Origin of the sequence: Bradyrhizobium sp. ORS 375, assembly GCF_000239775.1 — a bacterium.
In the GTDB taxonomy this organism is placed as follows: Bacteria; Pseudomonadota; Alphaproteobacteria; order Rhizobiales; family Xanthobacteraceae; genus Bradyrhizobium.
Map to the genome: position 1 here is coordinate 1 of NZ_CAFI01000139.1, position 42,263 is coordinate 42,263.

Genomic DNA, 42,263 nt, shown 5'->3' on the forward strand with positions numbered 1-42,263 from the left:
AGATGCTCGAGCACATGGGACGACCACACCGCGTCAAACGACTGGGCTGCGAACGAGGCGTCGAGCTCGGTGATCGAGCCGACGATGTCGGGCTTGACCTCCGGATCGATGTCGAGCCGCACCTCCTCCCAGTGCTTTTCGGCGATGAGACGAGCAATGCGATGGGCCGTTCCCGGCCCAGACCCGGCATTCAGCATGCGCTTGAGCGTCGACGACAAAGACTGATCCACTCCTGGGGTTCACCGACGCGGCCCGGACCGGGTTCCCGCGGCAAGGCAAATTAACAGTTAGGCGCACAGACGACCAGTTTCGGGTTCCAGATGTCACGCGACAGCGTAAATCCGCGCTACCCCATAACAGAAAAACCCCGCCGAAGCGGGGTTTGTCCGTCATGATCTGGGAGAAAGTTAGGAGAGCTTGACCACCTGGTCGGTGAAGTAGAGCTCCGACACGCCAGTAAGATTGATCTGCTGGCCGTCGTTGAACACCAGATTGTAGCTGCCCGAGCCGGAGTCGTAATGCAGCGACTGGACGTCCGAGAAGGCGCGGTCCTTGAAGCCGGCGACATCGGTGCCACCGCCGCCAATGATCGTATCGTTGCCGACCTTGGTCTCGATGTGGAAGGTGTCGTCGCCGGCACCGCCCTGCAAGGTCGAGCTCGCGCCCGTGCCACCATAGACCCAGAACTCGTTGTGCGAGCCTGCCGCGCCAGTGTCCTTGAAGTAGTCGCCCTGCTGGCCGATGATCGTGTCGTTGCCGGTCCCGCCAATGAGCGTGTCGGTGCCCGGCGCACCGGTCGAACCGGAGTCGTAGAGATAGATGTTGCCGCTGCCGGCCTGGAGCAGCTGGTGCGAGCCGGTGCCCGCCACCAGGAAGCTGTTGCCCGAGCCGCCATAGAGCGTGTCGTTGCCGCCACCGCCATACAGACTGTCGGCGCCAGCGCCGGCCTGAAGTACGTTGGCCTCGCTCGAATGCGTGCTGCCCGAACCGAGAATGTTCCAGCCGCCGGCGCCGCTGCCGGAGATCACCAGCGAGTTGTTGCCACCATGCAGCTCGCTGTGGCCGGAGCCGCCGATCAGCGTGTCGTTGCCGTAGCCCCACAGCGTGTCGTTGCCGGTGCCAGCCACCAGGGTGCTGGTGCCCGACGAGACGTCGCGCAGCGTGTTGTTGCCGGAGCCGCCGGCCTGCAGCAGTTGATGCGCACCCGTGCCGGCCTGCAGGAAGTTGTCGCCCGCGCCGCCGACCAGCGTGTCCGAGCCGCTGCCGCCGTAGATGCTGTCGTTGCCGTCGCCGCCATAGAGATAGCTGTTGCCGGCACCGCCGCCGATCACGTCCGCGCCGGCGCCGCCATAGACGGTGTCGTTGCCACTGTCGAACAGATTGACGCTGTCAGCGCCGGTGCCCATGGCGATGAAGATGCCGTTATGGGCGTTCTGCGAATCAGTCACGTAGAGCTGGTTGCCACCAGCATCGTCCATGATGATCGCCTTGAGTGTCGAACTGGTCTGGACCGTGGTCGAATTGGAGACCTCGAGAATCTGAACGATCGGCGGAACGGAGCCACCGGAGTAGGCCCCACTCTCGACCCACGCCTTCTTTCCGTCTTCGGCTCCCGGCGTGTAGACGCCGGTCGATTCGAGCGACGAAATCAGCGCCGCCTGCACGCTCGGATCGAAGTGCCCCGACGCCGTGAGGTCACCATTCAGCTCCGTTTTGGTCAAATAGGAAACGGTCATGCCAGGACCCCAATGTTAATTTCCACACAAAAGCTCAAACGCACGCCAGACAGGTCGCGCAGATTCAACAGATGAATTCGCATCGAAATCAGCAGCCCCTGGAGCGCACCGAGAAAATGGCGCGATCCTACGCGTTTTGTTAAGTGAACGTTAAACGAGCAGGCAACGGAGTCAAGCGAGATAATTCAGGAAACAGCAACTAAAACGACGAAAATATCCAGGCGCGTCATACTTCGGTTAAGTGGATCTTCATTCATACCAATGGGAAACACAGTAGTGATGGCGGTAACCCTCAGGAAGTCAGCCCTGGACTCGCCAGTTGTTTGGGGAAATCACGAAAGGTTCCCAAGTTTTCCACGTTAATACTTAAGGCGACGCAATGTCGCCGCATGTATAGCCGGAGACATCTTAAGTTGCTGCGCTGCAATGTACTTGCAACTACCGCCGTAGGACTGATCAATCATATCTGATAACGTGTAATCCTGAGATCGATGGCAACGATAATCACGGTAGCCCAGCGTAAGGGTGGGGTCGGTAAGACGACCATGGCGATCTGCGTCGCAGCCGAGCTCGGGCGCCGTGGCCATAACGTTGCGCTGGTCGACGTCGACCCGCAGCGCTCCGCTTGCCACTGGGCCGAGCTCGGAAATCTGGAGATGCCCGTCTACGAGATGGGCCTCGACGAGATGCCCGTGGCGGCCTGGGCGCGGGAGATTCGGCAGATCAAGGCCAACCTGCTCGTTCTGGACACGGCGCCGACCGAACGCGAGATGGGCGCCACGATCGCACTCGCCGATCTGATTCTCGTCCCCTGCACGGCCTCGGGGCTCGACATCGAAGCCACTGCCCACACGATGACGATCATCAACGCCGTCCGCCGGCGGCGCTCCAAGCCGGTGAAGGTGCTGCTGGTGCCGAATCGCATCGACCGCCGCACGCTCGAGGGCCGGCAACTGGTCGACGAGCTCCGGCAATTCAAGGAGCCGCTGGCGCCATCGGTCGCCAGCAGGTCGGCCTTCGTGCGCGCCTTTTCGGTCGGGCAGTCGGTCGCCAGCTATGCCCCCGGCCAGGCTGCCGATGCCGACATCCGCACCTTGACCGACGCGGTGGAGAAGGCGCTGCCCCGGCGCAAATAGCGAATCAGAACTTCTCGACGAACTGGAAGCGGAAGTCCTTCTGTGACGGCATCGTGCCGAGCACCGCTTCCTTGCGCCCGTAGCCGGGGACATCCATTGCCACGCAGCCGCTGGCCTGCAGATAGCAGACCTGAATCTTGATCGCCTTGGGGCAGCCATTCTCGGCGTAGACGACGTGATCGAACAGCTTCGGATTGGTGGCGAAGGGACGCGCCGAGCCGCTCACGGACAGGCAGGGCTTGCCGGAAAAATCCTTGTGGCGCTGAACCTCGGCGCCGGTGCCGGTCACGGCGACATCCGGCGACAGCCGCGGCTGGTAGGTTCCGCCGACCTGCGGGCGCCCGCCAAAGCCGCTGCCCGGCACACTGGGCGAGGTCTGCGCAACAGCGGTATCCGGCGCCGAGGACAGACCGGCGAGCCCGCCAATCACGGCAGCATTCAGCAGTATTCGCAGTAACACATTCATCAGGACCGCCTCGTCGCGCCAGAACCATCACGCTCTTACGCGTGAAATTGTTCGAGATGTACCGCTGTTCGGGTTGTCTATGGTCAACAACACGTTAAGATGCCGAATGTTAATCGGCGCGATCATTTGTTAATGGCGGAAGCGAGCGGCATGCTGCATTCGCAAGGACATGCCCGGGTCAGAGCGCACGAGAAGGGCTCCGAGCCAGCAGTCATCAGTTTCCCACCGCCGCGCGACGGCGATCAGCCGTCGGGCTCGACAGGTCGCGGCAAGCTGTCGCTCAGCGCGACCTCGGCCGGCAAGTTCATTGCGCTCGAGTTCGGCACGGTCTCGACCGTCGCTTATCTGACCAGCCTGCTCTATCACCGGCTCGTCGTGCCGGAGCTTCCGATCGCGACCGAGTACACGAGCGCCGCCGTGCTGCTGGCCGCACTCTATTGTGGCGCGGCGCTCGGCCTGCGCGACTTCACCCACCTGCAGAACTTCCGCCACCAGCGGCTGCTCTGGAACGCGGTCCGGGCGACCAGCCTGGCCTTCGCTTTCCTGGTCTCGGGCATGTTCCTGCTCAAGGTGTCGGACGAATATTCGCGCGGCGCATTCGTCGTGCAGTTCGGCACCGTTTGTCTGGCTGCCCTCGCCCTGCGCGGGGTGCTGATCTCGCGCCAGCAACGCGCGCTCGAGCGCGGCGAGCTGGCGTTGCGCCGGGCGTTCATCGTCGGGGATCTCAGGCAGTCGCGCGGGCTGTCGCAGCGGCTGCGCGACAACGGCGTGATCACGGTGTCCCAGTTCACGCTGGCGCAGGTCGAGCGGCCCGACGGCGCCCGCGCGCTGATCGAGGCCTGCCGCACCGCCGGCGCCGACGACATCTTCGTGCTGCCCAGCGCCGACCAGATCGGCCGCATGCCGACCATCGTCGATCACCTGTCGCAGCTGCCGGTGGCCGTTCATGTCATGGTGCCCGGGCTCGACGGGCTGCTGGCGGCCTCCGAGGTCGTCGAGTTCGGCGACGTCGCCGCGGTTCAGGTCCAGGGCCGTCCGCTCTCGGCCGTCGACGAGGCGCTCAAGCGCGGCTTCGATATCGTGGTGGCATCGGTTCTGCTCGTCACGCTGTCGCCGCTGCTGCTCGTGGTCGCCGCGCTCATCAAGCTGGGCGACCGCGGGCCGGTGCTGTTCCGGCAGGTGCGCCACGGCTTCAACAATGAAGCGATCACGGTGCTGAAGTTCCGCACCATGCGCGTCAGCGAAGCACCTGAGGATTTCCGCCAGGCGACGCGCGACGATCCCCGCATCACCTGGCTCGGCGGCTGGCTGCGGCGCACCAGCATCGACGAGCTGCCGCAGCTCATCAACGTCCTGCGCGGCGAGATGTCGATCGTGGGCCCCCGACCGCACGCGCTGGCGCACAACCGGATGTTCGAGGAGCGCATTCCGCCGCTGTCGCGCCGGCACAACATGAAGCCGGGGATCACCGGCTGGGCGCAGGTCAATCTGCTGCGCGGCGAAACCGACACGCTGGAGAAGATGCAGAAGCGGATCGACTACGACCTGTTCTACATCGATCACTGGTCGTTCCTGTTCGACCTGAAGATCATCCTGCTGACGGCCGTGATGCTGCTGTCGGTCAATAACTACCGTCAGAGCTTCTGACGCCGGATAGGTCAGCGGAGATCGTCACCTGCAGCGAATCAGCGGGGCTTTACGGCCACCGCAATCAGGTTCTGGCTGTAGATCCCGTCGGCCATGTCGCCTGTCTCCACCGCGATGACGAAGCGCAGCATCGATCGAATGAGCTTCCACAGTACGAGCCGAATCGCGCTCTTCAGCCCATGCGGGATCGGCATATCCTCGGCGCAGGCGACGCTCGCGAACCCGGCCGCCCGCAGCACGGCGCCGAGCGATTGGCGCGTGAAGGCGAGCTCGTGGGTGAAATCGCCGTAGCGGATGCGGCCGAAGAACGGCGATTCGGCATTGGGGGCGTGAATGATCCAGCGGCCACCCGGCTTCAGCACACGCAACGCGTCCTGCGCCAGGCGCAGCAGCTGCTGCTTGGTCAGATGCTCGATGACGTCATAGGTCACGAGCACGTCGAGGCTGTCAGAGGTGGCTTGCGCCAGCTCGCCGAACAGGTCGCCCTGCCGCACGCCGGCAATGCCGAGCCGCTGCGCAATCGCCACCTGCTCCGCCGAACCGTCGACGCCACGCAGATTCCGATAGCCCTCGCGCTGCGCGGCCAGCAGCAGAACGCCATTACCACAGCCGAGATCGAGAATCTCGGCGGCGCGGTCGGCGGGAAAGAACCGCCGCACCAGATCGCGCATGATCGGCATCCGCGGCGCGAGATCGGCCTGATCCGTCGGCGCGGCGCCGAAGCCGCCCGACGAGACGTAGCGCTCGTACATGAACTGATTGGGATCCTCGCCCGAGGCGGGCGGCTGCGCCGTCGAGTCCATGCATCTCATCCTTCGACCTTGGCGCCCGGGGCGGCAGCGCTCGAACCTGGAAACAGCGACCGCAGCAGCGGACTTCGGCCGATCGCCTCCGCCAGCCGCGATGCGTTGTCATAGCCTGACGATTGCGCGCGAACCCAGCCGGCCTGCGCGATCCGCGCCCGGCACGGCTCGTCCGCGAGCAGCCGTGCGGCCTTGTCCGCGAGATCGTCGACACCCGTAAAGAACACCGCCTCGTGCTCGTCGCGAAAGCTCTGCTCGAGGCGCGAGGCGCGCTCGGCCAGCAGCAGGCCGCCGCAGGCGGTGATCTCGAAGGCGCGATGCGACAGCTCCTCCCAATTGTCCTTGGTGATGAAGGAGACGCTGATGCGCGAGGCGCAGATGGTCTGACGATAGGCGTCGTCCCAGGCGCCGTCGGCGATGACGCGAAACAGCTGCTCATGGCCGCGCACCGCGCGGCTCCAGCCGTGACCGAACAAGCTGACGCGTCCGGGCATGCGTTTCGCCAGATCGAGCATCAATTCCGTGCGATGTGGACGGATGCCGCCGCCGTCCTTCAGCGCCGTTCCGATGAAGCTGATGTCATGCAGCATCGGCAACGGCTGATCCGGCATGAAATGACGCGCCGGCGCGAAGCCGAAATCGACCACCGACACGCGGCGCGCGCCGGCGCGCTCGTAGTTGCGCACGACGCTGTATTTCGGCGTCATGATCTCGTCGACCAGGGGCACCAGGCCGAGATGCAGCCGCCACAGGCCGCGCTCGTGCTCGCCCCAGGGATTGTCGTTGTTGAACAGCACGACCGCGCCGACGCGGCTCCGGATCGCCGCCAGGGTCGCGGGACGGATCATCCAGCCCTTGTCGATCCACAGCACGTCATAGGTCCGTTCGGCCGCGGCGCGGATCAACTCGGCATTGGCCCGCGCGATGACCGGCCCGATCTGCAGCCGCGCCCGCAGCTGCCAGTCGATGCGGGCCGCGAGGCCCGACAGCGCCGGCGGCGGCAATCGCGTGACGACGGCCCCGATCTGCTCCAGCGCATCGGCGCGGTCGCGCGACGTCGTTCCCGCGCCGTTGTCGCCGACATACAGCAAGGACGGACCCGGCATCGCGCTCACCGCCGTCCGAGCACGGTCGCGGCCTGGCGCCGCAACCGGGTGAAGGAGCCCGCCAGGTCGGTCATCTCCACCATGATGTCGCGGAGCGGCAGCGCCAGCCAGCGCTGCAGCGCGCGCCACAACAGGATCGAGATCGCTGCCTCGCCGGCGATGCCGCCGATCAGCACGCCGGACAGGCCGGACGCGGAGACCAGCGCGGCCCCCAGCGCGATCGAGAGGGCTGCCGCGGCCAGCGTGATGATGGCGACCTTGCGCATCGCGTTGACGCTGATCAGCGCCTGCGCGGCAATGCGTCCGGGCAGACCCGCGCCGGACATCAGCAGATAGAGAATCATCAGCTGATGATGGAACGCGACCTGGTGCCGGGTCCACCAGTCGAAGATGACGGGACCGAGAATCATCAGCGCCAGCGAAACGGCGGCGAAGGCCAACAGCGACAGCTGCACCACGAAGGCGACGAGACGAACCAGCTGTGTCCTATCCTTGCGGCCGGCGGCGTGACTGATCTCGACGCCGGCGGGCGCCATGACGGTCAGGAAGAGCTGATCGACGAGGCGCATCGCCGTGGCGTAGACGGCGTAGACGGCGACGGCCGAGCCGCCGAGAAGGGCGCCGAGCACCAGCCGTGGTCCCTGGATCATCACGCCCTGGGTGGCGAGATTGTAGGCACTGAAGCCGAGTGCGGGGCGCAGCTGCTCGCGCAGCCAGCCGACATCGATCCGGCGCCAATCGACGCGCGCCCACGGCGCCAGCTTGCGCGCGACCACCGTCACCACGACGAGGTCGATCAGCGCCGTCGTGGCGGTCAGGCCCGCGATATGCACCGGCTGCGCGCCGAATCCGGCGATGGCGCCGATGGCGGCAGTCAGCTCGACCAGCTTGATCGCGGTCGCGATGTTGTAGGCCGCGCAATAGCGGCCATTGGCATAGAGCACGGCGGCCATCAGTCCGCGCAGCGTCTCGAAGCAGAGTTGGGCGGCGGCGAAGGCGAACACCAGCACCACCGCGCCGGCGCCGATGCCGTCGAGATGGAACCAGCGCGCCAATGGCAGCACGGCGAGCGCGATGACGACGACGATCAGGATGAGCGGCAGCAGCCCGAGCGCGAGATTGCACGACATCTGGAAGCTGCGCTGCGCGCGGTCTCGGTCGCCCGCCGCCACCGCCATGATCAGATCGTTGGTCGCGGTCGCGACCAGGCCGAGATTGAGGTAGGGCAGATACGACACCAGCGCCGTCAGCGTGATCCATTGACCGAACAGGTCGAGACCCCAGTGCGAGATCTGCACCGGAACCAGCAGGATCGGATTGAGCGCCATCGCGAGGCGCCACAGCCCCTGCCCGACCAGGCCGATGGCGAGGCGGCGTGCTAGGCCCGCCATGACGACCGGCAGGGGAAGAGGCCGGCTTCGCGGCCGCGCTGCGCCTGAAAAAGCAAGTTCATCTCGATCGCCACGACGGAGGTCGGCTGCACCGCCTGCTTGTAGCCAAAAACGCCGCGGCGGTCGCGCGGTCGCGCCCTTTTACCTTAATCGGCACTTGGGGACAGCGCGCCGGCGCATATTCCCCGCGCGATGCCGTTTTCGGCTAGAAAGCCGGCACCAATCCCCAGGGCGCAGACCACCGCGAGCATGCCTCATCCCAACCGGATCCTTCTGATCGGCAACTACGCGGCCGACCGGCAACATTCGATGTTGCGCTATGCGGACTGGCTGGCTGGCGCGCTGCGCGCGGAGGGCTGGCACGTCGACCTGATCGCCCCGGAGCCGCGCCTGGCGCTGAAGACGCTGCGCAGCCGCGCGCTGCGCAAATGGCTCGGCTTCATCGACAAGTTCGTGCTGTTTCCGCTGAAGCTGCGGCGGCTGGCGGCAGGCTATGACCTGGTCCACATCTGCGACCATTCGAACGCGGCTTACATCTTCGCGCTGTCCGGCCACCGCGTCAGCCTGACCTGCCACGATCTCATTCCGATCAAGGTGCTCGCCGGCGAGGTGCCGGGCCAGACGCTTGGCGGAACCAATGCGTGGCTGCAGCGCCTGATCCGCCTGAGCCTGCGCCGCCTCCGTAACCTGGCCTTCGTCTCCGAGGCGACGCGAACCGATTTCGTCCGCCTCATTGGTCCGGTGCAAGGCGCGCAACAGGTCATCTTCAATCCCGTGATCGGCTTCGGCACGATGACACCGGCGCGAGCGCGCGATCTGATTGCGGCGGCCGGCATCCCGCCATCACGGGCGTTTCTGCTGCATGTCGGCAGCGATCTCTGGTACAAGAACCGCCAGGGCGCGCTGCGGCTGTTCGAGCTGTTGCACCGGACCGCCATTGCCGGCCTGAGCGACCCGCTGATGGTCTCGGTGGGGCCAAGCCTGCAGGATCCGGTGCCGGTGGCGCGCGAGAGCCTGATCGTGATCAGCGAGGCGGACGACGCATTGATCGAAGCACTCTACACCGAGGCCGAGGCGTTGCTGTTTCCGTCGCTCGACGAGGGATTCGGCTGGCCGATCATCGAGGCGCAGGCGTGCGGTTGTCCCGTCGTGACCTCGGATCGCGAGCCGATGCGCAGCATCGCCGGTCCCGCCGCGCTGCTGATCGATCCTGTCCAGCTCGATGAGGCGGCGCAGCTGATCGCCGCGCGCTGGGGCTGGCTGACGGCGCAGCGGCAGGCCGCGCGCGATCATGCGCAGGATTTCTCGCCGGCGGCAGCAGCGGCCACCTACTCTGCATTCATGACCGACGTGGCTGGGCGCGGCGATCCGGCGGAGAGCCGCCGATGATGCCGGCCGCGACCATTGGCCGTCTCGGCGCCGTCATCCTCCTGGCCGGCTTCGCGCTGCTCTTGTGGCCCAGCCAGGTCGCATTCGCCGCAGCGTCGTTCGTCGGTGCGGCGATCGGGCTGGTCGTGCTCTATGTCAGCATCGACGGCCGCGACCAGATGCGGATCTCGTGGCTGCTCGCGACCGCCCTGCTGCTCGCCTATGATGGCGGCTCGGTCTCGACCTATCTCAACGCCGGCTCGGCGCAGGAATTCGCGATCCTGACCAAGGACCGCCCGATCGAGGCGATCTGCGCGGCGCTGGCGCTGGTGCACGTGATCTGCGGCCTGTTGCTGCTGGTCGGCCGCTGGGAAGCCTCGACCAGCGGCGGCCTCGCCGACACCACCACCGACGGCTGGTTCTCCCTTCTGCTGGCCTGCGGCGGCCTCGGCCTGATCGTGCTCGGCTATGTGTTCGGCGACCTCGGCTATATGGGCATTCAGACCGACGAGGCCGGCCGCGTCTCGGTGATCGGCGCCGCCGCAAGCCTGATCGAAGGGCCGCTGGCTGGTGTCGCGGGCTATCTGACGGTGCGCGCCCGGCAGCCGCTGTCGCGGCTGTTCTACGCTGTGGTCGTCATGCTGGTCACGCTTGCGGTGGTGCCGACCGGCCGCCGGGCGATCCTGCTGGTGCTGCTGGTCGCGACCATCGGCTTTGCGCTCGGCGGCGGATTGCGCCGTCTCTCGCTCGGCCAGAAGGCGGCCGCGGTCGCGGTCGGCGGCGTGTTCGCCTATGTCACGAGCTCGTATTTCTTCGCGCTGCGGCTCGCCACCTGGGAGCTTGGCAACGGCGCCTCGCTGCCGGACCAGCTCTCGCTGGGGCTGGAGTTCATGATGTCGTCAAGCCTGAAGGAGCGCTTCAGCACGCTGTTCTACGACAATGTGCGCGAGCGCACCTTCGTGCTCGGCTATCTCTCCGATCTGATCGAGGCGGTCGGCAGCTCGGGGCCGCTGTACGGCGACGCGCTGGAATATTATCTGCGCCTGTGCATTCCCTCGGTGCTCGATCCGAACAAGGACCAGATCATCGCCTACCAGATGGTCGAGACGCTGGTTCATCCCAAGCTCGGCCTGCCGGTGATCGACGAGGCCAACACCATCCTGACCGACGGCGTCACCGATTTCGGGCTCGCCGGCGCCTTCGTCTATGCGGCCAGCCTGGTCGCGCTGATGCGCGGCGCGATCTGGGCGATCCAACGCCTGGGCTCGCCGATCACCGTGATGTTCGGGACCTTCACCGTGATCAGCCTGGTGCTGAAGCCCGAGCTGACGCTCGACGAGTATCTCGTGCCGCTGCGCAATCTGGCTGCGTTCATTCCGCTGATGTGGATCGCCGAGGCGATGCCGTCGCTGTCGCGCGGCGGATCGAGCGGCACGAACACGCCTCCACGCAAGCTGCCGGGGCAGTGGCCGCTGCGCAGCGGGCGCTGAACCTTCGGTGCCGATCTTTGCCGCGGAGCCTCGCCGGTGCGGCCGATGACGCAGGCACTCGGACTATGAGGACGAACCCGGCAGTTCCGCACGTCGGCCCGAGCGAAAACCGTTAGCGAGATAGTAGCGGATCGCGTCGAGCAGGTGGCTGCGCTGCGTCCGGCTGGTCAGCAGCGCGCGGAAGCCGCCTGCGCTGGCGCGCTTGCCATCGGCCCTGACGCGAACCGACGAGGTCAGGCAGACCCGCAGGCCGGCGTTCCATGTGGCACGTCCGAGCTCGACGTCCGACATGAACAGGAAATAGCGCTGATCGAGGCCGCCGAGCTGGTCCCAGAGCGAGCGGCGGATCAGGGCGCAGGACGATTGCAGCCAATCGACGTCGATGAGATCGGTCCTGCCCTCGGCCAGCGGATCGATCAGATGGATTTCGCTGCCGTGCTGGGGCCAAAGCCGCCGCTTGATCTGGTGCAACAGCGTCGGGAATTTGCGCGCGGTTTCGACCAGGGCGCCATCATCGCTGACCTGGACCGGTGCGAGCACGCCGATCGATGGATCGGAGGCGGCGATGTCGATCAGCCGATCGATCGTATCGGGCTCGTCCCAGATAATGTCGGGATTGCAGAGCACGACGAAATCGGTGTGCGTCAGCGACTGGACGCCGAGGTTGCAGCCCTTGGTGTAGCCGAGATTGGCGCCGGGATTGACCAGGACGAAATCATGCTCGGCGGCTGCGGTAGCAAGCCTGCGATGCTCGTCCGCGTCGGCCGAGTTCTCGACCACCGCAAGGGTGGTCTTGTGCGCGCCGGACTGGCGCGCCAGGCTGCGCACGCACTCCAGCAGCCGGTCGGCCTTGAAGTAATTGACGATGACGATGGCGACCGTGGTCGGCTCGGGGAACGCCTCGACGACCGAGCCTGACGAGCGGAAGCTCCGCTCCGAAACCGAACGCTCAGAAGCCGAATTCTTGGCGGAATGCTGCGGCGAGGTCGCGCCCCGATAGGCGCGCACAGGGGCGAGATCGCCATCCACTCGCTGCGGTAACATACGCATCCCGGCCCCTCATCGCCAGCTTCAACCCGGCCAGAATCTCTGCCGGGCTCCCAGTCCCCAAGCTTAACATACAATTCGCGTCCGATATAAACTCTAACACTCCCAGCTTTTTGGTAACCATAACAGGGGTGCCATGCCATAACGCCTCGAGCGGCGTCAGGCCAAACGATTCGAACCGGGTCGGACAGACGAAAAAATCAAGCTCGTCATAGAAGTGGTTCCGGGCCTCTCCCCGGAGCGGACCGCGCCAGACGATCCGGCCGCTGCGCGTTTCCGCCTCGCTCGCCCGGCGAATCCGCTCCAGATACCGTTCCGACGCCGGCCGGGGTTCGCCGGCAATGTGAAGCTCCGCATCGGGGGTATCACGCCGGACCCAGGTTACGAATGCCTCGACCAGTTCGGCCAGGCCCTTGCGCGGGGCGATCTCCGCCATGAAGCCGAAGCGCACGCTGCCGCTCCCCGGCGGTCGTCCCGCCGTAAGCGGTGGCCCCAGAAACGGTTCGGGAATGACGGTCGACTTCGTCGCGAAGAACGACGACAGCAGCGAGTTCCGGTATTCGAGATTCGACGAATAGATGATCCGGTGGGCCAGCCCCATCAGCGTCAATTCAGCCGTGGCAAGATAGGGGAACTTCTTCAGATCGCGCGGCCGCTTGAACTCGGCCCGAGCCAGATTGCCCTTCGGGCTATAGATCACACGCAGGCCTTGGCGGCGCGCGCGGGCCGCGATGGTCAGCGCCACAGGATTCCAAGCACCCGCGATGAACACAGCGGAATAGCGCGTCAGATCGAGTCTGGGCTCCGGGTCGGGCGCCGCCGGGGCGCCGCGCGGCGGCAGCGATGACAGGCGGCCCGCATCGGCAACGAAGCCATCCCTGCTCAGAACATCCAGCGTCACCCCATCCGCGCGAAGCTCGCGCGCGAGCAGCAGGATGCTTTCGGGCACGCCGCCGAAGCCGAGCGCAAACTGATGCGCGACGGCCAGGACCGCGGCTGGCCGCGCCGCGTCTACCGCTTCCATGGCTGATCGTCGCTTCGGTCCACGCCGGGAATCGGGACGCCCGGCATCACCGCATCGAGCGCCCGCGACAGCCGCTCGCGATGGAATTGCGGGACATCGATCAAGCGGACGAGCAGCGCAATCCGCGCCTCCGGCCCGATCGCGGCGTAGATCGCCGCCGCCTCGTCGTAAAGACCATTCCGCACGATCTGCGCGAATTCATTCACTGCCAGCCGCGCAAGCCCGGCGTCCAGCGCGGTGAAGCTGCCCAGCGCGATCGGGTTGCGCTTCAGCGCGACCCAGCCCTCGTTCGGCGCATTTGCGTAGGACAGCCGGAGATAGTCGAGTTGGCCGGGTTGAATGCCGCCGCGGCTCTCCATCGAGAACAGCACCAGCCAGAGATAGGCATCGGTCGGGATGCAGCGCAGCGCCGCGCGCAGATCGTCGCGCAAGGCCGACAACGCGCTGTCAGCCTCTTGCCGTTGCGCCGAGGCTGCGTCCTCATAGAGATAAAGTTGCAGAATCGCCTTGGCCCGGAGCGCCGCCGGCTGACAGATTCCGGCAACGGCGCCGCGCTCGACCCCTGCCAGAGCTTGCGCGGCAACGTCAGGCTGGAAGCTGCGGCCGCCGACGATCTGCGCCGCAATCCGCTCGGCATCCGCCGATCGCCAGAACGCCGGTAGCGCCAGGGCGGTCCATGCGAGCAGAAGGCCAGCCAGGCAGAGAGGGCCGGCGCGCACCAGGCCGGGCGTCATGGCCTACTCGGAATAGCCGTAACGGCGGTAGTAGTCGTTGCGATAGTAGCCGCCATAGCCGTATCTGGACATCTGCTTGAGCTCGGCCTTGTTGAGCACGACGCCGAGCAGCTGCTCGCGCAGATGCCGCGCGGAATTCATCGCGTGCTGCACGACGTCGGTCTTGGTGCGGCCCCACTCGACGACGAAGACGTAGGAATCGATCAGCCCCGTCGTGGTGCGGACGTCGACCACCGGCGCGAGCGGCGAGAGATCGACGACGACGTAGTCGTAGCGCTTGCGCAGATCGTCGATCAGGTTGCGCATCGCGGCCGACGCCAGCACGTCGCTGGTCTGGGCATGACGGGACGGGATCACGGCGGGCAACATGTCGAGTCCGGTCTCGGGCTCGCGCCACATCACCTGCGACATGTCGCGCTTACCGGAGAGCACCTCGAGCACGCCGACCTCTGCCTCCGGCATCAGGCCGCGCGTCAGCGAGGGATTACGCAGATCGCCGTCGATCAGGATCGTCCGGGCGCCGCTCTGCGCCAGCAGCTCGGCGAAGCCGGCGGCCACCGTGGACTTGCCCTCGTTGGGCAGCGACGAGGTGAAGCCGATGACGCGGCCGGCGCCGTTGCGCGCAGCGATATCGGCGGCGACCTTGATGGCCCGAACGGACTCGGTGAAGCCCGAGAACGGATTGTGCACGACGTGCCAGTACAGCCCACCGTCGGGAACGACTTGGCGCGGCCCGCGCGGACCCGTCGGGGCCGGCAGGTTGAGCTGCGGCTCGATGCGCGGCAGGATCGCCAGGCAATGCGCCTGCAGCTGTGCCTCGACCTCGTCGGTGGTGCGGAACACGCGGTCGGAGAGGTCGCGCAGCCGTCCCAGGCCGAAGCCGAACAACAGGCCTGCCGCGCCGGCGATCGACAGCACGATGCTCAGCTTCGGCGCGCTCGGCTTCAGCGGCCGCGAGGCCTGGGTGATGATGCGCGCCTCCGTGATCGGGAATGATTGCTGCTGCACCGACTCCATGTAGCGCTGCAGGAAGTTGTCGTGCAGCGCGCGATAGCTCTGCGACTTGCTCTCGAGGTCCCGCAGGGACACCTGAGCCTCGTTGGTCACCCGTGACGCCGAGACCGCCTGATCGACCTGCTTCTCGATCGAGGCGGCGCGCTGGTTCGCGATCTCGAGATCGCTCTTGTAGGACTCCGCCAGACGCCGCAGCTCGTCCATGATCGAGCTGCGGATGCCCGCCATCTGGTTGCGCAGGTTCACGGCAGCGAGATGGTTGCGGCCGTAGCGCGCCGACCAGTCCGCCTCGCGGGTCGCCAGATCGAGATATTGCGAGCGCAGCTTCGACACGACCTGGCTGTTCAGCGTGTCGGCAACCGTTCCATCCACGGTGGACTCGGGATTGTCGGCGAGCAGCACGGCTTCGATGCGATCGAGCCGCGCCTTGGCTTCCGAGACCTGGGTCTTGGCGACGACCATCTGGCTGTTGAGCTCCGCCAGCTGCTGCTCGTTCATCAGCCGGCCGCCGGATTCGACGATGTTGTTCTGCGCCTTGAAGTTGACCACCGCACGCTCGGCGGCGGAGGCCTGCTCGCGCAGCTCCTTGATGCGGTCCTGCAGCCACGAGGTGGCGCGCTTGGTCGCCTTGTACTTGGCGTCGAGCTGATCGACGACATAGGCATCGGCGACCGCATTGGCGATCTGGGCGGCACGATCGGGCGACAGTGAGCGGAAGCCGATCTCGATGATGTAGGTCAGGCCGACGCGGCGGACGGTCAGGCGGTTGGCGAAGCTCTCGGTCGTGCGCCTGAGCTTGTCGAACTCCGAGCGGCTGCGGTCGCTGCCGAGCACGTCGCCGATCCAGCCGGTGACGGTGCCGATCAGCCCGGGCGAGCCGGCGAATTCGGAATCGTCCGTCAGTCGCAGGTCCTTGATGACCGCGAGTGCGATGGTCTCGGACTTGATGATCTGGACCTGGCTCTCGACCGAGGCGCTGTCGATCGGGATGTCGCCGAGCACGGACTGCTGCTGGAACAGCTGGTTCTTGCGGCTGTCGATGATCAGGCTCGCCGTCGCCGTGTAGGTCGAGGGCGTCGCCATGTAGTAGCCGACGCCGAGACACAGGCAGGCGGCGATCACAACGAGAATGAACTGATACTGACGCCGCAGGAAGCCGCTGAGGCTCGTCAGCATCTCGGCCGACGAGACCACCTGCTCGGCGGCCGCACGCGCGACCGTCGGGACGATGCGGTCGAGATTAGGAAGAACGTTCATCGCGAACTCGCATGTCGTCGGCCGCGGACTGGTCCATCCCGCTCTGCGCCTCGCCGCATCAGAGCGCATCCATTATTGTTGCTGCAGGCCTGACGTAGCTTATGGGGACGTCGTGGTCGAAATCGTAAAGGTCGAGGTGGTGACCGCACCGGTGGACGAGCCGGTACCGGTCGTCGACGGATTGTAGGTGAAATTACCGGTCGGCGTGCTGCCGCCGCCGATGTTCTGCGCCGAGCCCGTGCTGGTCGGCGTGCCGCCCAACGCGTTGGTCTGACCACCGGCCGCACCGCCGGCGCCGGCACCGCCGCCACCGGTCGCCGCCGTGCCCTGATCGTTTGCACCGCCGGAATAGGCCAGGAAGACGTCCTGGTCCTTGGTCTCAGCGATCGCCGTGAGGATCTGGTTGGCGTAGGCCTGATTGGTCTTCACGACCACCTTGGCCGCCTGTCCGAGCGCGTTGCCGATCGCGGTCTTCTGCGCCTTGTTGGCATTGGGAATGAGGCCGAGGATCGCATTCAGGCTGCCGGGATCGGAGATCGCGACCTCGCGCAGCAGCGACACCATCGCCGTGCCGCCATCCGGATTCTGCTGCAGAACCTGGCCAGGATTGGCGAGAAAGCGCTGCGCGATGCTCTGCTGCTGGGCCATGACGGACACAGGCAGGATGACGCCCGTGAGCGCGGCCGAGGCGAACGCCAGGGACGCGGCTGCAACGATCGAGGACCTGACGTTTCTCAAAGCCCGTCTCCTTCACAAAAGCCTAACATATTCATAACTTATCGTTTCATAACACGGGCCGTTCGCTCAGGCAAAGGTACATGGTGCCCCGCCGGCGGCTCTGCGGCGCCACAAAAAGTTAACCTTTATGGCGCTCGGCGCCCGCCGGAGCGGTGGCGCTGAGCCAGACCCACCCCCATCAGGGTCAGGACCGGAATGGCGAAGCCAGGAATCTGCAGAGAAAAGTCCACCAGGGAATGCAGGACCGCCATGCCGCCGCAGATCAGGCCTGCGATCGGGAAAATCCCACCGGTGCGGCGCGTCACCGCCCCTCGCGCCAGCAGCACCAGGACGACGCCCCACGCGACGCACACGACGACGGCGAGCGGCAGGCCCATCTCGGCAGCCAATTCGAGCGGGGTGCTGTGCGCCCGATCCCAGATCCCCCAGATCGAAGCATCTACATCGCGGTACCGCGGAAACACATAGCGGAAGGATCCCAGGCCGGCACCGACGAGCGGATGATCCTGGATCATCCGCCACGTCGCAGCGTAGGTCTCCAGCCGGCCGCCGCCTTCCAGGCCATGCGCGCCGATCCGCTCCGTCACCTGCCCGCCGAGCACCGCGAGCGCCGCCAGGATGATGACGACCGCTGGCGCCAGCCCCCACAGCACACCTCGCCAGGAGGCAAATTGTCGACGCAGCACCAGCGACGCTGCGCCGAGACCTCCGGCGAGCGAGATGACGAGACCGGCGCGCGAGCCCGTCAGCATGACGCAGGTCAGGCAGATCAGCGTGGCCGCTGCGGCCAGCACGAGCTTGCGGTCCCAGGTCACGGCCCGCAGCGATCGCCAGCCGGCCTCTAAGGCTCCGCGCGCGCTCAGCCGCCGCAGCAGGAGCAATTCCCAGAGCACGGCGCAGCAGCCGAAATACAGCGCGGCCGTGTTGCGGTTGGGAAAAGTGGCGTTGAGCACGTTGCGGTCGAGCACCTTGTCGCGCAGCAGCACCACCGAGGGATCGACCAGATAGGCGGCGAGACCATAGAGCGCATAGGCGAGACCGGACCAGGCCACGGCCTTGAGCAGCAGCTCCGCATGCGTCGGTGAGGAGGCAACCACGACGGCGCAGGCCAGCACGCCGAGGCAGGCGAGCGGCGCGCCCAGAGCAAAGACCGGCTGGTCTCGGACGAGCGACAGCGGCGCAGCCGGCTCTGACCCGAGCAGTTGCAATGCCTGGCGCCATGCCGGATCCGGCGAAAGGCCGAGCCATGGATGCAGGCTGAGCTGCTCGTGAAGAACGACCGCATACAGCGCGATGATCAGCAGTCCGAGCGCAATCAGCAGCCCGTTGCCGCGATCCCGCAACGTCGGACGGCAGAATGCGACGGCAAGGCCAATCATGCCGGCGAGCACGGCGAGCGTAGTCGGATCGGTCCCGGCGTAGGGAAAAGGCGCGAGAGCGGCGATGCCGGCAAGCAGCCAGCAGGCGATCCGATTGACGCCAACGGCGGCCGACGCAGCCTCGTTTGAGCGCATCCTCGTCAACTTGTCAGCGGCGGCGGACATGGTCGTGTCCGCGCAGGGATCAGGGAGCCGTCTTGATCGCTGTCCGCAGCGCCGTCGCGTTGGCCGCAGCCACGATCGGGTCGTTCACGGTCGCGGTCACCAGCCGGATGTACTGCATGATCTTGGCGGATTCGACCGACTGCGCGTTCGAGATATACACGACGTCCTTGTTCCGCATCTGGAACTTGGTGGCCATGAAGTAGCTGCTGGGATCGCGGAAGTTCACATTGTAGATGACGGGAACGACCGGGCCCGGAAAGCGCGCGGTATCGATGCCGAGCTGCTGCGCCACCTCGCGGCTCTCGCCGCGATAAAGGAAGACTGCCGCAGGATCTGCCGTTGAATCGTTCAGGCCGCCGGCTTTCGCGACGCCTTCGGCGAGCGAGATCCGCCAGGCATCGAAGTTGAACTGGCCCTGCGCGCCGGATGCGCCGAACGCCACGAAGGTCTGCGGCTCGCGATAGACGTAGATGGTGTCGTTCGGCTGAATGTAGACATTGTTGGTCGGCTCATAGACCAGCTGACCGAACGGGATCGTGGTGCGCCGGCCCTCGCGCTCGAGCATCACCCAGGTATCGAAGCCCTGGCCCTTCGGTCCGCCGGCGCGGGTGATCGCATCCAGCATGCGTTCGCCGGCCGCGTTCGCCGGGAAGCGCGAGGGCGCGTTGACCTCGCCTAGCACGCTGATCAGCGACGTTCTCTGCTCGACCAGGGTGACGACCGCCTGCGGCTCGATCGCCCTGTTCTTGAGCGAGTCGACGATGGCCTGCTGCACCTCGGTCGGCGTTCGCCCCTTGGCGCGGATCGTGCCGGCGTAGGGCACGGAGATGAAGCCGTTGTGGTCGACGTTCTGGTTCGGGATCGTGACGTAGTTGCCGGGACGAACGCCGGCCTCGATCGGAATGAACAGACCACCCGCCGCGGCTTCGAAGATGGTGACGCTGACGACGTCGCCCACGCCGAAGCGGATTTCCGCCGGGGCCCGCTTGAAGGATTGGGTGGCGGAATCGGTCAGCCGCGGCGCGTAGGACGCCAGCACGCGCTCGACCTCGGGCGTCACCTTGATCAGCGCGTAAGGGAGGCTCAGCTCGCTGCCGGCCTCGGAGGTGCGGACGGCGTCCTGGTTGGGGCCACTGGCTGGCATCATCGTGCAGGCCGCGGCCATCGATGCCACGGTTGCCACAAATCCCAGACGCACAAGCCGCAAAATGGCCATGGTTCCCCCAAAAACACGCTAGCGGTAACATGCCCTGTCGCAGCTGAACAGATATGGCGGACGCAACAGGGAGCCCGAATGTTATTAACAGATAAAACGTTGCAGATTCATCACAGCCGCGCAACCCGCTGTTAACCATGATGAAATGGTCCAGGCGACGAATCGTCCGCGCGCTCGGCAGTGTGCGGCGATCATCCGCAATTGGGCTCCCGGCAACAGGCGGGCTAGAAGGGTTGCGGCAGCGGCTTTTGTGCCGGTGATGCGCAATGCGCCTGGCGCAGGCAAATTAAGACGGAGTCCCGTGGGCACGCGAGCTGCAGTCTTTGTGCTGGTGCTGGTCGCGCCCGCAGTGCTTTTCGGGGAGATCGCTGACTGGTGCTTCAGCGCCGCTGCAGCCGCCGTCGGCATCGCCATGTTGCTGACCGCCAGCAGAGCGTCATTGAGCCGAACGTGGGTCGGCTTCCGGGCCGCCGCGCCGATGGCCGCGATCCTCACCGCCATCCCGGTCCTGCAGCTGGCCCCATGGGCGCCGTCCCTCCTGACATCTCCGATCTGGAACCAGGCGTCCCAAGCCCTGCGCGTCGACCTCGGTCGCTCCATCAGTCTCGTGCCCGGCGCAACCCTCTCAAGTTTGGCGAGCCTGATCGCATTGATCGCCCTGGCGACAGCAACGACCCTGGTCGCCGGCGACCGCCGCGACGCCTTCTGGCTGCTTCGCGCAGCTGGCCTGACGATTCTGATCATGCTGGCGCTGCTGATGGCTGGCGGCTGGCTGTCGCTGATCGAGAGCGACCATCGCCCCATATTGAGCCTCCTCGGCAGCCTCGGTGTTGTGGTGGCGACAGCCCTGGGCGTGGCAGCCTTCGGCCGCAGGGCATCCACGGACACACCAGGTTCGTCTCGTCCGATCACGCTCGCACTTGCCGCGCTGCTGGCCGCTGCGGGCGTGCTGGCGCAGCTGAGCCAACCGGGCGTCGTCGGCCTCATCGCCACCGCGGCTGGGATCATTCTCTGCCTGCTGGCAGCACGCCTGCCGCTGCCGCGGATCGGCGGCCGCGTCGTGCTGGCGATCACGACGGCTACGACACTGCTCGCCATTGCCCTGGCGTTCGGGACAGGTCGGGATGCGGGCGCGGCATTGACGTCGATGGCCACGGCCCGGCAGGACCGCGCGATGACAGCCCAGGACGCGCAGCGGATGCTGGCAGACACGCCGCCGCTCGGGACGGGCGCAGGCACCCTTGACTTCATCGCGGCGGCTTACGGATCCCGCGCGGGGCACAGACCGCCCTCGGCCGCCATCGAGGCTTACGTGGAATTTGGAGCAGTCGGCGGCATGGCCTTGCTGGCAGCCGGCCTGTTTCTGGCGTTGAAGCTTCTCGCGGGAGCCGCACGGCGCGGCCGCGACCGGCACTATCCCGCGTGCGCAGCGGCGGTCATCGCCCTGATCATGATCCGAAGCTTCTCGGACCCTGGCCTGACGGGAGCAGCGCCGCAGATCGTCGTGGCCGTTCTGGTCGGCATCGGCCTCGCCCAGCGCCGCTCAGCCGAGAGCTGATCGGGCTGCTCGTCTCAGGCCGTGGAGCCTGCGACGCTCGACCAGTAGCGAGGATTGGAGGGTGATTGCACCCGCACCCAGCGGTAGTTGGTCTTCGACCACGGCCTGACATTGGCGTTGAGGTTGTCGACGACGACATCGCCCGAGCGGGTTCGCACCACCAGCACCAGATGGTGCTCGCCCCAGTTCGTCACGACCTCCGCCAGCAGCAGCGCCCGCGCCGGCCAGCCGCGCTGCAGCAGCGCGTGGCGCTTGGTCACCGCGTAGTCATTGCAGTCGCCATGCGACGGGCCGACCACCCACTCCTCGGCTGCGACACCGCGTGTATTCCTGGTCGGAACGATCGAGCGGTTCACCTCGGCATTGACCTTGACGAGCTCCGCGTAGCGATCGGCGGTCAGATCGATGCCGCCGCCGCGAAACACCATTCCGTTCGACCGGCAATCCGCCGGATAGGCCATGCAGAACTTGATATGCGCCATCGGAGGCAGCGCCGGCGCGTCGAGCCTGATGCGGTCGAGCTGATATTTCAGGTTCAACGGCATGCCGATCATGGCGGCCTGCACGCTCTGGCTGACGCCCAACAAAAAGGCAAACAGCGCCACTGCGTAGATTTGAAGCTTCCGTCCCATCGCACAACTCCCCGCATTCCTGCAGGAAAGCTAGCTGAGGCGGATTAGGATGACGTTCGGAGCCGCCGCGCAATTTGGCTCAAAACCCGAGGCGCGTGGTTACGCTTCCTTAATGAGGGCCGCCTAGCGACTCTCGAATACAACTGCTCTCGACGGCCGCCCTGCCCAGCGGGACGCGCCGAAGGCGTCGGGGGTCGGTCAGTGGCTCTGATGCTCGAGCTTCGCCGACGGAATCGGGGCCTGCTCCTCGATGCGGGCCTTCTCCAGCAGCAGGTCGGTCACGATCTTCCGCAGCCGCCGGTTCTCGGCGGTGAGATCCTCCAGGACCCGGCGCATGTCGGCCAGCGTCGGCGTCGCTGTCGGCAGCAGCGGCTCGAGCGGCGCCTCGATCGAGGACACCTGCTTCGGCTCGGGGGCACGCGACCGCAGCTTGCGCCACCGATGGAACGTCATGACGCTGACGCCCAGCGCATCGCAAATTTCCACCTGGGACTTGCCGGCCCGGACCATTTCGTCCGCCTGAGCCAGCTTTTGCATGATTTCCTGGTAGGAGTGTTTCTTCATGAGACCAATCTTTGGCGGATACTTATCATCTACAACCCATCAGGCTTACAGTCGACGCAATACCGCCATAAGTTGCGAGCGGTAACTTATCACAGCCCAGTAAAAATAACCATTCTGTTATGGCTTTGAAGCGACCAATCCACGAAGACATCGCGTCACTCGCGCGCAGGGCAGTACGCCGCACCTGGATCGAGACATAATCAGCAAAATAACCGGCGGGAGACCCCGCTCGATCACGGGGCCTAACATGTGCGGCACCGCCTCTGATCAGTTGAGTCTTGACCTCTACTCGCCCAATCTCCGATTTTGCATCGCACCAACGATGCCTCTCACATTTCGTCACCAAACAACTCACCGGGTGCCTCCCATGCGAAGACGGGATCTGATTGCGGCCGGTCCGGCGACCTTGCTGGCAGGCGGCGCCGACGCTGCCGGCCCGCGCGTCCAGGCCGCGACGACCATCGACGTCCGCCGCGACTTCGGCGCCAAGGGCGACGGCGTCGCGGACGACTGGCAGGCTATCGAAAACGCCGGCCTGCATCTGGAGCGTCTCGGTGGCGGAAGCATGTACTTCCCGGCGGGGCGATACCGAATGACGCGTGTGGGAAAGAACATAACCTTACGTAACAACATTCGTTATTTCGGAGATGGACACGCATCTGTGATCATCGGTAGCAATGCGGCATTCATAAGTCCGAATGGTGCCGCATTCGGGCGAAGCTCATACGCGGGCTATCGCTACTTCACAGTGAGCGACGTCACAGCGGGCGATCGAGAGGTCGCATTTGCAACCGCTTCCGAAACAAACAACTTCAAGCCGGGAGATATCGTCCTCGTCCGATCCAAGGATGCGATCGTCACGCCCGGAGACGTACTTCCCTACTACGTGGAGTTGAACCGGGTCGCGGCCATCTCCAGCAACCGCCTCATACTGGAGGATGCCATCGACGACGGATGGCAAGGTCTGGTTGCCGCCAATGTAACGCAGGATATCGTTCAGGAATATTGCATCGAGGGATTGCGCGTCGAGTGTGAGGACGGCTACCCGTTCTTCATTCAGGGCAGCTACAAGAGCTTCATCAGGAATTGCTGGACCAGCGGAATGGCGCTGGCGTGCTTCAACGGCTTCGTCCGCAGCGCCGCTCACGACATCATCGCCGAGGTGACCTGGCGTCCGGACAAGACGAGCGCCTCCGTCTTCGAGATCGAGACCGGTTGTATCCGCGCCAATTTTCACGACATCGACGTGTACATGGCCGGAGCAGCCCGCGCCGGGCAGCGCTATCCCGTGTTCTATTGTCAGGAATTCTCGCGGCGAACCGCGCTGCGCAACATCCGGATCGCTGCAGCCGGCACGGATCTCGGCAACGTGTTCGAGGTCATGAGCGGCGGGCACCAGTTCGACAGCATCGAGGTAACAGCGAAATCGGTCGACAAAGTGCTCGACTATTGGGTGCGCGAGCCCGAGCGTTATCAGCTCGGCGAGCTCGGGCTGACCATGAGCAACGTCAAGGTCGATACATCAGATCCGAGCAATGGATTCGCACACGGCTTCATCCTGCACAACGATCACCCGAACGGTGAAGTCCAGAACGTAACGATCAGGGATTGCGACATCCGGACGCGCTCGGCGCGGCCCGACCGCAACCTGATCTGGTTCTACCAGGGGCGCCAGAAGAACATCCGGCTCGAGAGCGTGCGCGGTGCGGGCCAGGTGGCGATGAACATCTCGGCGGGCGCTCGTCCGGCCGAGGCGCCCGCGGCCGCCCTCGCCTTTCCCTTGACGGATGTGGTGCTTCGGAACTGCGAATTCACCCGGCTCGCCTCTCCCGAGATGCTCGCCAATGCCAGCTATGTCGATTGCCGCCGCCTCGCCGGCCCACCTGCCGGCATCGCCGCGCCGGGCACCATCTGGGCCGCCGACAAACCGCGTGTGCAGCTGGCGGTCCCGCTCAGGCCGGAGACGACGATCTGCTGCGGCGACGTGGTCACGATTCGCATCTCGGCGTGGTCGGAGCCGCAGCCGTTTCCGGCTCACCTCAGGATCCGGCTGCTGGGCGCTGACGCGCTCACCATCGACCTGCCGCCATCGAGCTCGGCCGACGTCGATTTGGAGCTCGCGGCGATTTTCTTCGGCGGCGCGTTTCACCAGCCGGAGCGCTTCACGCTGTCGGGTCCCGTCAGGGTTCGCGGCAGCTCGGCTCCGAGCTGGACATCCTACACCGGCCAGTTCGAGCGCCGATCGGCGAATCTGGTCGAGGTGCTCTGTTGGATCGATAAGCCGGCCGGCCTCGCCAACGGCCTCATCATCCGGACCGCCCGGGTCGAGCTGCGGGAGGTTGAACGCGGCGCATAGACCGCCCCTCGGCAGCTCTGGATCGACATCTGCTTCGCCCGTCAGCCGGCGCTTTGGTTGATCGCGGGTGAATGCCGTTGCTGCAATTTGCAGGCAGGTTTGAAGCGGATTTCAAAGTCCTTCGCCTAGCCTGCGAGGCGGAGGGATTTCCAATGTCAGAACGTCTGCTCACGATTGTTGCAACGGCCGCTCTCATTGCCGGCCTGTCATCGGCCCATGCCAGCCTGCTGACGTCGCCGATCGGCTTGAAGCCGGCCGTCGATGCCTCGCGCACCATGACCCGGGCCGATCTTCAGGCGGGGCCGGGCGTGTGCGTGCTGCGCACCGACGACGTGTTCGCCGGCCCCGTTGCGCTCTGGACCTGCTAGACGCCACGCGGCCCGCTAGCGCGGCCGCGGCAAAGGCTGCAGGATCAACCCGCCATCGTCGGACCGGCCGCGAAACAAAAACAGCCCTTTGCCGGTCGATACGACGTCGCCGGCCTGAAGCGTCTCATCGCCGAGCACCCGCTCGGTCGCGAACTGCTCGGGTGAGGGCGGCGGCGGCGCAGGCTCGCGCGGTCGCGCGGCCGACTCCCGCCTGGCCTGCTCAGCGCGTTCGCGCGCCTGCTGCACCTTCTGCCGCCAGGCGTCGCGCGAGATCATGCTGTCCGGCGAGAGCCGGTCCTCGGCGCCGGGAGCCACGAGCTCCTCGGCCGCGACAACCGCCGGGCCCGCCATCGACAGCACAAGACACACGGCCAGCAGCGGATTAGTTTCACGGCGGCGATGTCCGCCGCTTCGGCCGATGCCCGCCCCCATCATCATCGCTCGGGCGCGCGGTGCCCATGAGGCCGACGAGGCGGGCACCCTACCCACGCCTCACGCATCGAACAGTGCCGCCTCGGTGAAAGCGAGATCGCCGAGCCGGGGTGTGTGCGGACCTTTGACGTATTTGCGGCCACGCTTGTCCGAGTACCATCCGACGAGACCCTCCATGGGCTCGTTTGCATCGAGCCGCACCAGCAGGCCGCCGCGCCGCAGCAGAAAGCGCCCGATGTTGCCGGCGAAGCGGACGATGTCGGCCATGTCGCGACAATACAGCAGGCGGTAGACCGGCAGCAAATCCTTCACGAGGTGCTTCTGAAACACGAACGGAGAGACGCGATCCGCTTCCCGCGCGACCAGGCTCAGGCAGCCCCAATCGGCATGCTGCCGCAGCAGATCGGCCTCATACGCGGACAGACCGGCAACACTCGCGGCTGCCTCGCCGATGGTCACTCCGGCGCGCGGCCGGGACAAAGCCAGCGCCGCATAGATCTGGCCCTTGCAGTAGACCGAGAACCCCTGCGCCTCGACCTGCGGCCAGGTATGCGGCGCAGGCGTGATGTTGAAATAGGTGACGGTCTTGTCGCGCGTCGCCGCGCGGACCAGCATCGAGCTGAAGGCGCGGAACGCCGGCTCGACGTACCAGCTCGAGACATTGGCCCTGACGATCGTCATGCCATCACTGGTTTGCACGGTCGAGAACAGCAGCAGAATAACACCGACCGGCACGCCTTCATGGTCGAGACAGTAGCCAAAGGCCGGGAAGCCCGCCGGCCGTGGACGCGCGGCGTGACGTCCCAGCCCGCGCAGCCAATAGGCCTCGCTGCGGAACGCAAAGCCGCGCGTCAGCAGCGCGGCGACCGCCGACAGATCCTCAGTCTTGATTTCGCGAATGCGCACGCCGGTGACCGGCTGCGCCGGCATCGCGACGTCGCCCACGCGTTCAGCCTTCCTGATCGGCTGCATTCCAGCATCACCCCAGCGATGTGCCTGCGCACGCAAGCGCAGGATGAATCGGTCATGGCTGCAATTATCGTAAAATGGTCCCCCGGCAGTGAACCACGTGTTGCGGGCGTTACTTTGGAGTTAACGGAATGCCACACTCACGGCTGCGACGCCCCGCCTCCGTCCTCCGGCATGTGGTGGCTCCTCACGGCCGCGGCACGCGGAACATGTAGGTCTCGTTGGCCTTCAGTCCGTCGACGAAGAAGCGGCCAGGCGTGGCGTCGATGCGACGCTGCAGCCCGTCCCAGCCCCACACCTCGACGCTGCGCGCCCAGGGCGGCAGCTCGATCTCGACCGCACGGCCCGGCCGGTCGGTCCAACCGGCAATGTTCTGCCAGACGATCAGGTCGGCATCCGCTCCGCTCAGCCTGACCAGCGCGAGGCGGCGGTCGACCGATACGATTCTCATGTGTCCGGCGAGCTGCAGCACGGTCTTCAGCACCAGGCTGCGCGCCTCCGGCACCCACGGATCCTTGCCGCTGGCCATCGCATAAGCGAGACCGTCGACATCGGGCGTGTCGCCGAGATTCCAGGGGAATGCGATCACCGAGATCGGCGTGCGGCCATCCTTCCCGACGACGGCGAGCTGGTCCCAGATCGCGCTCAGAAACAATCTGGCGGCGGTCTCCTCGCTCTCCCAGGCGCCCGCTCGCGCAACGTTGAACTCCGTGCTGTAGAAGTTGACGTCGCGGGTCAGCCCCATCGTCTGCTTGATGCGATCGAAGCAGGTCTGCACCGAGAACTCGCGTCCTCTGGTCATCGGATACCAGCGATCGTTGTAGTAGGTGTGCAGGTCGATGCCGTCGAGCCGCCCGTCCGCGAGCAGGTCGGCGATCGCCGGGCCGTAACCGCGCAGCGTGGCGTCACCGTGCGAGTTGCAGGTCGCAAAGCCGCCGGGGACCACGCGCAGCTTGGGATCGACGCTGTGGACGCCATCGGCCAGTCCGGCCAACGCGTCGTGATAGTCCTTGCGTGGGATCGTGGCCTGTACGTCGGGCTCGTTGATCGCCGTGAAGATCGTCGCGCCCCAGTCCGGAATACCGTTTTCCCGGCCCCAATCGCCGCCGGGCCGGAACCGCTTGGCCATTGCCTGTCCCGCGGCAAACCAATCCTGATAGGAGCCGATTGGCTGCGGCGGATTCAGGGTCTGATAGCTGCCCTCATATTCGAGCAGGATCAGCGGCGTGATGCCGTTCTTATGCGCCTCCAGCATCGCCGCGTCGAAATCATGCGGCGTCGGCACCCGCGCGAGCGTGCGCCAGCCATAGGAATCCATCCGCCCCATCCTGGCACCGACGCCGTGCAGCGCCTGATAGAGCTGGGCGGTCTTGCCGGCGAGATGCGTCACGAGATTACCGCCGCCGATCCGCTCACGAATCGTGGAACCGTTCACATCATCGGCAAGGCCTGGAATTGCCGAGCCAAACGTTAACAGCGCTATGCTAATGACCAGCAGATTGGAACGAAGTCGCAATGTCTAATCCCGTAGATGTCCGTAATGACTTTTGAGATCGTCCAGGTCGTTCAAGAGATAAGCAATGCCGGCGGCGTGGAAACCGTCGCCATCGAGCTGGCGCGCGTTTTCGGCCGGAATGGTTTATCGAACGTCGTGCTCGCGAGCGCGGTCGCTGAGAATCTCGAACAGTCGATCAAGGTCGAGCGTGTCGCGCCATGGCTGGCGCGAATCCCGACCCGCGGATTGTTCCGGCACATCGGCCGCGCCATCGTCGTGCCGCTGTTCACGCTGGCGGCGACGCGCGCGCTGGCGCGTCATCCCGACGCCGTCATCATCAGCCATGGCGACAGCCTCGAGGGCGACATGCTGATCGTGCATGCGGTCAATGCGCAGAGTCTTGCCGAGAAGCGCGCCGCCGGTAGCTGGCGCTGGCTGCTCAATCCGATGCATCTCTGGGTCGCCTTGCGCGACCGCCTCATGATCGGTGGCCTGCGCTATCGCGCCTTCGTTGCCGTCTCCGAGCGGGTGACGTCCGAGCTCCAGCGCATTTATCACGTGCCGCCGTCGCGCATTCATGTCATCTCCAACGGCATCGATCTCAACCGGTTCAAGCGCGACGAGCGGGCTGGCCAAGCCATCCGCCGCGAGTTCAACATTCCCGCCGAGGCGCGCGTGCTGCTGTTCGTCGGCCACGAATTCAGCCGCAAGGGACTGGCGCATGCCGTCGGCGCGCTGGAGAAGCTCGGCGACGATGTCCGGCTGCTGGTCGTGGGTTCGGACAATCCTGCGCCCTACAGGAAGCTTGCGAACAAGGCGCGCGACCGGCTCATCTTTGCAGGCGCGCGCGCCGATATGCCCGCGCTTTACGCGGCCGCCGACGCCTTCGTGCTGCCGACGAGCTATGAAACGTTCTCGCTGGTCTGCATGGAGGCGATGGCCTGCGCGCTGCCGGTGTTCGCGACGCCGGTTGGCGGCATCGAGGATTATCTTCACGACGGCATCAACGGCTTCCGCATCGAGATGGACAGCGGCGACATCGCGGCCAAGATCGCCGCCGCCTTTGCCGACGCTGACCTGATGCAGCGGCTCCGCGACGGCGCGCGCACGACCGCGCAGGCCTATGGCTGGGATCAGATCGGACTGAAATATATCGAGCTGCTGCGGCGGATCGATGCCGCGAAGCGCGAGCCGAGCCGGTCCACGATGGCGGTGTCGGCGAAAGCCTAGCATCTACTGCTGGCCTGTCGCCGGGATGAGCGAAGCGATATCCGGGGTCACACATGGCCCGTGTGAATCCCTGGACGCCGCCTCGCTCCTCCAGGCTACGCCATCACCGAAGCGCTCGGACTGGTCGTTCGACAGCCACGCGCGACGCCATGCGCGCCGTGTCTGCGGCTTGGCACGCCGCCTCGATCGCCGTCGCAACCGCATCGTAGGTGAACCGCTCGAGGACATTGGCACGCGCGGCCTGCGATCGCGCCTCCAACTGAGCCCGATCGACGCTGAGCTCATCGATCAACCGACGCAGACCGTCGGGATCCCGCTCTGGCACGATCCAGCCGCCGTCGCCGATCACGCTGGGAATGGCGCCGCAGGTCGAACCGATCACCGGGATGCCGCAGGCCTGTGCCTCGATGATGACGCGGCCGAACTGCTCGCGCACCGCGTCAGTCGTTCGCGTCAGCAGCAGCAGCGCGTCCAGGCCGCGCAGGAACGAGGCCACAGCGGCAGGCGCAGCCCAGCCCTGGAAATCGACGCGACCGCGGAGGCCGAGCTCATCGACACGCTGGCGCAACTGCGCCTCGTGCGGCCCCTCTCCCATGATGCTGAGCGTTGCCGGCGCGTGACTGCGCGCGAGCGCCTCCAGCGCATCATCAAGTCCCTTCTCGACCACCAGACGTCCGACATAGCCGAGCCGTAGCGGCGCATCCGCCCGCGGCGCCGCTGGCACGCCCGCCGGCGCGAAGGTGGCGAGATCGACGCCATAGCCGATCGGCGTCACCGGCCCCCTATAGCCGCGCGCCCGCACCACCTCGGTCGCATCGGGGCTGCGTGACAAGATGTGATCAGTGCGGCCAAGAACGACTCTGCGGATCATCTCGAACGGCGGCGGCAGCCGCTTCAGGATGTTCTGATCGACCTCCAGCACCAGCGCCGCGCGGCCGCGCAACAGCTGCGCCTGCAGCGCGACGATGCTCCACGGCTCCTCCCAGAGATGGATGACATCGGGATCGAGCTCGCGCAGCAGGCGGCGCAGCGCCGGATAGAAATGCAGATACCATTTCATCGGCCCGGCCTCGCGCAGCCGGATCGGCAGCCGATGCACTGGAAACCCCTCGTCCGACGGCGGCGCCTCGATCGTCCGGCCGAACTCCTTCCAGACCTCGGGCATCACCAGATGCAGATCCACGTCGGGACGAGATGCGAGGAAGCGATAACGCAGCCGGCCCGCCTGGCTGCTGGTGGCGGGATGCGCGATCGAGACGATCCGCAGGCGTCGGCTAGACACGGCCCATCACCCGCGCGGCGGTGCCGCTGAGACCGGTGAGATGCAGCTCCATCGCGGCGAGGCTGCGATGGGCGCCATTCATGGTGTTGCGTGGGATCGAGAATGCATCCTGTCCGGCATGGACCAGGCCCTTCCGGGTCGTCGCCGCGCTGGCGAATCCCGCCTGCCGCGCCAACGCGAAGTCGCGCTGGCCGCAGTCGGCGGCCCGTCCGTAGGGAAACGCGAAGTGCTTGACGTCGATCTCGAGCCGCGCGTTGAGGCGCAGCCGCGCGTCTGCCAGTTCCCTGAGCGCGTCCTGGGGTGCCAGCGACGCGATGCGCGCATGCGACACCGTATGGGCGCCGATCTCCACCAGCGGATCCCGCGCGAGGGTCTCGAGCATGTCCCAGGAGATCGCGTGGGTCCAATGCATCGCCTCGATGTCGATGCCGTTGGCGGCGCAGAACGCGGTGTAGTGCCCCGCGGCCTGCGGACCATCCCATCGTGCGGCGACCTCTGCAAACACGGCGCGGCGCTGCTCGTCGCTCGACAGCGTGACATGCTCGCCGTCGACCCAGAGCTTGTCTTTGTTCAGCAGCGCATCTTCCAGGCCCGCGGCCCACAGCGGCAAGGTGCCGTCGGGAATGCCCGTTGTCACGAACAGCGTCACCGGCAAGTTGTGCCGCCGGAACACCGGCACCAGCAGCTCGAACGTGTCGCGATAGCAGTCATCGATCGAGAAATTCACGTAGCGTCCCGCGGGCTCATCGCTCGCGGCGCGACGCAGCGCCTCGTCCATCGTGACGACATCCCAACCCTGTTCCAGCACATAGCCCAGGAAGCGATCGAGGAACTCCGCATCGACATAGAAGTCGCGATTCGGCAGACGCTCCCACAGCGCCGGTGGCGCCGTGCGGTGGAACGTCAGACAGCAGCCGCGCGGACCGAGCATGCGATCGGCGGCCTTGGCAAGCGGAAGGACGAACGCGCTGGAGGCCATCATGGCCTTGGCTGCGGCGAGGGCCAACACGGTCAACTCAGCTCTCCCTTCATCTTGAACGTACGACGCACATGCCGGAGCGCCGTTCCCACCACGTTCGGCAGCAGAATGCCGATCGCGAAGGCGAGGCAGACCAGGTAGGCAACGCCGCCGGCGAACAGACGCGGCAACAGGCCCGGCACGGCGTTCTGGATCATCATGCCCAGCATGGCCATCAGCGCGGTCGGCAACAGCGCCAGACCTATCACCAGCAGCAGCTTGCGCGCGTCGCCGAGCACGAACACCACGCCGAGCAGCAGCACCAGGCTGCGGATCGCCTCGCCTATGCCGAGCAGCTGCATGCCGGCCGCCGGCGACGGATCAAACAGCGGCATCAGCAGGTTGAAGCCCATATTCGCGAGATAGGCCGAGACGATGATCAGCGCGGCGACGCCATTGCGGCCGGCGCCGTTGAGCAGGCGGATCAGGATCCATCCGAGCGTCGCGGCCCAGAGGCCGCAGGCGATGCCCTTCAGGGCATGTGATGTCAGCAGCAGCGCCTCGTCACCGAAGGCGCCGCGGAAATAGATCAGGCGCACGATGTCGGTCGAGAACACCAGCAGGAATGCCGACGCCGGCAGCGTCAGCGCGAGCAGTGGCCGCAACAGCGCCTCGGTCTGCGCGCGCGGGTCGCTCGGCGCATGCTGCGACAGCACGGCCATGCCGAGCGGCTGGCTGATCAGGAGCAGTGCACTTTCCGTCAGCGAACGGGCGTAGTCCAGCGAAGCGACGGCGCCCGTCGTCAGCCGCGAGGCGGTGAAGCGCTCGATCCAGACATTGCCCTGCTCAGCCAGCGGCAAGGCGAGCAGCACGCGCAGCCGGCGGAAGAATTCGATGCCCTTGTCGGCCACCATGCGCGCGGTCAAGCCGGAGAAGCTCAGCGCACCCTCCCGCCACAGCGACAGCAGGCCCCACGCTGCGAGACCGTTGAAGGCGACCGTGAAGGCGCAGGCGAGCATGTAAGCGTCGCCCGTGAGCACGAGCAGGCCGATGCCGCCGATCACGGCGACGTTGAGCAGGCTGGCGCGGATATTGGTGAGGCGCGTCCGGCCGAGCGCGATCTCGCCCGCCGCCAGCACGTTGAGCACGGCCGAGGCCGGCATCGCGAGCGACATCATGCGCACGAAATGCAGCGTCAGCACGCGGCCCTGGGCCGAGAAGCCGCCGACCACGGCGTTCACCCAGATCTCGCCGAGCAGCAGGATCACGGCCATGACCAGCGTCGAGACAGCGCCGATCACGATGGTCAGCGCGCCCAGGCTGCGCGCCGGATCGGGACGTTGCAACGCCTCGCGGTGCATCGGGATCATGATCGCCGGCACGCTCTCGTTCTGCAGGAAGGCGAGCGGAATCAGGACGGCCGCCATGGCGGCGCGAAAACCGTCGGCGATCAGCGTGGCGCCGAGCACATGCGCCATCAGCACCTCGCGCGCGAAGCCGAGCAGCTTGCTGGCGAGCGCGCCGCTGATCAGCAGAGCACTGAAGCGCCGCAGCGAAGGACCGGAGGCGCTCATGCCGCATCCTCCGTCAGGCCGGGCGGAACCAGCAGCGCCGCAAACGTCCAGAACAGGAAGCCGTTCTCACCGGACGTGATGTTGGCGAGCGGCAGCTGCACCAGCGCGCCGAGTGCGAGGGCACCGACGATAACGGCCTCGGGCGACCGGTCGGACCAGGCCGAGGCGAGCGCGTTGCCGATCGCCCAGAACAGCGACGTGAGGCAGAAGCCGCCGACGACGATGCCCATCGTCAGCCAGCAGGCGATGATCATGCCGTCGACCGGCATGGCGCCGGCGGCGCCGACGTCGGTGATGGTGAAGCCGGTGCCGAACAGCGAGCTGTCCGGCAGATTCCACAGCGTCACGAACTCCTGCAGCCGCTCCTGCGCGCTGCCGTCCTTGGTGCCCTCGCCGAGCGACGACAACCGGTCCGCGACGACGTCGCCGAACGGCGTCAGCGTCGCCGCCAAGACGACGGCGACCGCGAGGCTGACGAGGATCAGGCCGGCGCGACGCCGCGTCTCGGCAAACAACAGGCAGAACAAGAGGCCGACCGCGAGCGAGATCCAGGCCGTGCGATACATCGACAGCAGGAAGCCGAGCCCGGCGGGGAGCGCCAGCAGCAGTGCCGGCCAGGAGCGCCGGCCGAAGGCGGTCAGCAGCAGACCCGCCGCCGTGAACGTGGCGTAGGCCGCCGGTGCGTTCATCGTGCTGAACGAGCGCACGCCATAGGGAACGGGCTGGCCGATCGAGATGATCGGCGCGAACTCCATCCAGTAGCGATCCCAATCCGGCGGATCGACATATTGGTAGAGCGCATAGAGACCGGTGATCGGAAGGATGATCACGAAGGCCGATGTGGCCGCGTCGATCAGTTCGCGGCGATCGGCGCTGAGCATCAGCACCGCGGCGTAGAGCAGCGGCGCGAGCCATTTGAGCGGGCCGGAGGCGGCGTTGGTCCAGTCCGCCTGCGCGAGCGAGAGCAGACCCGCATAGACGACGCATGCTGCGACGATGCCGAGCGGCCAAAGCCAGCGCGCTTGAACCTGTCGCTCCTCGAGCAGCCGCGGCAGCGACAGCACCGGCGCGAGGATCGCGAACAAGGGACCGATCAGCATCAGGCCGAGTTGATCGTAGCCGGCCGAGAGGTCGACAAGGCGGCGCACGAAGGGCGCGAAGCTGAACAGGATCAGCGCGGCCTGCAGATGCACCGCCGGCCCCTGACGCCACGCATACCAGCCCGCCCCGCCGCAACCGAGCACGAACAGAGCCCGCGAGGCACCACCAAGCACACCGGCCGCCAGCGCCGTCACCGCCAGCACAGCGATCGCCGCCGCCCAGCCCGGCACGTGCCAGTTCCGCTCGGCCGGTGCGGCTGTGAGGATCGTGCTCACACCGCCGCTCCCGTGCGGACATTTCTGATCAACAATCCGATCGAGTCCAGCATGCGCGCGAGGCTGTAGTGCGAACGTGCGCGGCGCGAGGCGTAGGCGAGCTGCGGCGCGAGCACGGCGGGCTCGGAAAGGACGTTGTCCAACGCTTCGGCCAAAGCGCGCGCATCACCCGGCGGCACCAGCATGCCGGCGCGGCCGTGCTCCAGAATGTCCGGCGCGGCGCCCGCATCGGTCGCGATGACCGGCACACCAGCCAGCATCGCCTCGACCAGGGTGCGGCCGAACGGCTCCGGGTCGATCGACGGGTGAACCATCACGTCCACCGCCTGCATCAGCAGCGGCACGTCGCTGCGATGGCCGAGAAAGTGGATGCGCTCCGCAAGGCCAAGCTCGGCGACCTGCCGTTTGAGCTGCGCCGCATAGTCCTGCTCGCCGAACAGTGCATCGCCGACGATGATGCCGTGCACACCGGGCAGCTTGGCCAGCGCCGCGACCAGCACGTGCTGGCCCTTCCATTGCGCAAGCCGGCTGAAGACACCGACCAGCGGTCCCGGCGGCAGGCCGAGCCGTTGGCGCAATTCCTGCCGCGACATCGGCACGGGCTCGACGGCGAGGCCATTGGGCACGACCTCGATCAGCGAGCGCCGGCCGCCGGCGTCGATGAAGGCCGCGGCCGCCGCTTCCGACGGAACGATCACCCTCGCCGCGAATCGATTGGCGAGGAACACCTGCGTCCGGCGCTGCAGCGCGCCGAAATGCGCCGGGCTGATGATGTCGTGCAGATGCCAGATCAGCGGCCTGCGCGCGACGAGGTTGGCGATCGCGGCGAGTACGAACGCCTTTTGCGAGTTGGCGTAGACGACGTCATGCCTGCGCGCGAGGCGCGCGAGCTCGACCGTGATCGCGGCCAGGCCGCCGGCCAGCGGCAACGCCTTGAGCCACGAGCTGTCGCGTTTGAATTTCGACAGGCCGAGCCCCCAGCGCGACGTCAGGACGGAGAGGCCGCGTTCGGCCAGCGCCGTGGCCAGCGGACCGCGCTCGAACAGGAAGGCCGAAGACGAACTGCGGCCCTGGACGATGTCGAGCAGGATCAGCTCGGCGCCGCCGATCTGTCCGGTGTGATCAACGAACAGGACACGCTCGCGCGACATCACCCGGCCTCGGCATAGGCTGCAGCGGCGAGCGGCTGCGACGTCGCGCGCCGCTCGGACTCGGTCATGGTCACGACAATGCCGACATCGCCGGCGCCGAGCGCCCTGCTCCGGTTCACCGTGGTGACGGCGGGCTCGATCAGCGACCGGTCGCTGCGCACGCAGACGATCGCCCAGTCGATATTGACCAGGAAATCGTCGCGCGCCGGCAGCACCGTGTCGATCAGGATGATGTCGTAATCGTCGAGTCCCAATAGCAGCGCGTCGAGATTGATCGCTTCGAGGATGTCGCCGACCGGGCCAGTGGCCGTTCCGATCGGCAGCACGTCCAGATGCGGATGCTCGGTGGACAGCACCTCGTCGCGCAGCGGCGTGCCATGCTCGAGCGCACGCAGCCAGCCGCGATCGACAGCCAGCGCCATCACCTGCGCCAATGCCGGGTGCGCGAGATCACACTCGACGAGCAGCACGCGAGACCCGGCCGCGGCGAGGTGCTCGGCGAGCGCACACACAGTGGTGGTCTTGCCGTCGCCGGCGTCCGGCGAGGTGACCGCGATCCGCTGCGGCCGCGCCGCCTGGTCCAGGCCCAACTCGTGCACGAGGTCGTGCAGCGTCTGCTGGAACTCGCCGTCCTCCGACGCCAGCCGCAGGGCCTGCGGAATCGCGAGCGGCTGGTAGCCCTGCAGGATGGCGCCGAGCGCCGACATCTGGCGCAGCGTCTTCAGCCGCGGCAGGCAGGCGAGGATGGAAACATCGGCGACGCTGGGAAGATGCGATCTCCCCTCGGGCGGCTGCGAGGGCTCCTTCGAGGCCACCGGCGCTTGCACCGGCTCCGGAAGATCCGGGACGCTTGCCGGCGCATCCTCGACGGGCGCAACGGCGTGCTCCGTGGCAGGCTCCGGGACGATCGGCGCGGCCTTCGGAGCGGGGCGAAGGCGACCGAGCTGGTCGGCGAGCAGCGCGGCGGCGACGCCGAAGATGATCGCGAGCGTCAGGCCAGCAGCGAGGAACGGGATCTTCTTCGGGAAGAACGGCTTGCTCGGCAATTCGGCCAGGCTGACGAGCCGCGTGCTGCCGCGCAGGACGCGGCGCTCGGTCTCGAGCTCGCTCGCCTTCTTGTAAAGCTCGGCATATTGCTGGCGCTTGATTTCGGTGTCGCGCACCATGCTCTCGATCGACGCCTCGTCCAGCGTCGCCGAGCCGGCTTCGGCCTTCGCCGTGTCCATCTGCTTCTTGAGCGAATTCACCAGCGCGTTGTTGGCGTCGAAGGTCTTCTGCGCGCTGGCCGCGATGGTCTGCATCTCCTCGACCAGCCGCTGCTGGATCGTCGCCTGCTCGCGCGTCAGCGCCAGGATGGAGGGATGCTTGGGACCGAGCACGCCGGCCGCGCTGGCGAGCTGCGCGCTGACGGTGGTCAGCTGCTGCTTGAGGTCGGCAATGGTGCGGCTCTGCAGCACCGAGGGCGCATCGGTCGGACCGCGCTCCTGCTCCGACTTGATCTCCTGCAGCCGCGCCGCGGCTTCCGCGCGCGCCGCCTCCGCCTGCGACAGCTGTTGGCCGATGCTGGTCAGCCGCTCCGACGAGATCGGCGCGTTGGCGCCGCGCATCAGGCCCTTGGTGCGGCGGAACTTCTGGATCTTGTCGTCGGCCTCGCGCAGCTGCTGATCGAGCTGCTTCAGCTCCTGCCACAGCCAGGAGCTCGCGACCTCGCGGCTGTTGGCGCCTTCGGTGCGCTGATCTTCCAGGAATGTCTGCGTCAGCGCGTTGGCGAGCAGCTTCGCCACCTCGGGACTGCCCGACTGATAGGAGATGTTGATGACGCGGGAGCGGCCGGCGGAGGCAATGCTGAAACGGCTGTCGACATGGTCGATGAAGGCGCTCGGATCGGTCTTGAGGCGCTGGCAGGCATCGGTCGATCCCCACATGCGGCCGCGCTCGCATTCCCCCACCACCGCATCGACCACGCCGGGCGAGGACATGATCTGCCGCAGCAGGCGCGGCGAGCGGATCACCAGGAGCTGGCTTTCCATGTCGGCGGGGTCGCCGATCTTCTGCGCCCACGCCGCGGAGGTGTTGGCGCCCGGCTCCTGCTCGGCGATGATCACCGACGCCGTGGCAAGATAGCGGACGGGGAGCAGGACGAGGGCCGCAACCGCCAGCGCGAGGACCGTGCCGGCCACGAGCGCGAACACGCCGCGGCGGCGCCAGATCCGGGCGACGGCATCAAAGCCGGACAAGGCCTCGTTGAGCGCCGCCTGCCTCATAATCTGCACTCGCACCACATATCAGCACTACGCAATCAAACGTGTCGCGCGGCCCTGATGGCCATCGCGGAAATTGTCGATCTCCTCGTTGACCGCCGCAACGAACTGGCTGCGGAAGCGCTCCGCCGAGAAGAAGCCGGCGCGCTGGCGGCAATCGAGCCGCGAGATAGATTTCTCCTTCGCCACGAACGACCGCACGCAGGCGGCGATCGCCTCGGGCTCGGGCGACTCGAAGAACATGCCGGTCGGGCGCGGACCCGTGGTGAGGATCGACTCGCGCGCGCCGCCGCGGCCGAGCGCCAGCACCGGCGCGCCTTCGGACTGCGCCTCGACCGGGATAATGCCGAAATCCTCCTCCGCCGCGAACACGAAGGCGCGTGCGGTGGTCATCAGATCGCGCAGCTGCTTGTCGGGCACGAAGCCGGCGAAGGTCACGTTCGGCCCGGCAATCGCCTTCAGGCGCGCCGCCTCCGGCCCGTCGCCGGCCACCACCAGCTCGAGATCCGGCATCGCGTTGAAGGCGCGCACGATCGGCTCGATGCGCTTGTAGGGCACCAGCCGGCTCGCGGCGAGGAAGTGGTTGCCGACGGGCAGAATCGCATCGCGCTGCGCGATCGTCACCGGCGGGTAGATCACCTTGGCGTCACGGCCGTAGATCTTCTTGATGCGGCGGGCGACGAACTGCGAGTTGGTGAAGATGGCGTCGGGACCGTGTGCGGTGCGCGCGTCCCAGATCCGCATCTTGTGCAGCAGCGCGCGGGCGATCAGGCCCTTCACGCCGGTCGAATAGCCGCTCTCCTGGAGATATTGATGCTGCAGGTCCCAGGCGTAGCGCATCGGCGAATGCACATAGGCGATGTGCAGCTGCTCCGGCCCGGTCAGCACGCCCTTGGCCACCGCGCAGCTCGAGGAGATCACGAGGTCGTAGCTCGACAGGTCGAGCTGCTCGATCGCGAGCGGCATCAGCGGCAGATAGGAGCGGTGATGCTTGCGCAGCCCCGGCATCTTCTGCAGGAAGCTGGTGTGCGACTTGTCGAAACCGAGCTTGGCGCGATCCTCGGGACGCAGCAGGTCGAACAGCGTGTAGACATCCGCGCCGGGATAGCAGCGCAGGATCTCCTGCAGCACCTTCTCGGCGCCGCCGAGAACGTAAAGCCAATCATGGACGATCGCGACGCGCATCGCACGCTCCCAATTCCCGGGGTATTTGAACAAACCCTTAAGGGAGGCGTTCACGCGCACAAAACCAATCCTAAACTTCTAGTTAACCGCTCTCCTCCTCCGACCCGTCGAATCCGCAACTATCAAGTAAGGATCGGTTAAGGATCGGCAAGCCGCATCACGTCTCATGTCGTGACAGGGGTGTGCCGGGCCAGAACGCGAAACAAGACTATGGCCCGCTTCGGCACACTCGGGCACCATAGGCCGTCTTGCTTAACAGGCCCTTGCCGGCCGCAACGCCTGCGCGCATGGCGCCATGCGCAGCGACGGACGCGACGACGCGTCGCGGACGGTTTGTTAACCTTCTCTGTCGCACGCGAACGTGATCGCGAGCTTTTCCATCAGCCAGCCACGATGAGCTGCTCGATCGCGTAGCCGTGGCGAATGACGCGGTTCCGCACCGGATCGACCAGCTCGAAATCAAAATGGTCGGCCGGGCGGATGCCGCCCTTGGCAGCGAAGGTGCCGCCGAACATCGCGGTGCCCTCCGGCATTCTCGCATCGCCATAGCGGCGCGCGATCAGATCCGCCGGCGCCAGCATGCCGCTCAGCGCACCCTCCTGATACAGCACGCGCTCGCCGCCGATGGTCGCATAGGCCCGCAGCATCAGCTGGTCCCAATGCGGGGCGACGTCGTCGACCAGCCACAGCTCTGATGCGACCGGCTTGTCGCACATCTGCTTGGACACGGTGATGTTGTAGGTCTCCACCTTGCGGTCGGTGTGGTCGGAGCCGACGCCGACGAGCAGCGTGCCGCCCGATTTCACCAGCACGAACTCGACCTCGCCCGAGGAGTCGCCGCCGCTGACCTCGATGCGATCAGCGGTCGTCAGCCGGCTCGCCGCGACCTCATAATAGATCGGCGTCGTCGCCGGGCGGGGAATGCCGAGCTCCTCCAGCTCGGCGATGTGCTTGTCGCGCGCGACCGGATCCCGCCCGGTCCAGCCGGCGATGACGAGACGGTTCAGCGTGACCGGCTGCCGCGTCGCCGTGCCGTCAGCGTGAACCAGGAAATCGATCATCGTGCCGCTCATCGTCGCATCGCCTCTGTCAGACCAGACCGCCGCTTAGCCGGACTGCCCGGCGCTGGCAAGCGAGCAGCCGGGGCCTCATGCTCCTCACCATGAAGGGTGGCATCTCGCCGCGCGCTCACTCCTTGCCCGCCTTCTCCGCCTCGTGGTCCTCCTTGAGGTGCCGCTTGCGGATCTGGTGCGTGGTGAACCAGATCAGCGCGATCGCGATTGGCACGAAGGCGGCGGTGGCGAAGGTCGGGTCGACCGGCAGGCCGGCATCATGCGCGCCCTTGGCGAGATAGCCGAACAGGCTGACGACGTAGTAGCCGATCGCGGCCACCGACAGGCCCTCGACCGTGCTCTGCAGGCGCAGCTGCAGCTTGGTGCGCTCGTTCATCGAGCGCAGCAGGTCGCGGTTCTGCTCCTCCAGCTCGACGTCGACGCGGGTGCGCAGGAGGTCGGCGGCACGCGCCAGCTTGCGCGACAGGTTGTCCTGCCGCCGCTCCAGAGTCGTGAGCGTGCGCATCGCCGGCGCGATGCGGCGTGAGAGGAACGACGACCAGCTCGAATAGGGCGTAATCGGCTCGCCCTCGATCACCGTGAGCCGCGCCTGCACCAGCTCCCAATAGGCGCGGCTGGCGCCGAAGCGGAACAGCGTGCCGGTGGCGCCGCGCTCCAGCGACGCGGCGAGCTCGGTGAGTTCGTCGAGCAGGTGGTTGTTGATCTTCAGCGTCTCGGCGCCCTGCATCTCCGCCAGCACCTCGCCGAGCCGGCGCTCGATGCGGTCGACCTGCGGGGCCAGGTCGAGCGCCGCCGGCAGGCCGAGCAGCGCGAGCGTGCGATAGGTCTCGAGCTCCAGCACGCGCTGCACCAGCGCCCCCAGCCGCTCCGGCGTCGGCCCCTCGATGCACACGAGGATGCGGGTGAAGCCGTCGGCGTCGAGACGGAAGTCGGAGGCGAGCGCGCCGATCGAGCCCTTGACCGCGACCAGCGCGAGGCTGCTCTTGTCGAACAGCGCCTCGGCGCGCTTGACCGGATCGGTGACGCTCTCGACCCCGAGCTTGACCGCGACGAGGAGCTCACCGGACAGCTTGAGCGACGCGATCAGCGCCTGCAGCTCCGGCGCGATCGCGCCGAACGGCGGCCGCGGCGCATCGGAGGGCGGGCTCCAGATCCAGGTGAAGGTCGCGAACTCCGAATGCTGCTCCCAGCGCAGCCGCGCCGCGCCGACGGCGACCTGGTGATGCTTGATGCCGGGCTCCGGCGCCGGCGCGCCATTCGCGGCGCAGAACGCCGCCAGACTGTCGCGATCCGCCGCCGCGCTGTCGCCTTGGGCCATGACCGCAAAGCGGATCACGGAGACCGGCTGCGTCAGCGGCGTAAACGGCCGCGCATGCACCTCGTTGAGGACGGCGTCGCGCAGGGAATGCTGGGTGAAGGCGGACATGTCGAGCGCGGTCATCGGCGGGCTCCATACGTACCGCAGCGTCGCGCCGGTGCGGCAATGTGTGTCGTCGATGAGCCTGCCACCGCGACGCGCGATGCATTCGATGCTGTCGCGCCTGAACCGATCACCCCCATCATGCTGCTCTTCACCTCCCCTGCTCCCGCGCGACTCCCGCATGTCGCACGCGTTGACACCACTGTAGCGCAATTCGATGACGGCGCCACGGCTGCGGCGAAGCGCGCGGCAAGTGATGTCGGAGCGTCTTCGCGACAACCGGCCGTCGTCCCGGCGAACGCCGGGACCCATACCGCGTGATCTGTCGAGGGATGTCGCTTCCAGTTGCCTGCCTCATACCGGCCGGCGGTTATGGGTCCCGGCGTTCGCCGGGACGACGGTGAGGGGCCACATCGGAGCGGCTCCGCCCCACAACGAACAGACACACCAAAATCTCCCGCGGCGCGCTGCACCCGAGATCATCATCAGCAAACCGCTCTCGACCATGCCGAGGGCGCAGGGAAGGCCGGGCCTCGACTGAGGCCCGTGGCCCGCCTGCGGAAAAAATTGCAGGCGGCAGGTACCACAGGTTCAGCCGGACAGACCCGGCCCTCCCTGCGCGATGGGTTTAACGGCTGCTCCGTGCTCTCCCCGGGGACCGG

Annotated in this window: 35 protein-coding genes; 8 read left to right on the forward strand and 27 right to left on the reverse strand. The window is 66.5% G+C overall.

The window, feature by feature from the left end; all coding sequences use genetic code 11:
• On the reverse strand, positions 1–218 hold a 218-nt coding region (locus BRAO375_RS11995; RefSeq protein ID WP_035640085.1), incomplete at its 3' end, for a methyltransferase domain-containing protein.
• Positions 219–407: 189 nt separating this feature from the next.
• On the reverse strand, positions 408–1,736 hold the full coding sequence (locus BRAO375_RS12000) for a calcium-binding protein (protein ID WP_009027735.1): 1,329 nt from the start codon (positions 1,734–1,736) through the stop codon (positions 408–410).
• A 491-nt stretch (positions 1,737–2,227) separates the two neighbouring features.
• On the opposite strand from BRAO375_RS12000, the gene BRAO375_RS12005 reads away from it, so the two are divergent.
• Positions 2,228–2,872, forward strand: a complete 645-nt coding sequence (locus BRAO375_RS12005) for an AAA family ATPase (protein ID WP_035640088.1) — start codon at positions 2,228–2,230, stop codon at positions 2,870–2,872.
• A 4-nt stretch (positions 2,873–2,876) separates the two neighbouring features.
• On the opposite strand, the gene BRAO375_RS12010 is transcribed toward BRAO375_RS12005, so the two are convergent.
• The gene (locus BRAO375_RS12010; RefSeq protein WP_009027737.1) at positions 2,877–3,338 is read right to left on the reverse strand and encodes a hypothetical protein; all 462 of its coding nucleotides are present in this window, start codon (positions 3,336–3,338) and stop codon (positions 2,877–2,879) included.
• 132 nt (positions 3,339–3,470) lie between these two features.
• On the opposite strand from BRAO375_RS12010, the gene BRAO375_RS12015 reads away from it, so the two are divergent.
• The gene (locus BRAO375_RS12015; RefSeq protein ID WP_244423172.1) at positions 3,471–4,985 is read left to right on the forward strand and encodes an exopolysaccharide biosynthesis polyprenyl glycosylphosphotransferase; all 1,515 of its coding nucleotides are present in this window, start codon (positions 3,471–3,473) and stop codon (positions 4,983–4,985) included.
• A 38-nt stretch (positions 4,986–5,023) separates the two neighbouring features.
• On the opposite strand, the gene BRAO375_RS12020 is transcribed toward BRAO375_RS12015, so the two are convergent.
• The 3 genes from BRAO375_RS12020 to BRAO375_RS12030 are packed head-to-tail and all read right to left on the reverse strand — an operon-like array spanning position 5,024 to position 8,285.
• Positions 5,024–5,788 (reverse strand): class I SAM-dependent methyltransferase, encoded by a 765-nt coding sequence (locus tag BRAO375_RS12020; RefSeq protein WP_009027739.1) that lies wholly within the window; start codon positions 5,786–5,788, stop codon positions 5,024–5,026.
• A gap of 5 nt (positions 5,789–5,793) precedes the next feature.
• Positions 5,794–6,894: a glycosyltransferase family protein gene (locus BRAO375_RS12025; protein ID WP_035640089.1), complete on the reverse strand. Its 1,101-nt coding sequence runs from the start codon at positions 6,892–6,894 to the stop codon at positions 5,794–5,796.
• Positions 6,895–6,899: 5 nt separating this feature from the next.
• On the reverse strand, positions 6,900–8,285 hold the full coding sequence (locus BRAO375_RS12030) for a lipopolysaccharide biosynthesis protein (protein WP_009027741.1): 1,386 nt from the start codon (positions 8,283–8,285) through the stop codon (positions 6,900–6,902).
• A 249-nt stretch (positions 8,286–8,534) separates the two neighbouring features.
• On the opposite strand from BRAO375_RS12030, the gene BRAO375_RS12035 reads away from it, so the two are divergent.
• Entirely contained in the window at positions 8,535–9,674 is a 1,140-nt protein-coding gene (locus tag BRAO375_RS12035) for a glycosyltransferase (RefSeq protein WP_009027743.1), read from the forward strand.
• Positions 9,671–11,143, forward strand: a complete 1,473-nt coding sequence (locus BRAO375_RS12040; RefSeq protein WP_009027744.1) for a hypothetical protein — start codon at positions 9,671–9,673, stop codon at positions 11,141–11,143. Before BRAO375_RS12035 ends, BRAO375_RS12040 begins: the two co-directional genes overlap by 4 nt.
• Before the next feature lie 63 nt (positions 11,144–11,206).
• Here BRAO375_RS12040 and BRAO375_RS12045 read toward each other — a convergent pair whose 3' ends face one another.
• The 7 genes from BRAO375_RS12045 to BRAO375_RS12075 all read right to left on the reverse strand — a co-directional run bounded on the left by BRAO375_RS12045 (position 11,207) and on the right by BRAO375_RS12075 (position 19,717).
• Entirely contained in the window at positions 11,207–12,151 is a 945-nt protein-coding gene (locus BRAO375_RS12045; RefSeq protein WP_244423173.1) for a glycosyltransferase, read from the reverse strand.
• Positions 12,093–13,214 carry a glycosyltransferase family 4 protein gene (locus BRAO375_RS12050; RefSeq protein WP_009027746.1) on the reverse strand — a complete coding sequence of 374 codons (1,122 nt, stop codon included), beginning with the start codon at positions 13,212–13,214 and terminating at the stop codon, positions 12,093–12,095. Before BRAO375_RS12050 ends, BRAO375_RS12045 begins: the two co-directional genes overlap by 59 nt.
• Positions 13,202–13,948, reverse strand: a complete 747-nt coding sequence (locus BRAO375_RS35680; RefSeq protein WP_009027747.1) for a hypothetical protein — start codon at positions 13,946–13,948, stop codon at positions 13,202–13,204. Before BRAO375_RS35680 ends, BRAO375_RS12050 begins: the two co-directional genes overlap by 13 nt.
• Positions 13,949–13,951: 3 nt before the next feature.
• Positions 13,952–16,219: a polysaccharide biosynthesis tyrosine autokinase gene (locus BRAO375_RS12060; protein WP_009027748.1), complete on the reverse strand. Its 2,268-nt coding sequence runs from the start codon at positions 16,217–16,219 to the stop codon at positions 13,952–13,954.
• A gap of 99 nt (positions 16,220–16,318) precedes the next feature.
• Positions 16,319–16,957, reverse strand: a complete 639-nt coding sequence (locus tag BRAO375_RS12065) for a hypothetical protein (protein WP_009027749.1) — start codon at positions 16,955–16,957, stop codon at positions 16,319–16,321.
• A 125-nt stretch (positions 16,958–17,082) separates the two neighbouring features.
• The gene (locus tag BRAO375_RS12070; protein ID WP_009027750.1) at positions 17,083–18,501 is read right to left on the reverse strand and encodes an O-antigen ligase family protein; all 1,419 of its coding nucleotides are present in this window, start codon (positions 18,499–18,501) and stop codon (positions 17,083–17,085) included.
• A 19-nt stretch (positions 18,502–18,520) separates the two neighbouring features.
• Positions 18,521–19,717: a polysaccharide biosynthesis/export family protein gene (locus BRAO375_RS12075; RefSeq protein ID WP_009027751.1), complete on the reverse strand. Its 1,197-nt coding sequence runs from the start codon at positions 19,715–19,717 to the stop codon at positions 18,521–18,523.
• Positions 19,718–20,042: 325 nt separating this feature from the next.
• On the opposite strand from BRAO375_RS12075, the gene BRAO375_RS12080 reads away from it, so the two are divergent.
• Complete coding sequence (locus tag BRAO375_RS12080; RefSeq protein ID WP_035640090.1) at positions 20,043–21,275, forward strand: hypothetical protein; 1,233 nt, start codon at positions 20,043–20,045, stop codon at positions 21,273–21,275.
• A 14-nt stretch (positions 21,276–21,289) separates the two neighbouring features.
• Here BRAO375_RS12080 and BRAO375_RS12085 read toward each other — a convergent pair whose 3' ends face one another.
• Together BRAO375_RS12085 and BRAO375_RS12090 are read right to left on the reverse strand one after the other, a co-directional pair.
• Positions 21,290–21,907, reverse strand: coding sequence for a transglutaminase-like cysteine peptidase (locus tag BRAO375_RS12085; protein ID WP_009027753.1), 618 nt, complete (start codon positions 21,905–21,907; stop codon positions 21,290–21,292).
• Between the two features lie 198 nt (positions 21,908–22,105).
• Complete coding sequence (locus BRAO375_RS12090) at positions 22,106–22,471, reverse strand: helix-turn-helix domain-containing protein (RefSeq protein WP_009027754.1); 366 nt, start codon at positions 22,469–22,471, stop codon at positions 22,106–22,108.
• A 247-nt stretch (positions 22,472–22,718) separates the two neighbouring features.
• Here BRAO375_RS12090 and BRAO375_RS12095 point away from each other — a divergent pair, with 247 nt between their 5' ends.
• Positions 22,719–24,827 (forward strand): glycosyl hydrolase family 28-related protein, encoded by a 2,109-nt coding sequence (locus BRAO375_RS12095; protein WP_139031361.1) that lies wholly within the window; start codon positions 22,719–22,721, stop codon positions 24,825–24,827.
• A 152-nt stretch (positions 24,828–24,979) separates the two neighbouring features.
• Entirely contained in the window at positions 24,980–25,195 is a 216-nt protein-coding gene (locus BRAO375_RS12100) for a hypothetical protein (RefSeq protein ID WP_009027756.1), read from the forward strand.
• A gap of 15 nt (positions 25,196–25,210) precedes the next feature.
• Here BRAO375_RS12100 and BRAO375_RS12105 read toward each other — a convergent pair whose 3' ends face one another.
• The 3 genes from BRAO375_RS12105 to BRAO375_RS12115 form a co-directional block, all read right to left on the reverse strand.
• Complete coding sequence (locus BRAO375_RS12105; RefSeq protein WP_139031362.1) at positions 25,211–25,633, reverse strand: hypothetical protein; 423 nt, start codon at positions 25,631–25,633, stop codon at positions 25,211–25,213.
• 54 nt (positions 25,634–25,687) lie between these two features.
• Positions 25,688–26,599, reverse strand: coding sequence for a hypothetical protein (locus BRAO375_RS12110; RefSeq protein ID WP_009027758.1), 912 nt, complete (start codon positions 26,597–26,599; stop codon positions 25,688–25,690).
• 184 nt (positions 26,600–26,783) lie between these two features.
• Positions 26,784–28,031 carry a type 1 periplasmic-binding domain-containing protein gene (locus tag BRAO375_RS12115; protein WP_035640092.1) on the reverse strand — a complete coding sequence of 416 codons (1,248 nt, stop codon included), beginning with the start codon at positions 28,029–28,031 and terminating at the stop codon, positions 26,784–26,786.
• Positions 28,032–28,136: 105 nt separating this feature from the next.
• Between BRAO375_RS12115 and BRAO375_RS12120 the strand changes: the two genes are divergently transcribed.
• Positions 28,137–29,321 carry a glycosyltransferase family 4 protein gene (locus BRAO375_RS12120; protein ID WP_009027760.1) on the forward strand — a complete coding sequence of 395 codons (1,185 nt, stop codon included), beginning with the start codon at positions 28,137–28,139 and terminating at the stop codon, positions 29,319–29,321.
• A 103-nt stretch (positions 29,322–29,424) separates the two neighbouring features.
• Here BRAO375_RS12120 and BRAO375_RS12125 read toward each other — a convergent pair whose 3' ends face one another.
• The 9 genes from BRAO375_RS12125 to BRAO375_RS12165 form a co-directional block, all read right to left on the reverse strand.
• Positions 29,425–30,603: a glycosyltransferase family 4 protein gene (locus BRAO375_RS12125; protein ID WP_009027761.1), complete on the reverse strand. Its 1,179-nt coding sequence runs from the start codon at positions 30,601–30,603 to the stop codon at positions 29,425–29,427.
• Complete coding sequence (locus tag BRAO375_RS12130) at positions 30,596–31,618, reverse strand: polysaccharide deacetylase family protein (RefSeq protein WP_035640094.1); 1,023 nt, start codon at positions 31,616–31,618, stop codon at positions 30,596–30,598. Before BRAO375_RS12130 ends, BRAO375_RS12125 begins: the two co-directional genes overlap by 8 nt.
• Positions 31,615–33,135, reverse strand: a complete 1,521-nt coding sequence (locus BRAO375_RS12135) for a lipid II flippase MurJ (RefSeq protein ID WP_009027763.1) — start codon at positions 33,133–33,135, stop codon at positions 31,615–31,617. The genes BRAO375_RS12130 and BRAO375_RS12135 overlap by 4 nt, the downstream gene beginning before the upstream one ends.
• Positions 33,132–34,511 (reverse strand): O-antigen ligase family protein, encoded by a 1,380-nt coding sequence (locus BRAO375_RS12140; protein WP_009027764.1) that lies wholly within the window; start codon positions 34,509–34,511, stop codon positions 33,132–33,134. The genes BRAO375_RS12135 and BRAO375_RS12140 overlap by 4 nt, the downstream gene beginning before the upstream one ends.
• Entirely contained in the window at positions 34,508–35,665 is a 1,158-nt protein-coding gene (locus BRAO375_RS12145) for a glycosyltransferase family 4 protein (protein WP_035640096.1), read from the reverse strand. Before BRAO375_RS12145 ends, BRAO375_RS12140 begins: the two co-directional genes overlap by 4 nt.
• Positions 35,662–37,926: an exopolysaccharide transport family protein gene (locus tag BRAO375_RS12150; RefSeq protein ID WP_175345317.1), complete on the reverse strand. Its 2,265-nt coding sequence runs from the start codon at positions 37,924–37,926 to the stop codon at positions 35,662–35,664. Before BRAO375_RS12150 ends, BRAO375_RS12145 begins: the two co-directional genes overlap by 4 nt.
• Positions 37,927–37,953: 27 nt before the next feature.
• Complete coding sequence (locus tag BRAO375_RS12155; protein ID WP_009027767.1) at positions 37,954–39,108, reverse strand: glycosyltransferase; 1,155 nt, start codon at positions 39,106–39,108, stop codon at positions 37,954–37,956.
• A 380-nt stretch (positions 39,109–39,488) separates the two neighbouring features.
• A complete protein-coding gene (locus tag BRAO375_RS12160; protein WP_009027768.1) occupies positions 39,489–40,181 on the reverse strand; it encodes a DUF2848 domain-containing protein in 693 nt (230 codons plus the stop codon).
• A gap of 115 nt (positions 40,182–40,296) precedes the next feature.
• Entirely contained in the window at positions 40,297–41,622 is a 1,326-nt protein-coding gene (locus BRAO375_RS12165; RefSeq protein WP_009027769.1) for a DUF3422 domain-containing protein, read from the reverse strand.
• Positions 41,623–42,263 lie beyond the last annotated feature (641 nt).

Excerpts from the sequence above, each read along its gene's own strand:
- BRAO375_RS12000 (WP_009027735.1), bottom strand. The coding sequence starts at position 1,736 with ATGACCGTTTCCTATTTGACCAAAACGGAGCTGAATGGTGACCTCACG.
- BRAO375_RS12005 (WP_035640088.1), top strand. The coding sequence starts at position 2,228 with ATGGCAACGATAATCACGGTAGCCCAGCGTAAGGGTGGGGTCGGTAAG.
- BRAO375_RS12010 (WP_009027737.1), bottom strand. The coding sequence starts at position 3,338 with ATGAATGTGTTACTGCGAATACTGCTGAATGCTGCCGTGATTGGCGGG.
- BRAO375_RS12015 (WP_244423172.1), top strand. The coding sequence starts at position 3,471 with ATGGCGGAAGCGAGCGGCATGCTGCATTCGCAAGGACATGCCCGGGTC.
- BRAO375_RS12020 (WP_009027739.1), bottom strand. The coding sequence starts at position 5,788 with ATGGACTCGACGGCGCAGCCGCCCGCCTCGGGCGAGGATCCCAATCAG.
- BRAO375_RS12025 (WP_035640089.1), bottom strand. The coding sequence starts at position 6,894 with ATGCCGGGTCCGTCCTTGCTGTATGTCGGCGACAACGGCGCGGGAACG.
- BRAO375_RS12030 (WP_009027741.1), bottom strand. The coding sequence starts at position 8,285 with ATGGCGGGCCTAGCACGCCGCCTCGCCATCGGCCTGGTCGGGCAGGGG.
- BRAO375_RS12035 (WP_009027743.1), top strand. The coding sequence starts at position 8,535 with ATGCCTCATCCCAACCGGATCCTTCTGATCGGCAACTACGCGGCCGAC.
- BRAO375_RS12040 (WP_009027744.1), top strand. The coding sequence starts at position 9,671 with ATGATGCCGGCCGCGACCATTGGCCGTCTCGGCGCCGTCATCCTCCTG.
- BRAO375_RS12050 (WP_009027746.1), bottom strand. The coding sequence starts at position 13,214 with ATGGAAGCGGTAGACGCGGCGCGGCCAGCCGCGGTCCTGGCCGTCGCG.
- BRAO375_RS35680 (WP_009027747.1), bottom strand. The coding sequence starts at position 13,948 with ATGACGCCCGGCCTGGTGCGCGCCGGCCCTCTCTGCCTGGCTGGCCTT.
- BRAO375_RS12060 (WP_009027748.1), bottom strand. The coding sequence starts at position 16,219 with ATGAACGTTCTTCCTAATCTCGACCGCATCGTCCCGACGGTCGCGCGT.
- BRAO375_RS12070 (WP_009027750.1), bottom strand. The coding sequence starts at position 18,501 with ATGTCCGCCGCCGCTGACAAGTTGACGAGGATGCGCTCAAACGAGGCT.
- BRAO375_RS12075 (WP_009027751.1), bottom strand. The coding sequence starts at position 19,717 with ATGGCCATTTTGCGGCTTGTGCGTCTGGGATTTGTGGCAACCGTGGCA.
- BRAO375_RS12085 (WP_009027753.1), bottom strand. The coding sequence starts at position 21,907 with ATGGGACGGAAGCTTCAAATCTACGCAGTGGCGCTGTTTGCCTTTTTG.
- BRAO375_RS12090 (WP_009027754.1), bottom strand. The coding sequence starts at position 22,471 with ATGAAGAAACACTCCTACCAGGAAATCATGCAAAAGCTGGCTCAGGCG.
- BRAO375_RS12095 (WP_139031361.1), top strand. The coding sequence starts at position 22,719 with ATGTGCGGCACCGCCTCTGATCAGTTGAGTCTTGACCTCTACTCGCCC.
- BRAO375_RS12100 (WP_009027756.1), top strand. The coding sequence starts at position 24,980 with ATGTCAGAACGTCTGCTCACGATTGTTGCAACGGCCGCTCTCATTGCC.
- BRAO375_RS12105 (WP_139031362.1), bottom strand. The coding sequence starts at position 25,633 with ATGATGATGGGGGCGGGCATCGGCCGAAGCGGCGGACATCGCCGCCGT.
- BRAO375_RS12110 (WP_009027758.1), bottom strand. The coding sequence starts at position 26,599 with ATGCAGCCGATCAGGAAGGCTGAACGCGTGGGCGACGTCGCGATGCCG.
- BRAO375_RS12120 (WP_009027760.1), top strand. The coding sequence starts at position 28,137 with ATGACTTTTGAGATCGTCCAGGTCGTTCAAGAGATAAGCAATGCCGGC.
- BRAO375_RS12135 (WP_009027763.1), bottom strand. The coding sequence starts at position 33,135 with ATGAGCGCCTCCGGTCCTTCGCTGCGGCGCTTCAGTGCTCTGCTGATC.
- BRAO375_RS12150 (WP_175345317.1), bottom strand. The coding sequence starts at position 37,926 with ATGAGGCAGGCGGCGCTCAACGAGGCCTTGTCCGGCTTTGATGCCGTC.
- BRAO375_RS12155 (WP_009027767.1), bottom strand. The coding sequence starts at position 39,108 with ATGCGCGTCGCGATCGTCCATGATTGGCTTTACGTTCTCGGCGGCGCC.
- BRAO375_RS12160 (WP_009027768.1), bottom strand. The coding sequence starts at position 40,181 with ATGAGCGGCACGATGATCGATTTCCTGGTTCACGCTGACGGCACGGCG.
- BRAO375_RS12165 (WP_009027769.1), bottom strand. The coding sequence starts at position 41,622 with ATGACCGCGCTCGACATGTCCGCCTTCACCCAGCATTCCCTGCGCGAC.